Origin of the sequence: Pseudomonas sp. NPDC086581 (assembly GCF_044746165.1) — a bacterium.
Classification (GTDB): Bacteria; Pseudomonadota; Gammaproteobacteria; order Pseudomonadales; family Pseudomonadaceae; genus Pseudomonas.
Map to the genome: position 1 here is coordinate 1 of NZ_JBIVBR010000022.1, position 55,265 is coordinate 55,265.

Consider the following 55,265-nt stretch of genomic DNA (forward strand, 5'->3'; position numbering starts at 1 on the left):
AACTACGGGACAAGGGGCGGTGCCCGAAGGTCGCATTAGTGGCATGCATGCGCGTACTGATCGTGCGGATCAACGCGATGGTGAGAGACGGCACCAGTTGGAGGACAGGTGCCGTGTGAAGACAGTTGCTCCTACCCAGAGCTCACCCTCGCGAACGAGCGGACTTCGTCCGCGATTGGCCGAAGCCTGCTCGGATTCAGGCTTTGATGCGGGAGCGGAACAGTTCCTGGTGTTCACGACACTGCTGCCCCGAGAGCAGGAACACGCCATGGCCGCCGTACTCGAAGTCCAGCCAGGTGAAGTCCACTTCCGGATAAAGCGCCGCCACGTGCACCTGGCTGTTGCCCACTTCCACCACCAGCGTGCCGCGCTCGGTCAGGTGGTCCCCGGCCTCGGCCAGCATGCGCCGCACCAGGTCCAGGCCGTCGTTGCCGCAGGCCAGGCCCAGCTCGGGCTCGTGGTGGTACTCGGCCGGCATGTCGGCGAAGTCTTCGGCATCGACATAGGGCGGGTTCGACACGATCAGGTCGAAACGCTGCCCCGGCAGGCCTTCGAAACCATCTCCCTGAACGGTGTAGACGCGCTCGCCGAGCTCGTGGCGCTCGATGTTGATGTTGGCCACTTCCAGGGCGTCGAACGACAGGTCGCCCAGCACCACCTCGGAGTCCGGGAAAGCGCTGGCACAGGCGATGCCGATGCAGCCCGAGCCGGTGCACAGGTCGAGGATTCGCGCGGGGTCGGCCGCCAGCCAGGGCTCGAAACGGCGTTCGATCAGCTCGGCGATGGGCGAACGCGGCACCAGCACGCGCTCGTCCACCACGAAGGGCATACCACAGAACCAGGCTTCGCCCAGCAGATAGGCGGTAGGCACGCGCTCCTCGATGCGTCGGCGCAGCAGGTGCATCAGGTAGTCGCGCTCCTCGTCCTCGAGGCGGCAGTCCAGGTACGCATCGGCCATTTCCCAGGGCAGGTGCAGCGCGCCCAGCACCAGCTGGCGGGCTTCGTCCCAGGCGTTGTCTGTACCGTGGCCAAAGAACAGTTCCTCGGCGTGGAAGCGGCTGACGGCCCAGCGGATGTGGTCGCGCAGGGTCAGCAAACGGGATTCGGTCACGGCAGCAGTCCTCGCAGCTCGCAAAAAGGGGCGCATTCTAGCGGAACGCGGGGGCTCTGGGGCGCCTCCGGGCAGTTCCTGAGAAGAATGCCAATACCACTTTGGCGCGAGTTCGCAAAGATTCACAGCGGACGCGTTACGGCCCACAATGAGTGAACATGCATTTACAGGAGTCCAGACATGTCCCATCCGCTCAGCATGCTGCAGATCAGTGGGCGCGGATATCCGCCGGCCACCCTGCGCCAGAGCACTCTGTTGATCATCGACGCCCAGGAGGAATACCGCAGCGGCGTGCTCGCCCTGCCTGACCTGGACGCGGCGGTGGCGCAGATTCGCCTGCTGCTGGAGACGGCCCGGAACATGGGCACTCCCATCGTCCATGTGCATCACCTGGGCGTGGTCGGTGGCCTGCTCGACCCGCAGGGCCCGCGCGGCCGATTCCTGCCGGAGCTGGCCCCGCTGCCGGGCGAGGTGGTGGTGGACAAGCGCCTGCCCAACGCCTTCGCCGGCACCGACCTGCATGACCGCCTGCAGGCCAGCGGTCGCCTGGACCTGATCGTCTGCGGGTTCATGACCCACTCCAGCATCAGCACCACCGTCCGCGCCGCCAAGGACTACGGTTATCGCTGCACCCTGGTGGACGCAGCCTGCGCCACCCGCGACATTCCCACTCCCGAAGGTGGCGTGCTCGCCGCCCGCGACCTGCACCGTGCGGAAATCGCCGCCCTGGGCGACAACTTCGCCGCCGTGGTCGCACAGGCCCAGGCGCTGGTCTGAAGCCACTCGTCCCGACGGGCGGCAGCGACAAGCGCCAGGGGTTAGGCTCAGCTTAGGCGCGAAAGCCCGCGAACCCACTCACCCAGCGGGTTCGCCGCGCTTCCCGACCCTGGGGTTGGAACCCCACCCCTCCCCACCGGTCATAGCCTCGTTCAACAGATGAGGAAGTCGGGATGAAGATGACCGAGAAGTTCGATCCACCCAGCCTGCGCCCGAAACGTCCGGGCCGCTGGCGCTGGCGCTTCGCCGCCGCGATTGCCGCGGTGATCGCCACCTTCGGCATCCTGTCCAGCATGGCCGGCGTCGCCGCCCTGCTCCGCCGCCAGCCCGCGGTGGGCGTGCTGCACATCGAACCGGGCGCTGGCGCCGTGCTGCTGGTCATCGGCCTGTTATGTCTCTGGCTGGGCGTCACCTTCTGGCGCGCCGCCCGCCGCCGTGCCCGTGGCCGCGACGGCCTGAGCCTGTCGCCGCGACTGATGAAGCGCCGCAACTGATTTCCTGGGCGAATTTCCGTAGGACCGGCACGATCCGTTAGACTGCGCGGCTCTTCGAGGAGGTGCGCATGCAAGACGACGATTTTTCCCAGTTCGCCCGCGAAATGCGCGGCGTCAAGCGCATCACCGTGGACCAGGCCGACACCGGCAAACCCAAGGCCGACCGCAAGCAGCTCAAGGAGCTGCGGCAGAACGCGACTGTGCGCACCGAGAACATCCGGGTGGACGGTCTGTCCGACCAGTTCGTCATCGACGTCGGCCCCGAAGACGAACTCTACTGGGCTCGCGATGGTGTCCAGGAAGGCCAGATCCGTAAGCTCAAGGCCGGCCAGATCGCCTTCGAGGGCAGCCTCGACCTGCATGGCATGAAGATCGAGACGGCCCGCGAAACCCTCTGGGACTTCATCGCCGAAGCCACTCGCTTCGAGATCCGCTGCGTCCGCGTCACCCATGGCAAGGCCGCACGCGTCGATGGCCGCAGCCCGATGGTGAAGAGTCACGTGAACACCTGGCTGCGCCAGCATCCGCAGGTGCTCGGCTTTGCCTCCTGCTTGCCACGCCACGGCGGTACCGGAGCGATCTACGTGATGCTGCGACGCACCATGCTCGAAGGTCGTGACGAATAAATCCGGCACGGTAATCCAGGTGCAGCGCATGGCACCAAACCATCAGCCATAACGCGCCAACCGGCAGCAGGCGCTTGCCAGAGGGGGCCGCGCGCCCTACCCTGCGCCACGGTTTATATTTTTGTCATTGCCACAGGTAGATCATGTCCCTGGAACAAAACTACTCCGCGATCCTCAGCCAGCTTGGTGAGGACGTCACCCGCGAAGGCCTGCTCGACACGCCCAAACGTGCCGCCAAGGCCATGCAGTACCTTTGCCGCGGCTACCAGCAGACGCTGGAGGAGATCGTCAACGGCGCCCTGTTCAGCTCCGACAACAGCGAGATGGTGCTGGTCAAGGACATCGAGCTCTACTCGCTGTGCGAGCACCACCTGCTGCCCTTCATCGGCAAGGCCCACGTCGCCTACATCCCCAATGGCAAGGTGCTGGGCCTGTCCAAGGTCGCGCGCATCGTCGACATGTATGCCCGGCGCCTGCAGATCCAGGAAAACATGTCGCGGCAGATCGCCGAGGCTGTGCAGCAGGTCACTGGCGCGCTGGGCGTGGCCGTGGTGATCGAAGCCAAGCACATGTGCATGATGATGCGCGGTGTCGAGAAGCAGAACTCCTCGATGGTCACCTCGGTGATGCTCGGCGAGTTCCGCGAGAACGCCGCCACCCGCAGCGAGTTCCTCAGCCTGATCCGCTGATCGCGAACCGCCGCCATGAAAAAACCGGCCCTCGGGCCGGTTTTTTGTGCCTGCGGAACAGAGATCAGCGGGTGTAGTAACCCACCGCCACCAGGTAGTGCCCGGCCTTGCGCAGGAAGGCGTGCTTGTTCTCCACCTTGCTGGTTACCGGGTTGCGCCACTGGTACTCGAACTCGGCTTCGCCCTTGGACTTGGCCAGTTCCAGCATGGCGTGGCCGATGGGGTTGCCGCCGGGGTCCTTGAGCGATTCGAAGTCGGTGCCGACCATCCGCGTGTTGAAGCCGTGGGCGACGAACTTCGAGGTGTCCAGGTCGACCACGAAGACGTAGAGGTCATCCTCGATAAATGTCTTGTCCCGTGCGGTGATCTTCTTGAAGGTCCCGTCCGGGTCGGCTTCGACGGCTTTCACCGCCTTGTCCAGCATGGCCGCCGCCTGCTGCGCCGACGCCCGCGGAATGTAGTAACCCACCGCGAGGAAACGCTCGCCGACGCGCTGGTAATAGACGTGCTTGCGCTCCACCTTGCCATCCGCCCAGTTCTTCCAGCGATAGTCGGCCTGTTGCACCTTGCCGGTTTCAGGGGACTTCAGCGCCTTGGCGAACTGTGCCTGGAGCGACGGATCGAGAGTGGAGGAAACGTCCCGGTCGATCAGCACCACCGACGGCCCGCCGCTGGCGAGCATGGTGCCCTTGCTGTCCACTACGAACACATAGAGCTCACCATCGACGAATTCTCCCTGACGGCTGAATGCGGCGAAGGCCTTGTCGCCCTCCTGCTTGTAGGCGGCCACCGCCTTGGATAGCAGCGCCTTGGCGCGCTGGTCGTCCGAACCCGAGGTGGCGGTCGGCTGGGCGGCGAACAATGGGAAGGACGACAGGAAAGAAAGCAGCAACAGTGACTTCAACAGCGTCTTCATGCGCGAATACCCCCGTGACATAGCTTGTAGTTGTGCTCAGAGCATAGCCAGCCAGGGGCGATTCGCGTCGGCATTCACTGCCGAAACAGGGGGCGATTCAGCCGAAGAATCGCTTCATCGAGCGCGAAAGCCAGCCGCCGTGGCTCTGGTCGCGGGTCAGCTCGTGCATGGTCGCCTTCACAGCGTCCACGTAGTTGGCGTCGTCGTTACGGATATGGTTGAACAGCCACCGGCCCAGCAGGCCCTTGAGCTCCTCGGCGACATCCTCGCCGGCATCGAAGCGCGTGCGGTAGTCGGAAACGCGCTTGATGAAGAGTTCATGGACCTTCTTGTGCGCGCGGGTGAACTGGTAGCCAGAGTCTTCCAGCAGCGTCTCCTCGAAGGCGAAGTGCGAGATGGTGTAGTCGACCAGTTCCTCGATCACGCCGCCGAGCATCGCTCGGTCGTGATGGGCCTGGGCCTCGTGCAACTGGTTGATCATTTCGACGATGCGCTTGTGCTGTGCGTCGATCACTCCGATCCCGGTATCGAGATCCGCCTGCCAAACCAGATAGGCCATCTTTCCCCTCCCCATGCCGGACAACGACACTGCCTGCCGCTCGCGCCCGGCCACATCGGTACATCCCGCATGGCAGCGCGTCCAGATTAGGGAGGGCGACAAAACGCCGCCATGATGCCGGTCAACCCCAAAGCGCCGGAATCCGCGGTTTAGAGCGGTTTTTTCGGATTCGTCTGATGGCACTTTGCCGGTTTTCTTCACCGACGCCCGGATCAGCCTGTAGGAGCGAGCTTGCTCGCGAATCGCCCAAGGTCAGGTGCTGCCGGAAACCTGTTCGCGAGCAAGCTCGCTCCTACCAAGAGCACCGGGCGCACAAAGAAAAACGCCGCTTCCAGGGAAACGGCGTTTTCAAGAAGCAGACGCAGATCAGTCCTGCATGGCCACATGCCGCGGGTGATCCGCCACCCGCGCCAGCCAGGCGTTGATGGCCGGGAAGTTCGACAGGTCGAAGCCGCCCTGGTGCGCCACATGCGTATAGGCATACAGGGTGATATCGGCGATGGAGTAGGTGTCGCCCACCAGATAAGGCGTCTGCTCCAACTGCTTCTCCATCACCTTCAGTGCCTTGTAGCCGCCCTTGTGGCACCGCGCGTATTCCTCGCGGCGCTCCTCGGGTAAGCCGAGGTAGAACTCGATGAAGCGCGCCACCGCCACGTAGGGCTCATGGCTGTACTGCTCGAAGAACTGCCACTGCAGCACCTGGGTACGCAGGCGCGGTTCGCTGGGCAGCAGTTCGCTGCCGTCGGCGAGGAAGTTGAGGATGGCGTTGGACTCCCACAGGCAGGTGCCGTCCTCGAGCTTCAGCACGGGAACCTTGCCATTGGGGTTCATCGCCAGGAACTCGGCGGTCTGCGTCTCGCCCTTGAGGATGTTGACCTCGTGCCACTGGTAAGGCAGGCCGAGCAGGTGCAGGGCCAGCTTGACCTTGTAGCAGTTGCCGGACAGTTGATCGCCGTAAACGGTGTACATGCTCATCTCCTCACTGGGCCTGGGCTTCACGGATCACCGCCGCCAGGCGGCGCAACCCCTCGCCGGCGCGTTCGGGCGCCACGTGGCTGAAGTTAAGCCGCAAATAGCCAGGGTTGGCATCCGGTTCGGTGAAGAAAGGCTCACCGGGCATGAACGCCACGTTCTGCGCCAGCGCCGCGTCCAGCAGTGTGCGGGTGTCCAGCGGCTGCTTGAGCCTGAGCCAGAAGAACAGGCCGCCCTGGGGCACGTTCCACTCGGCCAGATCGCCGAAATGCTGCTCCAGCTGCGTCTGCATGGCGTCGCGGCGGATGCGGTAGAAATCGCGCAGCTCAGCCAGATGGCCACGGTAGGCCTCGGTGCCGAACCACTGCAACGCCTGCCACTGGCCGACGCGGTTGGTGTGCAGGTCGGCGGACTGTTTCAGGCGCAGCAGGTGCGGGAACAGGTCCGGCGTCGCGATCAGGAAGCCCACGCGCAGGCCCGGCAGCAGCGTCTTCGACACCGTGCCGGTGTAGATCCAGCTGGACTTCTTCAGGCGGCTGACCAGCGGGGTCGCGGCGCCCTCATCGAACACCAGTTCGCGATAGGGCTCGTCCTCGATCAGGGTGACGCCGAACTCGTCGAGCACGGCGGCTACTTCATCACGGCGCTGTTCGCTGTAGCGCACGCCGGACGGGTTCTGGAACGTCGGGATGAGGTAGGCGAAGGCCGGCTTGCTGGTCTGCAGGCGCTGGCGCAATGCGGCGACGTCCGGGCCTTCGGCGCCCAGCGGCACGGTCAGGCAGTTCGCGCCGAACAGCTGGAAGGCCTGCAGCGCAGCGAGATAAGTCGGCGCCTCGAGCAGCACTTGGGTGCCTGGATCGATGAACAGCTTGCTGGCCAGGTCGAGCGTCTGCTGCGAGCCGCTGACGATCAGCACCTGGCTCGCTTCGCAGGGCACGCCCAGTGCGCGTGCCTCGGCGGCAATCGCCTCGCGCAGCGCCGGCTCCCCTTCGCTCATTCCGTACTGCCCCATACTCGCCGGCATGGCGTCCCAATTCACCTTCGGCAGCATCGGCTCGGCGGGCAGGCCGCCGGCGAAGGACATCACCTCCGGGCGCTGCGCCGCAGCGAGGATTTCACGGATCAGAGAGCTTTTCAGTCGGGCGATGCGTTCGGAGAAGGCCATGGGGTCACCGGTAGCGGGAGCACGGGAGAATGAGTCAAACTGCTTGACCGAAGCTACGACGCCCGAGACGGATACGTCAATATGCCTGACCTAATAAAAAATGCCCTGCAACTCCAGGCCATGGAAGCCTTCTTCTTCAGCTACCGGGCCTTCACCGCGAAACCGGACGAAATGCTGGAGCGTCGCGGCCTGAGCCGTGTGCACCACCGCATCCTGTTCTTCATCGCGCGCAATCCGGGGCTCTCCGTCAGCGAGTTGCTGTCCGCCCTGGGCGTGACCAAGCAGGCGCTGAACGTGCCGCTGCGCCAGTTGCTGGAACGCGACCTGCTCCGTAGCGAAGCCTGCGACAACGACAAGCGCCGGCGCCTGCTGGAGCTGACGGCCGAAGGCGGCAAGCTGGAGAAGGCCCTGCGCCAGGAACAGGGGCGCCTGCTGCAACGCGCCTTCGATGAAGCCGGAGAAGACGCGGTGCGTGGCTGGCTGGCGGTCAACCAGGCCATCGCCTGGTCGCAGGACGAGGATTAGCGCGCAGCGGCTTCCAGCTCGCGGGCAGCGCGCAGGAACATCAGCGCCAGCGGCAGCAGGCTGGCCATCGCCAGGGCAGTGCCGGGCAGGAACAGCAGGACGCTGAGCAGGCACAGGCCGGAGGTGACCTCCAGCCAGCCCATGATCTTCACCGACGGGTACGGCAATTCGATCTTCAGCAGACGGATGCCGTACCACAGGGTGACAATACCGGTAGGCACGAACAGCCCCATGAAGCCCATCAGCGCGCCGTTGAATTCGCCGCTGAGCTGCTCGTCGAAGATCAGGCTGTAGAGCTGCATCACCAGCGCGATGGCAATCGACAGCCCGACCGGCCAGGCCAGCCCACGGGCGTTGAAGCGATCCTCGAGAAAGCGGCGGGTGCGCCACAGCAGGAAGCAGCCGAGCACCGTGCTGAGCACGCCGACCCAGAGTTCGTAGCGCTGCCAGGTACTCGACTCATGCAGCGCTGCCGCGAAGGACAAGGCGAACAACACCACATTGCACAGCAGCAGCGCGAGACTCAAGAAACCGAGCAGACGCAGGTGGCCGGGGTTCCAGCGCCCAGCGAGGAAGGCCCCCGGAGCGCTCTGATCCACCAGCTCGACCTTGGGGGCGGCGTAGGGATTCTGTTCCATGGTGGCAATCTTCCATCAGTCGTACGGCTTCCCCGCACCATACCGGCGCACTCCTGCGCACGCCACTGCCGTTCGCACTGTACGGGCCACTCGGCCGCTGGCTGTTATGGGACAGCCCGGAGCCCGCGGGATTAGGCTGGCCGTACAACTAGACCGGTATACCGCCATGCCCCTCGAACTCCTCGGCGCCTTCGTGCTCTTCGCCTTCGTCACCTCCATCACTCCCGGTCCCAACAACATGATGTTGCTGGCCTCGGGCGTGAACTTCGGCGTGCGCCGGACCATCCCGCACATGCTCGGCATCAGCATCGGCTTCCTGCTGCTGGTGGTCGCCGTGGGCCTGGGCCTGCACCAGCTGTTCGAGCGTTTCCCGGCCACCTATACCGCGCTGCGCTACGCCGGCGGCGCGTATCTCCTGTATCTGGCGTGGAAGATCGCCCGCTCCGGCGCGCCCGAAGCAAAGGGCGAACACCACGCCAAGCCGATGACCTTCCTCCAGGCTGCCGCCTTCCAGTGGGTCAACCCCAAGGCCTGGGTGATGGCCGTAGGCGCCATCGCCACCTACCTGCCGGCCAATAGCTGGATCGGCAACGTGGTGCTGATCGCCACTCTGTTCGCCGTGGTCAACCTGCCCAGCGTCGGCGTCTGGACGGTGCTCGGCAGTCTGCTGCGGCGCTGGCTGGAAGACCCACTGCGGCTTCGCCTGTTCAATCTCGGCATGGCGGCGCTGCTGGTCGCTTCGCTCTACCCTCTGTTCACCCGCACCTGATGGAAGTTCGTGCATGACTGACAGCACTCCCGCCAGCGCACCCATGCGCCCGCTGGCAGACTCCTCCCCCGCCGCCATCGTCGCCGGCTTCGTCGCCATGCTCACCGGCTACACCAGCTCGCTGGTGCTGATGTTCCAGGCCGGCCAGGCGGCAGGGCTGACCACCGCGCAGATTTCCTCGTGGATCTGGGCGCTGTCCATCGGCATGGCCCTGACCACCATCGGCCTCACCTTGCGCTACCGCACACCCATCGTCATCGCCTGGTCCACCCCCGGCGCCGCACTGCTGATCAGCAGCCTGCCCGGCGTGCCCTACGGCGAGGCCATCGGCGCATTTATCGTGTGCGCCGCGCTGATCACCCTTTGCGGCGTCACCGGCAGCTTCGAGCGCCTGATGCGCCAGGTGCCCGGCTCCCTGGCCTCGGCGCTGCTGGCCGGCGTGCTGTTCCGCATCTGCATCGAAATCTGCAACGCCGCGCAGCAGCAGACAGCGCTGGTGGTGGCGATGTTCGTCAGCTACCTGATCGCCAAGCGCCTGTCGCCGCGCTATGCGGTGTTCGCCGCGCTGCTGGTGGGCGTCGCCCTGGCCGGCTTCCTCGGCCTGCTCAACTTCAGCCACTTCCAGCTGGAAATCGCCCGCCCGGTGTGGACCACCCCGAGCTTCTCGCTGGCTGCCACCATCAGCATCGGCATCCCGCTGTTCATCGTCGCCATGGCCTCGCAGAACATGCCAGGCCTCGCCGTGCTGCGCGCCGACGGCTACCAGGTGCCCGCCTCGCCGCTGATCTCCACCACTGGCATCGCCTCGCTGCTGCTGGCGCCGTTCGGCTCCCACGGCATCAATCTGGCCGCCATCAGCGCAGCCATCTGCACCGGCCCGGAAGCCCATGAGAACCCGCACAAGCGCTACACCGCCGCGCTCTGGTGCGGGCTGTTCTACGGCATCGCCGGCATCTTCGGCGCCACCCTGGCCGCACTGTTCGCCGCGTTGCCCAAGGCGCTGGTGCTGTCCATCGCCGCCCTGGCCCTGCTCGGCTCGATCACCAACGGCCTGACCAACGCCATGGCTGACGCGCGCCAGCGCGAAGCGGCGATGGTCACCTTCCTGGTCACCGCCTCGGGCTTCACCCTGTTCTCCGTCGGCTCGGCATTCTGGGGACTGGTGGCCGGCTTGCTGACCCAACTGGTGCTGAACTGGCGCCGCGCGCCGTAAGAGCGCCCCCCTTCTGCTAGCATGCGGGCGATTGCCCGAACCGGATCGCCCCGCATGCTGCACACCCTGGCCGTCGCCAACTACCGCTCGATCAACTCGCTGGTGCTGCCGCTGGGCCGGCTGAATCTGATCACCGGCGCCAACGGCAGCGGCAAGTCCAATCTCTACCGCGCCCTGCGCCTGCTCGCCGAGACCGCCCAGGGTGGCGTGGTGAATGCGCTGGCGCGCGAGGGCGGGCTGGAATCCACCTTCTGGGCCGGGCCGGAAACCCATTCTCGGCGCATGCGCTCGGGCGAAGTGGAAGTCCAGGGCGGCCCGCGCAACGAAGTGAAGCGCCTGCGCCTGGGCTTTGCCGGCGAGGATTTCGGCTACGCCATCGCCCTCGGCTTGCCGCCACCTCCGGTGGTCAGCGCCTTCGGGCTGGACCCGGAGATCAAGCACGAAAGCATCTGGGCCGGCCCCTGGTACCGCCCCGCCTCGCAACTGGTGGAACGCAACGGGCCGATGCTGCGCGCCCGCGAAGGCCGCAGCTGGCAGGTGCTGGAGCAGCACATTCCGACCTTCGACAGCCTGTTCACCCAGATTGGCAGCGGCTCCGACTGCCCCGAAGCCCTGCTGCTGCGCGAGCAGATTCGCGGCTGGCGCTTCTACGACCACTTCCGCACCGACGCCGACGCCCCCGCGCGCCAGCCGCAGCTCGGCACCCGCACGCAGGTTTTGCACCACGACGGCCGCGACCTTGCCGCTGCGCTACAGACCATTCGTGAAATCGGCGACGCGACTGCGCTGGAAACCGCCATCACCGACGCCTTCCCCGGCGCCGAACTGCAGATCGACTGCCAGCCCGGCGGACGCTTCGCCGTGGCGCTAAAGCAATACGGCCTGCTGCGCCCGCTGAGCGCGGCGGAACTCTCCGACGGCACCCTGCGCTACCTGCTGCTGGTCGCCGCCCTGCTCACCCCGCGCCCGCCGTCGCTGATGGTGCTCAACGAACCGGAAACCAGCCTGCACCCGGACCTGCTGCCGGCGCTGGGGCGCCTCATCATCGCCGCCTCGAAGCACACCCAGGTCTGGGTCGTGTCCCACGCCAGCCGGCTGATCGCCACGCTGGAGGAGCACCCCGAGTGCAACTGCTTGCACCTGGACAAGGAACTGGGCCAGACAAGCATCCGCGACCAGGGCATGTTCGATGCCCCGGCGTGGCATTGGCCGGGCTAACGCCGGCCGGTTCCCTACCATCCTGCGGGGGGCAGACCCGCAATGCTTTACAAAACCTGAAGGGAACTCAGCGCATCAGGCCGGCGCCTGCTCCGGTACGGTCTTGGCCACGCCTCGGCTGACCCACCAGCCGAACAGGCCGGCGGTGAAGAACATCAGCACGCCGTAGATGGCCGCCGGGATCGCCATGGTTTTATTGTTCAACAGCATGGGGCTGAGCGCCAGGGCGATGGCGAGGGTGCCGTTGTGGATGCCGATCTCCATGCCGATGGCGATGGATTGCGGCTTGGAGAGCTTGAGCAGGCGCGGAATCCAGTAGCCCAGGGCCAGGCTCAGCAGGTTGAAGCACAGCGCTGCGGCGCCAACGATGGGCGCATAGGCGAGGAACGTCTGCCAGTCCTTGGTCACGGCCACGCCGATGATCACCGCCAGCAGCAGCGCGGAGAGAATCTTCACCGGCTTCTGCAGCGCCGCCGCCACGCCCGGCAACAGGCGCCGCACGAGCATGCCGATGGCCACGGGGCCGAGGACGATGATGAATACCTGCACCACCTTGGCGAACTGCAGCGGGATGGTCTGGCCGTCGTTCATGAAGTACAGCAGCGACATGTTCACGATCAACGGCATGGTGAGGATGGCGATCACCGAGTTCACCGCGGTCAGCGTGATGTTCAGCGCGACGTCGCCGTGGGCCAGGTGGCTGTAGAGGTTGGCGGTGGTGCCGCCGGGCGATGCGGCGAGCAGCATCATGCCCACGGCCAGCGCCGCTTCGAGGGCGAAGCCCAGGGTGATAAGGAAGCACGCCAGGGGCAGCAGGATGATCTGGCACACCAGGCCGATCAGCACGGGCTTGGGATAGCGCACCACGCGGGCGAAGTCGGCGATGGTCAGGGACAGGCCGAGGCCCAGCATGATGATGCCCAGGGCGATGGGCATGAAAAGCGTCAGCAAGGGATCGTTGGTCATTGTCATTATTCTCCAACTGGAATGGGCCGATTGTTTCGGCCTCTCGGGCGCTTGTAACTGGCCTTGCAGGCCAATACCACTTCTTCCTGTAACAGAATGCGAAAGTTTGTAGCGAACGGGGCGGGATCGTCAGGCTAGCGGGCTTTTGTAGGAGCGAGCTTGCTCGCGAACCGCCCAGCGCCGAAGCGTCCGGAAAATTCGTTCGCGAGCAAGCTCGCTCCTACAGGTGTGACGGGGCAGCGTGGGTGCTGAGGCTAGCCGCGCGCGGCTAGCCCGGGACGATCAGATCGCCGTCGCCCCGCCATCCACCGGCAGCGCGATACCGGTGGTGAAGCCGGCGTGGTCGCTGCACAGATAGAGCACGGCGGAGGCGATTTCCTCCACGCGGCCGACGCGACCCACCGGGTGCATGGCGGCGGCGAACTCGGCCTTCTTCGGGTCGGCTTCGTAGGCGCGGCGGAACATGTCGGTATCGATCACCGCCGGGCACACCGCGTTGACGCGGATTTTCTTCTTCGCGTACTCGATGGCGGCGGACTTGGTCAGGCCGATCACCGCGTGCTTGGAGGCGGCGTAGATGCTCATCTTCGGCGCAGCGCCCAGGCCGGCCACCGAGGCGGTATTGACGATGGCGCCGCCGCCCTGCTCCAGCATCACCGGAATCTGGTGCTTCATGCAGAGCCAGACGCCCTTGACGTTGACGCCCATGATGGCGTCGAACTCGCTCTCCTCGCCGTCCGCCAGCTTGCCCTTCTCGATCTCGATGCCGGCGTTGTTGAAGGCATAGTCCAGGCGGCCGTAGGCAGCCACGGTGCCTTCCACCAGCGCCTTGACCTCGGCGTCGCGGGTCACGTCGCAACGGATGAAGGTCGCCTCGCCACCCGCCGCGCGGATCAGCTCGACGGTGCCTTCGCCGCCCTTTGCGTCGACGTCGGAAACCACGACCTTCACGCCCTGCTGGGCGAAGGCCTGGGCGGTGGCGCGGCCGATGCCGTTGGCGGCGCCGGTGACCAGGGCGACCCGGCCGGAAAGCAGCTGACTCATGAGCGTTCCTCGAAAGCGTTGCGAAGCGAATGGGGTAACCGTCGCAGTCTAGCCAGAGCGTTGCGGGCGCGAAGCACTATCAGGCGGGGCGACGTCGCTGCATCCATACCGATGATGATTACGCCAAATCTGGATCACTGGCGCCGATGGGCGGACATTCCCCCGGCGGACGGAACTTGCCCCAACGCTGCGCGCGGACTATCACCTAGGCTTTCCCCCTGACTGAGTCCACTGCCATGTCCGCCCAGATCAACCGTCAGTTCCAGCTCGCCCAGCGCCCGGTCGGCGCCGCCACCCGCGACACCTTCGCCTATGTGGAAACCCCGGTCGGCGAGCCCGGCCCGGGCCAGATCCTGGTGAAGAACCAGTACCTGTCGCTGGACCCGGCCATGCGCGGCTGGATGAACGATGCCAAGTCCTATATCGCCCCCGTTGCCATCGGCGACGTCATGCGCGCCCTTGGCGTAGGCAAGGTGATCGCCTCGCAACACCCGGACTTCAAGGTCGGCGACGAAGTGAACGGCGCCCTCGGCGTGCAGGACTACTTCCTCGGCGAGCCCAAGGGCTTCTACAAGGTCGACAGCCAGCGCGCGCCGCTGCCGCTGTACCTCTCTGCGCTGGGCATGACCGGCATGACGGCTTATTTCGGCTTCCTCGACGTCGGCCTGCCCCAGGCCGGTGACACCGTGGTCGTCTCCGGCGCCGCCGGCGCGGTGGGCAGCGTGGTCGGGCAGATTGCAAAAATCAAAGGCTGCCGCGTGGTCGGCATCGCCGGTGGCGCCGACAAGTGCCGCTACCTGGTGGATGAACTGGGCTTCGACGGCGCCATCGACTACAAGGCCGAGGACGTCAATGCCGGCCTCAAGCGCGAATGTCCCAAGGGCGTGAACGTGTTCTTCGACAACGTCGGCGGCGACATCCTCGACGCCGTGCTGGGCCGCCTGGCGCCCAAGGCACGGGTGGTGATCTGCGGCGCGATCAGCCAGTACAACAACAAGGAAGCCGTGCGCGGCCCGGCCAATTATCTCTCGCTGCTGGTCAACCGTGCGCGCATGGAAGGCATGGTGGTGATGGACTACGCCCACCGCTTCCAGGAAGGCTTCAAGGACATGGCGACCTGGATCGCCGAAGGCAAGCTGAAGTCGAAGGAAGACATCGTCGAAGGCCTGGAAACCTTCCCCGAGACCCTGGCCAAGCTGTTCAGCGGCGAGAACTTCGGCAAGCTGGTGCTGAAGGTCTGACGGCCGCTCCCACCAGGATTCCTGTGCTCGGATCGGCCCTCACCCTACCCCTCTCCCAGAGGGAGAGGGGACCGTTCGGCGCAGGATGAAACTACAGCTTCAGCCGGCACAATCGGCTCCCTCTCCCCCTGGGAGAGGGCTGGGGTGAGGGAAAAGGCACTGCGCCAGAATCACATGGGGAGGATGTTCGCGGACATGACCCGCTCCCGGAGTTCTGCATTCCTCGCTCTATCTCGATGATTTCCGACAAGCTCTGTTGAGCCTTTCCAGCTAGGATTTCCCCTGGTCGATTCCAAGGAAGATCCCCCCGAATGTCCCTCGCCCGTTGGCTGCCCGGCCTGGACAGCCTGCTGCACTATCGTTTCGACTGGCTACCGCGCGATGTGCAGGCTGGCCTGTCGGTGGCCGCGGTGCAGATTCCCACCGCCATCGCCTATTCGCAGATCATCGGCTTCCCGCCCCAGGTCGGTCTCTACGCCTGCATCCTGCCGATGCTGATCTACGCCATCGTCGGCAGCTCGCGGCAGCTGATGGTCGGCCCGGATGCCGCCACCGCGGCCATGGTCGCGGCGGCCATCACACCGCTGGCGGCCGGCAACCCGGAGCGCCTGCTGCAACTGTCGATGATCGTCGCGGTGCTGGTGGGCGCCATGTCCATCGCTGCCGGGTTCGCCCGCGCCGGCTTCGTCGCCAGCTTCCTCTCGCGGCCCACGCTGGTGGGTTACCTGAACGGCATTGGCCTGAGCCTGATCGCCGGGCAACTCGGCAAGATTCTCGGCTACCACAGCGAGACCAGCGGCTTCGTCCGCGGCCTGATCGCCCTGGTGCGCAACCTCGCCGATACGCATTTCCCGACCCTGGCACTGGGGGGGGGCACCCTGGCGCTGATGATCCTGCTGCCGCGCCGCTACCCGAAGATTCCCGGCGCGCTGGTGGGCGTGCTGTTCGCCTCGATCATCGCCGCTGTGTTCGGCCTCGACCAGTACGGCATCAAGCTGCTCGGCGAAGTACCGCAAGGACTGCCACAGCTGAGCTGGCCGAAGACCAACTACGAGGAGCTGGGCAGCCTGTTCCGCGACGCCATGGGCATCACCATCGTCAGCTTCTGCAGCGCCATGCTCACCGCGCGCAGCTTCGCCGCCCGCCACGGCTACGCCATCGACGCCAACCACGAGTTCATGGCGCTGGGCATGGCCAATATCGGCGCGGGGATTTCCCAGGGCTTCGTCATCAGCGGCGCCGACTCGCGCACCGCGGTGAACGACATGGTCGGCGGCAAGAGCCAGATGGTCGGCGTAGTGGCCGCGCTGGTGATCAGCCTGGTCCTGCTGCTGTTCAGCAAACCACTGGGCTGGGTGCCGATGCCGGCGCTGGGCGCGGTGCTGCTGATGGCCGGTTGGGGGCTGATCGACTTCCGCGCGCTGCGCGGCTTCTGGGCGCTGAGCCGATTCGAGTTCGGCCTGTGCGTGCTGACCACTGTCGGCGTGCTCAGCGTCGGCGTACTGCCGGGCATCTTCGTCGCCATCATGCTCGCCCTGCTGCGCCTGCTCTACCTCACCTATCGCCCGCACGACGCGGTGATGGGCTGGGTGCACGGCATCGACGGCCAGGTGGAGCTGGAGCAGTACCCCAACGCGCACACCCTGCCGGGGCTGGTGATCTACCGCTTCGACGCGCCGATCCTGTTCTTCAATGCCGACTACTTCAAACAGCGCCTGCTGGAAGTGGTGGCCGAGGCGCCAAACGCGCGGGCGGTGCTGCTCAATGCCGAAGGCATCCTCAACCTGGATATCAGCGGCCTGACCTCGCTGCGCGAAGTGCAGCAGACCCTCGACGCCCAGGGCGTGCACCTGTCCCTGGCACGGGTGACCGGCGAAACCCTGGTGATGCTCAAGCGCTCCGGTGCTTTGGGCGAGGTGAAGCCGCCGCTGGTGTTCAGCTCGGTGCGCGCGGGGGTCAACGCGTACCGGCGCTGGCACCAGCAGCGCAAGCGCGAGCAGGCGACCAGCGCCCAGGCTTCACAGGCGGAACTGCCCGACCAGCCCCAGTAGCTCGCGGCTGAGCTGCGCCAGCTCGACGCTGGACGACGCGGTGGACTCCATGGCCTGCGCCGATTCGTCGGCGATGCCACGGATGCTGCTGACGCTGCGGCTGATCTCCTCGGCCACCGCGCTCTGTTGCTCGGAAGCGGCGGCGATCTGCTGGTTCATCTGGTGGATCACCGCCACCGCCGAGGCGATGGTGCCCAGCGCGGCCTCGGTCTGTACCGCGTCGCCGACGGTCATTTCCACCAGCGCGTGACTGCGTTGCATACGTTGCACCGATGTAGTCGCGCCGTTCTGCAGGGCGGCAATCAGCGTCTCGATCTCCGCGGTGGACTGCTGGGTGCGCCGCGCCAGCGCCCGCACCTCGTCCGCAACCACGGCAAAGCCCCTGCCCTGCTCGCCCGCTCGCGCGGCCTCGATGGCGGCGTTGAGCGCCAGTAGGTTGGTCTGCTCGGCGACATTCTTGATCACGTCCAGCACGCTGCCGATGCTCTGGCTCTCGCGGCCAAGCTGCTCGATGCTCTGCGTGGCCGCGCGCACCGCATCGGCCAGTTGCTCGATGCGGCCCAGCGTCTGGCGCACCACGTCCTGCCCGCTGGCCACCTTGCCGTCGGCCTGTTCGGCGGAGCTGGCGGCTTCTTCGGCATTGCGCGCCACGTCATGGACGGTGGCCGCCATCTGGTTCATCGCCGTGGCGACCTGGTCGGTCTCGGCCTTCTGGCTGTTCACCCCGTGCTGCGTGCGCTCGGTAATGCTGGACAGCGCCTGTGCCGAGGCGGTGATCTGCCCCACGCCATCGCTCAACCGGCTGACGATGCCGCGCAGGCTGTCTGCCATGCTGCCGACTGCGCCCATCAATTGGCCGACCTCATCCTTGCGCCGCACGTCGATGCTCAGGCTCAGGTCACCCTCGGCGATGCGTCGAGCCATGCCGATCACCTGGCGCAGCGGCCGCACGATCATCCAGGTGATCAACATCGACGCCAGCGCACCAACCAGCAGCGCCAGCGCAGCCGAAGCGACGATCAGCAGCGTGTTGGTGCGTAATTGGCTCTGCATGGCCGCGCGTTGGGCGGCGTAGGCGTCGTCGACCTGCTGCATGACCAGCGCCGCGCGATCGTTCATCTGCGCGTGGACCTGCTTTTCCTGCTCGAGGCTGGCGGTGTACTCATCGAGCTTCTCGACGAAGGCGTTGATGTTGGTGATGACGTCCTTGAGCACCGAGACGTAGGTTGGATCGGTGATCGCCTCCTGCAATTTGGCGGACAGCTCCAGCGCCTCGGCGGCGGATTTGATGCGGCCGCCCTCGGCCTTCTCCTCGCCGCCAGCTTCCATGCGCGAGCGCGCCTCGTTCAGGCCCTGCAGCACCAGGCGATAGAGCTGGCTGACCTGGGCCGCCTGCCGCAGCAGTTCCTCGCCCTTCTGGCCCTGGGAATCCTTGAGTTCGTAGGCGCCGTCATCGGCCAGGCTGGATTGCAGGATGTCCAGGCTGTTGGACGCGCCGTTGACCGACCAGGTGGCGGCGTCCAGCGACAGTCGCCGGCTCTTGCTGGACTTCTCGAAGCTGGCAAAGGCCGCGAGGTAATCGGCGACGCCCTGCTCTACGCGGGCCATGGCCGCTGCCTCCTCCGGCTGGGCCTTGAGCCGCGCCACCGCTTCGCCGAGGTTGCCGGCGTGTTCGCGTAGGCGTTTGGCCGAGGCATCGCTGGCGTCGATCACGAAGTCCTTCTCGCTCTGGCGCATCTCTAGCAACTCGCGGTTGATGGTCGACATGTCGCCGAGCAGGTCGAAACGCTGGGAAATCGACCGTAGCGAGGTCACGCCGATCACCGCCACCAGGGCGGTCAGCAACAACACCAGGCCGAACCCGATGGCCAGTTTCTTCGCCGTTCCCATATCGGCCAGACGACGCTGCACGAAGGCAACCATGGCTTCTCCCCCCATCCGCAATGGCGTTGCAGGAAATCCCCGAAGGTCTCCTGATCGTTATCGCTGCTTTTGCGCGGAACATTAGGAGCGCCGCGCACCGACTGGATAGAGGGCACGACGGTGATGGCACGGTGATGCTGCACAGAGATACGTGGAGGTCGTATCCAGAACACTGAACAAGGCTTTCCTGGCCCAGATACGGAAATCGCCGACAGCGAGCTGACAGCCTGATCGTTCAGATTCCGACACCGGACTTTTCTTTCCAGGTGCTCGGATGAATGCCTACTACCAACTGGTCCTGCAGCTCCCGCTGGCGGATTTCGCCTGCGAACTGCAACTACCGGAGCTTTACCGCGAGCAGCGCCGCCTCGACCCACTGCTGCTGGCTCGCGGGCAATTACCGATTCGCAGCTTCGTCTGCCCGCTGGCCTGCGATGAGGTCAAGGGCGATTGGCTGGACGGCTGGTTCGATACCCGGACCGGCTGGCGCCTGGTGCGCGGCATCGTCAGCCTGATTCACGACCGCACGCTGGAATTCGACCGCCGCGACCCACTGCTCTCGGAACTCTTCGCGCTCGGCCAACGGCTGGACGTGGCGCACATGGTCGGCGTCCACTGGCAGCTCGGCCTGGAGCTGGAACTCGCCTGACGAGGCAGCGCCAGTCGCAAAGCCCTACTTCGGGCGAATCATGCTGAAGGTGTCGCGGGTGTAGCTGTACTGGGTGCCGCCCAGGCGCCCTACCAGGTCCAGCTTCGCCGGATCGACATGGCGCTCGTCCTGCATCACCGATTCATCGATGTGCGCCAGCAGCACGCGGGCGAAGATCAGCATGCTGGAAGGGTTGTCCGCCGGGTACGGCATGATTTCCGCCAGCTGGCATTCGAAGGCCACCGGCGCGCCGACCACACGGGGCGGCGCCACGCGCTCGCTGGGCACGGTGGCGATGCCGGCCTGCTCGATCTCGCTGACGCCGTGGGGCAGCCAGGCGGCGGTGGCGTTCATGTTCTCGGCCTGGTCGGCGCTGACCAGGTGGATCACCAGCTCGCCGGTCTCGCGCACGTTGCACAGGGTGTCCTTGACGCTGCCGTCCTCACGCACGCTGGTGTTGACCAGCAAGGTCGGCGGCGAATCGCTGATGACCTGGAAGAAGCTGAACGGCGCGAGGTTGCTCTGGCCATCCTTGGACAGCGTGCTGACCCAGGCGATGGGCCGCGGGGTGACCGTGGAGGCCAGCCAGCGGTAGGCCTCGGCCTTGGACAGTTGGGTAAAGTCGAGTTGCATGGGCTGATCCTGGCAGAACGGCGGGCGATGCGGTGGGAAAGGCGCGGGCCGCTTCAGGCGGCCCGGCGATACACGGCTCAGCGGCCGGCGCGGGATTCCTTGATGTAGAAGCGCGCGCGGCTGGCCTTGTCGGAGCAGCCGTCGTAGGCCTCGACCTGCTGCTGGGTCTTGGCGGCAGTCAGCAGGCCGACGGCCTTGGAGTAGCTGACAGTGCCGGCGAAACCTTCGGCCTTGGCCAGGTCCAGTTCGTGCCAGGCGGCGTTCAGTTCGTTGGCGCAACTGTCGCGGTTGACGGTCTTGCCCGAGCAGCCGGCGACGGCGAGCAGCAGGGCGATGATCAGGGGAATACGCGGCATGACGAAACTCCTGGAAGTATTCGGGGGTGAATCCAGCTTAGAACGCAGCGCAGAGGCCTGCCGGACCGCGCCGCAGTATGCCACCGGACGGATGACGTTCAAGCGACTACTACACTGTTTGCCCACGGGGTATCCCGACAAGGAGAAGGATCATGGTGCATCAGGGCAGCTGCCATTGCGGGCAGATCGCGTTCGAAGTTGAAGGGGATGTCGGTGAAGTCGTGTCATGCAACTGCTCGATCTGCCGACGCAAGGGCTCGCTCCTGTGGTTCGTGCCGCGTGGCAAGCTGAAGCTGACGACTCCTGAAAGTGCGATGAGCACCTATACGTTCAACACCCATCGCATCGAGCACCGTTTCTGCCCCACCTGCGGCTGCGCGCCGCTGGCCTACGGCGCCATGCCGGACGGCACGCCGATGGCGGCGATCAACGTGCGCTGCCTGCCGGGAGTGGACCTGGCCGAGCTGACGGTGAAGGAGTACGACGGCAAGAGCGCGTGACGCTGCAGCTCGTAGGGCGCATAACCCGGAACGGGTTATCCGCCGATGGCATAACGGCGGATAACGCTGGCGCGATATGCGCCCTACGAAACTGAAAGCTAGTCGTAGGATGGCGTGGAGCGCAGCGATACCCATCGTTCTCGTGCACCGGCAGCAGCATGGGTATCGCAAGCTCCACCCATCCTACGTCGGTGCTCCGCCGTGATACCGGTGCCAATTGCGGCCCTACTGGGTACGGGGATCAGCGCTCGGCGCGGAAGCGCAGGTACTCCACCACCTCGTCCTGGGTGCCGCGGAACTCCACGCGCTCGCCCTTGCTCTCGCGCTGGAAGGCATACATCGGGTCGTAGTATTCACCCAGCAGCCCTTCGATCCAGCCCCGGTGCAGGTCCACTGCGCCGCTGCGTTTCTGCTCCTCCAGGGCTTCATCCATGATCGCCGCCAGACGCTGATAACGCTCGCCGCCCAGGCGCTTGACGATACCGGACAGGCTCTTGCGCAGGTACACGGCGAAGGAGTCGAAGCCGCCCTCCTCGCCCACTACCTGCACATGGTCGGCGCACAGGTTCACCACGTAGTCCTTGAGGATGCGCTCGACGCGCTGCTCGAAGCTGTCTTCCAGCCACACCAGCGGGTAGTGCTGCATGCCTTGATAAAGCTCCAGCGGCACCGAGCAGCTGCCGACGATGCGCCCTTCGTCCTCCAGCACGAACTGCTCCGTGCCGGCATGGCGCTTCTTCAGGATGTCGATGGCTAGGCGGTTCTCGAAGTCGATCTGCGCCGGCTGCGGCGTGGCGCGCCGGCCGAAGGCAGAGCCACGGTGGTTGGCATGGCCTTCCAGGTCCAGGCTGTTGGCCAGCTGGGCGATGACTTCGGTCTTGCCGGTGCCGGTCAGGCCGCCCACCAGCACGAACTGGCATTCCTCGACGGCAGCACGGGTGGTGTCGAAGAGGAAACCACGCATCGCCTTGTAGCCGCCGACCACGCGCGGGTAGTCAATGCCGGCTTCGGTCTTCAGCCACTGCTGGGTGATCTGCGAACGCAGCCCGCCGCGGAAGCAGTACAGGTAACCCTCGGGGTTGGCCCTGGCGAAGTTCGCCCAGGCCTCGATGCGCTCTGCCTTGAGCTTGCCCATGACCAGCTCGTGACCCAGCGCGATGGCCGCCTGCTGGCCATTCTGCTTGTAGCAGGTGCCGACCTTCTGCCGCTCGATGTCGTTCATCAGCGGCAGGTTGATCACATTGGGGAACGCGCCCTTGTCGAATTCGACCGGGGCACGCACGTCCATCATCTTCACATCGCCGAGGAACAGTTCGCGGTAGTGGCGGGTGTTGTCGCGCATCACATCACCTCGACCGCGTGACTCTGTCGGCCGACCAGTTCGCCGATGGGCGCCAGGTCCATGCCCAGCTCCTTCGCCGTGGCTAGGAATTGCGCCTCGCCGTCCGGCTCCACCGCCACCAGCAAACCACCGCTGGTCTGCGGGTCGCACAGCAGCAGCTTGTGCAGTTCGGGCAACGGCGCAATACGTTCGCCGTAGCTGTCGAAGTTGCGCAGGGTCCCGCCGGGCACGCAACCGGCTTCAAGGTAATACTCGACGCTGGCCAGACGCGGCACGGCACCGTAGCGAACACGCGCGGTCAGGCCGCTGCCGTCGGCCATTTCCACCAGGTGGCCGAGCAGGCCGAAACCGGTGACGTCGGTCATCGCCTTCACCCCATCGAGCTTGCCGAAGCGCGCGCCGGGCTTGTTCAGGGTGCACATCCAGTCGCGGGCAACGCCCACGTCCTCGGCGCGCAGCTTGGCCTTCTTCTCGGCGGTGGTGAGGATGCCGATGCCCAGCGGCTTGGTCAGGTACAGCTTGCAGCCGGCGGTGGCGGTGTCGTTGCGCTTCATGAAGCGCTTCTCCACCAGCCCGGTGACGGCCAGCCCGAAGATCGGCTCGGGGGCATCGATGGAGTGCCCACCAGCCAGCGGGATGCCGGCTTCGTCGCAGACCTTGCGGCCGCCAGCGATCACTTCGCGGGCGATCTCCGGCGCCAGCACATTCACCGGCCAGCCGAGGATGGCGATGGCCATCAGCGGGTCACCGCCCATGGCGTAGATGTCGCTGATGGCGTTGGTGGCGGCGATACGGCCGAAGTCGAAGGGATCGTCGACGATCGGCATGAAGAAGTCGGTGGTCGACACCACGCCGCGCTCGGCATCGATTTCGTAGACGGCGGCGTCATCGCGCGAGGCGTTGCCGACCCACAGCTTGGGGCCGAGGTTCTGCGCGCCGCTGCCCGCGAGGATGACCTCCAGGACCTTGGGGGAAATCTTGCAGCCACAGCCGGCACCGTGGCTGTACTGGGTCAGGCGGATCGGTTCGCTCATCGGGAGGCTCCGGGCAGGGAAATCAAACGGCGATTCTAGCAAAGCCCGGCTTGGCGCGGCCGCTGCCCACGGCGTATCGTCGCAGGGTTCGTCACGCGGAGTTGCCCCATGTCAAAACAGATCGCGCTGGTACTCGGTTCCGGCGGCGCGCGCGGTTATGCGCATATCGGAGTGATCGAGGAGATCGAACGGCGCGGCTATGAGGTGGTGTGTATCGCCGGCTGCTCCATGGGCGCAGTGATCGGCGGCATCTACGCTGCCGGCAAGCTGGGCGAGTACCGCGACTGGGTGGAAAGCCTGGACTACCTCGACGTGCTGCGCCTGCTCGACGTCAGCTTCCGTCTCGGCGCCATTCGAGGTGAGCGGGTATTCGGCAAGATCCACGAAATTCTCGGCGAGATCGACATCGAACAGCTGCCGATCCCCTACACGGCGGTGGCCACCGACCTCACCAACCAGCAGGAAATCTGGTTCCAGGAAGGTTGCCTGCACCAGGCCATGCGCGCCTCGGCGGCGATCCCCAGCCTGTTCACTCCAGTCATGCAGGGTACCCGCATGCTGGTGGACGGCGGCCTGCTCAACCCGCTGCCGATCGTCCCGGTGGTCTCGACCCACGCCGACCTGATCGTCGCGGTCAACCTCAATGCCACCAACCAGCGCCAGTATTCGCTGCCGGTGATCGAGCGCCCGGCGGCGCTCAAGGGCCGCTTCGATTCGGTGATCTCGGGGTTGTCGAACAAGCTGAGCTTCTTCCGCCGCGGCGAAGTCGAACCGCCGCCGGAACTGATCGCCGACGCCCTGCTCCACCCGGTGCCGGCTACGTCGGAAGAACCCGCCGAACCGGAAATGCAGCAACCGGCCGCCGCACCGCAGGCCAAGGGCTCGCCCCGCTCGGCCACCGGCAGCCACGTGATCGACAGCAGCAGCCCGGCCTCGCTGCTGGAACTGGTGAACCAGAGCTTCGAGGTGATGCAGACCTCGCTGGCGCAATACAAGATCGCCGGCTACCCGCCGGACATCCTGATCAACGTGCCCAAGCGCGTTTGCCGCTTCTTCGAGTTCTACAAGGCCCCCGAACTCATCGCCCTCGGCCGGCAGATCGCCAGCGATACGCTGGATCGGTATGAGGCGGAGAATCCTTACTGATCGGGCTGGTGCTCTTCCGACAAGAGCGATGAATCGCGGGCAGGTTTCGACTTTGGGCGGTTCGCGAGCAAGCTCGCTCCTACGAAGAGCGTGCGCATTGATCCGGCTTCGGCTTTGGCTTTGGCTTTGGCTTTGGCTTTGGCTTTGGCTCTTGAAGACTTCCAGAGAAATATCCGCGCACTCCGACTGCCCCGTTCAGGAGGCCTCGTTGAAGCGGAGTTTCAGGGGTTGAGCGACATGGATGTCGCGAGAGCTGCGATGGGCCAGGGATGGCCCTTCGAAGCGTGCCCCTGAAACTTCGATTCAACGAGGGAATTTTTCGCCCCAAGCGAAAAACCGGATGATTGGGGCAAGACCTTTGCCTACTTTGCGTCGTTTGGCAAAGTAGGTCGCCCGAGGGGGCGAAACAGGATGCCAGCGCGCACGGCGGCGCGACGCGGGAAACAAAAGCGCGCGGCACACACATCGCGGACGGAATCCGCTCCTACGCGGGAACGTACGTCGCGTATCAGCCCTCGCGCAACCGATAACCAACCCCCGCCTCGGTCACGATAAACCGCGGTGTCGCCGGATCATCGGCGAGCTTCTGCCGCAGGTGGCCGACCACCACCCGCAGATAGTGCGTGTCCTCGGTATGCGTCGGCCCCCAGATGTCCTTGAGCAATTGCTGCTGGGTCACCACCCGGCCAACGTGTCGCGCAAGGGTCGAGAGCACTGCGTATTCCTTGCGGGTCAGGGACACTTCCTCACCATCGAGCAATACGCGCCGATAGGAGAAATCCACACTCAGCGGCCCCACCGCGACCACCGCCTCCTGCGTCTCGCCACTGGCGCCCTGGCGCAGCAGCACGCGGATACGCGCGAGGAATTCCTGGATGCCGAAGGGCTTGGTCACATAGTCGTTGGCGCCGCTGTCCAGCGCCAGCACCTTCTCGCTTTCGCTGGCGCGCACCGAGAGCACCAGCACCGGCACCTGCGACCACTCGCGCAGTTCGCGCAGCACCTCCTGGCCGTCCTTGTCCGGCAGGCCGAGGTCGATCACCACCAAGTCCGGGCGGCCCAGTGCCGCCTGGGCCAAACCTTCTTCGCCGGTGCCGGCTTCGAGCACCTTGTAGCCACCGGCGCTGAGGCTGATGCGGAGGAACTTGCGGATCTGCGGTTCGTCGTCGACGACCAGAATCGTGGCGGCGCTGGCGTTCATCGGCAGTCCGGGCTGGCTGGGGGCGTCCAGCTTGAGCCTTTCAGACAGCAGCATCAAGCTGCTCCAGGTCCGGCTGCTGCTGCAGCGGCAGGTGCAGCACGAGGGTGGTACCGCGCCCGTCGATGCCGTCCTCGACGGTGATCCGCCCGCCGTGGGCGCCAACCATGCCCTGGCAGATCGCCAGGCCCAGCCCGGTGCCCTGGCCGCCGCGATCACCACGCGCGGCGGTGTAGAACATGTCGAAGATCTTCTCGCGCTCCGCCGGCGGAATGCCCGGCCCTTCGTCGCTGACCAGGAAGCGCAATTCCTCGTCACCCTGCTCCACCGCCACCCGCAGGCGGCCTTGCGGTGGCGAGAAGCGCGCAGCGTTTTCCAGCACGTTGACCAGCGCCTGTTCGATCAGCGCGGCATGCACGTAGAGCAGCGGCAGCTCCGGCGCTACGCGTGTTTCCACGCGGTACGGAGCGACCACCGCGCGCAGGCGATTGAGCGCGCTGCCGACGATGTCGCCGGGCGACACCCAGTCGCGCGACAGCTTCAGGCCGCCGTGGCCGAGGCGGGTCATGTCCAGCAGGTTCTGGATGTAACGGTCCAGGCGCTCGGCCTCATCACGGGTGCTTTCCAGCAGTTCGCGGCGATCCGGCGGCGGGATGGCATCGCCCAGGGCCAGAAGGCTGTCGATGGCGCCGCGCATGGAAGTCAGCGGCGTGCGCAGGTCATGGCTGACCGAGGCCAGCAGCGCGCTGCGCAGTTGTTCGGTTTCGCCATGCAGGCGCGCGGCTTCGAGGTCTTCGGCGAGACGCGCACGGGCCAATGCCTGCGCCAGCGGTTGGCCGAGAGCAGCCAGCAGTCGACGGCGCGACCCGGACAAAGGCTGCGAATCACGCGGGCTGACCCCGAGCAGCGCCAGCGGGCCGTCCTCGCCGGACAGCGGCCACCACCACCAGCGCCCGCCCGGCAGCGTGCCGGTACCCAGGCCGGCGGGCTGGACGTGCTGCCAGGCCCAATCGGCGGCGGCGCGCTCCTGGTCCTCCAGCGCGCGGTTGAGGCCGCCCTCCAGTTTCCACTCGCCGTTGACCCGGCCGAGCAGGCAGATATCCAGCCCGTCCCAGCCGCCCAGTTGCTGCGCGGCGGCGGCCATCACCGCCTGACGGTCGGTGGCGGCGGTGAGCTTGCGCGACAGATCGAGCATCTGGCTGGTCTCTTCCTGGGTCTCGCGCAGCGCCTGTAGTTGCCGGCGCTGGCGAGCCGCGAGGTTGCCGGTGAGGCCGGCCATGAGCAGGAAGAACAGCAGGGTCAGCACGTCTTCTTCGCGCTGGATGGAAAAGGAGAAATGCGGCGGAATGAACAGGAAATCGTAGGCCAGGAACGACAGCACCGCGCAGGCCAGCGCCGGGCCGAGGCTGCTGCGCACCGCCACCAGCAGAACGGCGGCAAGGAACACCAGGGAGATGTTCGGCAGCTCCAGCACGCTGGCCACTGCCCAAGCCAGAGCGCTGGCGCAGCCGGCTGCCAGCGTGGCGAGCAGGTAGTTGCCCCAGGGCCAGGACGTTTGCGGGCGGGTCTTGGGCGGTGCGAGGTCAGCCTCGCTGTCGAGCACGCTGATCTCCAGCCCGTCGCCCAGGCGCAGCAGGCGCGCCGCAAGACCGCCGCCGAACAGCTGGCGATACCAACGCTGGCGCGAACGGCCGACCAGCAGCAAGGTAGCTCGGCGCTCCTTGGCGTGCTCGACGAGGGTGCGCGCGACTTCGCCACCGCGTAGTTCCACCACGTCGCCGCCCAGGCGCTCGGCCAGTTGCTGGGCGTTCTGCAGTTGCATGCGCGACTCTTCGCTGCGCGCATCGCCGGTATCCAAATGCACCAGCGACCAGGGCAGGTGCCGGCGCTCGGCCACGCGGCAGGCGTGGCGCACCAGCCGCTCGGCGTTGTGCTCACCGTCCACCCCCACCAGCAGGCGCCCGCGCACGGCCGGCGCCTCGCCACCCTGCTGGCGATAGCGATGGGCAAGGTCGGCATCGACCCGCGCGGCGGCGGTCTGCATGGCCAGTTCGCGCAGCGCGGTGAGGTTGGTCTGGCTGAAGAAGGCATCGATGGCGGCGCGCGCCTGTTCGGGCACGTAGACCTTGCCCTCGCGCAGGCGCTCCAGCAGCTCGCGCGGCGGCAGGTCCACCAGCAGCAGTTCGAAGGCTTCCTGCAATACCCAGTCGGGCACGGTTTCGCGCACCTGCACGCCGGTGATATCGCGCACCTGGTCGTTGAGGCTTTCCAGGTGCTGGACGTTGACCGTGGTGTAGACGTCGATGCCGGCGGAGAGCAGCTCCTGGATGTCCTGCCAGCGCTTGGCGTGACGGCTGCCGGGGGCGTTGCTGTGGGCCAGTTCGTCCACCAGCGCCAGGGCCGGCGGGTCGCCGAGCAGGCCGTCGAGGTCCATTTCCTCCAGGGTGATACCCCGGTAGACCGAGCGCTTGAGCGCCTGCTGCGGCAGGCCAGCGAGCAAGGCTTCGGTCTCGGCGCGGCCGTGGGTTTCGACGACGCCGACGCGCAACTTCACGCCCTGGCGCAACTGGCTCTGCGCGGCCAGCAGCATGGCGTAGGTCTTGCCAACCCCCGGCGCGGCGCCAAGGAATACCTTGAGGCGGCCACGGCCCATGGGGGGCAGGTCGGCCAGGAGGGCGTCGGCACGGTTGGGGTCGGTCATGGGGCTATCCTCGGAGCGCTCCGGGCGCTCGTTTCATGGGTGGAATGAGACTGCAGGAAACCCTCACCCCAACCCTCTCCCAGAGGGAGAAGGAGCCGTCCTCTGCCAATGGACGGCCCGGCGTTTTTCCTCGTGCCGCGGCAGACGTCGGTACTGGCGCTGGAGTCTAGCGAGGCAGGCTGGCCAGAGCCATGTTCAGCGCCAGCACGTTGACCACGGCGGGGCCGATCAGCGGGCGTTCGGTGTTGGCTTCCACCAGTTTCTCCAGGCTCGCCGCCGGTACGCCACGCTCCAGGGCGATACGCGGCACCTGGTACAGCGCGGCGGCGCGCGGCAGTTGCGGGTCGAGCCCGCTGCCGGAGGTGGTAACCAGCGCAAGCGGCACCGGTTGCGCACCGATCTGCTGGGCGGCGGCATCCTTGGCGATGCGTTCGACCAGCGCCGGGTTGCCGGGTGCGAGGTTGCTGGCGCTGCTGGAGACGGTGGCGAAGTCGCCGGCCGAGGGGCGCGAATGGAACCACTGGGCGCCGTCGAATTTCTGCGCGATCAGTGCCGAGCCGCGCACGTTGCCCTGGTCATCGCGGACCAGGCTGCCGTTGGCCTGGTCGTGGAAGGCGACCTGGGCGATGCCGGTGACGGCCAGCGGATAGGCGACGCCGGTGACGGCGCTGAGCAGTACCAGCGAGGCGATGGCGGGGCGGAGTTGGTTGAGCATGTTCGTGTTCCTCTTGTCAGGTTCGGAGCGAGGGATTGCCCTCACCCCAGCCCTCTCCCAGAGGGAGAGGGAGTAGTTCGGCGTATCCGGCGAGATCGGTGCTTCCCGATCACTCCGAACGGTCCCCTCTCCCTCCGGGAGAGGGTTAGGGTGAGGGGGAAGCCGCGTGCCTTAGGCCAGGCCTACGCCCACCAGAATCATGTCAATCACCTTGATCCCCACGAACGGTGCCACCAGCCCACCCACGCCGTAGATCAGCAGGTTGCGCCGCAGCAGCTGCGAAGCGTCGCTGGCCTGCACGCGCACGCCGCGCAGGGCCAGGGGGATCAGCGCGACGATGATCAGCGCGTTGAACACGATGGCCGAGAGGATGGCGCTCTGCGGGCTGGCCAGTTTCATCACGTTGAGTACGCCCAGTTGCGGGTAGATGCCGGCGAACAGCGCAGGAAGGATGGCGAAGTACTTGGCCACGTCGTTGGCCACCGAGAAGGTGGTCAGCGCGCCACGGGTCACCAGCAGTTCCTTGCCCACCTGCACCACGTCCAGCAGCTTGGTCGGGTCGCTGTCCAGGTCCACCAGGTTGGCGGCCTCACGGGCGGCCTGGGTGCCGTCGTTCATGGCCATGCCGACATCGGCCTGCGCCAGCGCGGGGGCATCGTTGGCGCCGTCGCCGCACATGGCGACCATACGGCCCTCGCCCTGCTCCTGGCGAATGCGCGCCAGCTTCTTCTCCGGCGTGGCTTCGGCGATCACGTCGTCCACGCCCGCTTCGGCGGCGATGGCGGCAGCGGTCAGCGGGTTGTCGCCGGTCACCATCACGGTGCGGATGCCCATGCGGCGCAGCTCGGCGAAACGCTCGCGGATGCCCGGCTTGACCACGTCCTTCAGGTGGATAGCGCCCAGCAGCTTGCCGTCGGCCACCACCAGCAGCGGCGTGCCGCCACTCTGGGCGATGCGCTCGATCTCCTTGGCGAGGGTTTCGGGCATCTGCGCACGATCCATACCGATAAAGGCCAGCGCAGCGTCCACCGCGCCCTTGCGGTACACGTGGCCGTCGATGTTGATGCCCGACAGGCGCGTCTCGGCACTGAAGGCCACCGGAGTCACGCGGTTGCGGTCCGGCTCCGGCAGGATGATCTGCGCCCTCAAGAACTCCACTATGGATTTGCCCTCCGGCGTGTCGTCAGCCAGCGAGGCGAGGAACGCGCCCTCGGCCAGCTCCAGCGGCTGCACGCCAGGAGCGGTGTGCAGCGCGCTGCAGCGGCGATTGCCGAAGGTGATGGTGCCGGTCTTGTCGAGCATCAGCACGTGCACGTCGCCCGCTGCCTCCACGGCGCGGCCGGACTTGGCGATGACGTTCAGGCGCACCAGGCGGTCCATGCCGGCGATGCCGATAGCCGAAAGAAGCCCGCCGATGGTGGTGGGAATCAGTGTCACCAGCAGCGCCACCAGGAACACCAGCGGCAGGTTGCCGCCGACGAACAGGGCGAAGGGCTTCAGGGTGACGACCACCAGCAGGAAGATCAGCGTCAGGCCGATCAGCAGGATGTCCAGCGCTACCTCGTTGGGGGTTTTCTGGCGCTTGGCGCCCTCCACCAAGGCGATCATGCGGTCAAGGGTGGATTCGCCGGGGTTGGCGGTGATCTTCACCAGCAGAGCGTCGGAAACCAGCCGGGTGTTGCCGGTCACGGCTGAGCGGTCGCCGCCGGATTCGCGGATCACCGGCGCGGATTCGCCGGTGATGGCGGCCTCGTTGACCGCCGCCACGCCTTCGATCACCTCGCCGTCGCCGGGGATCAGTTCACCGGCTTCGACACGCACCACGTCACCCTTGCGCAGGCTGCTGGCGGCGACTTTCTCGAAGTTGCCGCTGGCAGTCCGGCGCATGGCCTGCAGACCCTGGGTGCCGGCCTTGAGGCTGTCGGCGCGGGCCTTGCCGCGGCCCTCGGCGAGAGCCTCGGCAAAGTTGGCGAAAAGCACGGTGAACCACAGCCACACGGCGATCTGCACGGCGACGAAGGTGGGCACCGACTCACCGCCCACCACACAGAGCACGGTGGTCAGCACGGCGGTCATCGCCACCACCAGCATCACCGGCGAGCGTTGCAGCTGGCGCGGGTCGAGCTTGACGAAGGCCTGCACCAGCGCCGGCTTCCACAGGGCCGACAGCGCGGTGGTCGGGCGTTTTTCGACGGCCTTGTTCAGGGCCAGTTCCTGGGTTTTCGCATTCATGGAGGCAGCTCCTCAGAAGCCAAGCGTCAGGTGATCGGCCACCGGGCCCAGCACCAGCGTTGGCAGGAAGTTCAGGCCGCCCACCAGCAGGATGGTGGCGGTCAGCAGGCTGACGAACAGCAGGCCGTGGGTCGGGAAGCTGTTGGGGCCGACCGGCGTGGCCTTCTTCGCCGCCAGGCTGCCGGCGATCGCCAGCACCGGGAGGATGTAGCCGAAGCGGCCGATCAGCATGGCCAGGGCGATCATCAGGTTGTGGAACGGGGTGTTGGCGCCGAAGCCGCCGAAGGCCGAACCGTTGTTCGCGGTGCCCGAGGTGTAGGCGTAGAGCAGTTGGCTGAAGCCGTGGGCACCGGGGTTGCTCACCGCCGAGGCCGGGCCCGGCAGGCTGGCGGCGATGGCGCCGAGCACCAGCACGCCGACCGGCATCACCAGCAGGGTCGCCACCAGCAGGCGCACTTCGCGGGCTTCGAGCTTCTTGCCGAGGTATTCCGGGGTGCGGCCGACCATCAGGCCGGCGAGGAACACTGCCACCAGGACGAACAGCAGCATGCCGTAGAGGCCCGCACCGACGCCGCCGAAGATCACTTCGCCGACCATCATGTTGAGCATCGCGACCATGCCCGACAGCGGGTTGAGGCTGTCATGCATGGCGTTCACCGAGCCGTTGGAGGCCGCCGTGGTGGTCACCGACCAGAGCACGCTGGCGGTGGTGCCGAAGCGGCTCTCCTTGCCTTCCAGCGGAGCGACCTGTTCCACCGGCAGCGCGCTGAGCGCAGGGTTCGGCTGGTACTCGGCCCACAGCGATACACCCAGGCCGAGGGCGAACAGCACCAGCATGCAGCCGAGGATGGCGCGGCTCTGGCGCAGGTCCTTCACGTAGTGGCCAAAGGTGAACACCAGCGCGGCCGGGATCAGGATGATCGAGACGACCTCGAACAGGTTGCTCCAGATGGTCGGGTTCTCGAACGGATGCGCCGAGTTCACGCCGAAGAAGCCGCCGCCGTTGGTGCCCAGTTGCTTGATAGCGATCTGACTGGCCGCCGGGCCCAGCGGGATGGACTGGTCGGCGCCCTGCACGGTCAGCGCGTGGGCATAGTCGAGGAAGGTCTGTGGCACGCCTTGCCAGACCAGCAGCAGCGCCAGCAGCAGGCACAGCGGGATCAGCCCGTAGAGGGTGGCACGGGTCAGGTCGACCCAGAAGTTGCCCAGGTTGTTCGTCGACTTGCGCGAAATGCCACGTGCCAGCGCCACCAGCACGGCCAGGCCGACGGCAGCGCTGACGAAGTTCTGCACGGTCAGGCCGAGCATCTGGCTCAGGTAGCTCAGCGAAGCCTCGCCGCTGTATGCCTGCCAGTTGGTGTTGGTGACGAAGCTCACCGCGGTGTTGAACGCCAGCGTCCACTCCAGGCCCGGCAGGTGCTGCGGGTTGAGCGGCAGCAGCCCCTGCAGCATGAGGATGGCGAACAACAGCGCCAGCCCCACCAGGTTGAACGCCAGCAGGGCCAGGGTGTAGCTCTTCCAGTCCTGCTCATCTTCGGGGTGGATGCCGCACGCGCGGTAGATTGCCCGCTCCACCGGCAGGAACAGCGGACTGAGGAAGGTGCGCTGCCCCTCCATCACCTTGTAATAGAAGCGCCCGAGGAACGGCGCCGGCACCAGCACCAGCGCCAGGAAGGCGACGATCAGCAATACGTCATGGCTGTTCATGGCCACTCCTAGGAACGGTCGGCGCGCAGCAGCGCCACCAGCAGGTAGATGAACAGTCCCGTGGCCAGGACCAGTGACACACCGTCGAGCACGCTCATGGTTTCTTTCTCCTCACGCGGGCAACTCCATCGCTTGGGCGGCCGTTGCCGCCTGACGGAAATTTTCCGCAAGCTGCGCGTAAAGGAGCGATTCCCGGCCCCGGCGGGCGGCATAAAGAAAGCGTAAAAAACCGCTCTGGCGCGGTGATCGGAAGACTTTGTATCGAGCCCGATACAGAGCGGACACGCTGGCGACACCCGCACACCGCAGCCTCGCCGACCATGGCCCGCGCACGCGATGACGGGTTAGCATGCGCGCGTCGCATGCCCTGGCGGCCCCTGGCCATCCTGCCCCACGTTTTCCCGCGACAGGTTTCTTCATGTACCCGACCCCTACCGACGACCCACGCCGCTGGACTACCCGTGCCCTGCTGGTGGACGACGACGAGCCGATCCGCGAACTGCTCTGCGGCTACCTCGCGCGCTTCAACATCGAAACCCACGGCGTCGCCGACGGCGTCGAAATGCGCCGCGCGCTGGAGAACGAAAGCTTCGACGTGGTGGTACTGGACCTGATGCTGCCCGGCGAAGACGGCCTGTCCCTGTGCCGCTACCTGCGGGCCGAGTCGGACATCCCGATCCTCATGCTCACCGCCCGCTGCGAGCCGGCGGACCGCATCATCGGCCTGGAACTGGGCGCCGACGACTACATGGCCAAGCCCTTCGAGCCGCGGGAACTGGTAGCGCGCATCCAGACCATCCTGCGGCGCGTGCGCGGCACCAGCCTCACCAGTGAGGAAGGCACCCGCGGCGAACCGCGCGCCCAGGTGCGCTTCGACCAGTGGCGCCTGGACAGTGTGCTGCGCCAACTGCATGCGCCCGATGGTCTGGTGGTGCCGCTGTCCAACGCTGAATTCCGCCTGCTCTGGGTGTTCCTCGAACGCCCACGGCGGGTGCTCAACCGCGAACTGCTGCTGGACGCGGCCCGGGGCCGCACCATCGAGGCCTTCGACCGCAGCATCGACCTGCTGGTCTCGCGCCTGCGGCAGAAGCTCGGCGACGATCCGCGCTCGCCCCGGCTGATCAAGACCGTGCGTGGCGAAGGGTACCTGTTCGATGTCCGCGATATCGCCTGAGTCCGCGCCCGAGCGCGCGAAGGAAAAACCCCTGGAGCGCGCCGACAGCCTGTTCGCCCGGCTGTTCGGGGTGTTCCTGCTGGCCATCGTGGTCGCGCACCTGCTGGCCTTCGCCTGGTTCCACCATTACGGCCCACACCGGCCCGACATGCCGCCGCCCCCGCCGCCAGGGCAGGGCTTCGAGCGGGGTCCGCCGCCGCAAGGTTTCGCGCCGGGCCCCGAGGGTTTTCGCCCGCCGCCTCCCCCGCCGCCGCGCCTGCCGTTCTGGAGCGCGCCGTTCGCCTTCCAGCTGCTGGCCCTGATCCTCGCCGCCGGCATCGGCGCCCGCCTGCTCGCCCGCCCGGTGCAGCGCATGGGCGACGCCGCGCTGCGCCTCTCCGAGGACCTGGACAGCCCGCCGCTGCCGGAAACCGGCCCGCGCGAAGCGCGCCAGGCCGCCCACGCCTTCAACCGCATGCGCGAACGCATCCGCGAACAGGTGCAGCAACGCAGCCGCATGCTGGTGGCAGTCTCCCATGACCTGCGCACCCCGCTGTCGCGGCTGCGCCTGCGCGTCGAGGAAATCGACAACCCGCAACTGCGCACGCGCATCGGCCAGGACCTGGCCGAGATGATCGGCATGCTCGACTCCACCCTGCATTACCTGCAGCAGGAACGTGCCACCGAGCCGCTGCAGTGGTTCGACGTGAAGGCGCTGGCCGACTCCCTCGCCGAAGACGCCTGCGAACGCGGCGCCGACGTCGGCGTGGAAGGCTACTGCGCGCCGCTCAAGGTCCAGCCGATGGCGCTACGTTCGTGCCTGAACAACCTGCTGGACAACGCCCTGCGCTACGCCGGCGATGTCAGCATCGAACTGCGCGACGGCACCCGCGAAGTGGAAATCCGCGTCCGCGACCACGGCCCCGGCATTCCTGCCGAGCTGCGCGAGCAGGTGTTCGAACCGTTCTTCCGCCTGGAAGGCTCACGCAACCGCAACTCCGGCGGCGTCGGCCTGGGCCTTTCCATCGCCCGCGATGCCGCGCGGCGCCAGGGCGGCGACCTGTTCTTCGAGGAAACCCCGGGCGGCGGCGCCACCGCCGTGCTGCGCCTGCCCAGAAGCACAACAGCGTAACGCCGTTGTAGCCGCCAGCTGACAAAGCGCACAAACCCGCGACACAGGCGGGCACGAGGCTCTCATCAGCGGAGAACCCTCCGCTTTGGCCACCACGGAGACTCTCCCATGATCAGCGGCGTGAGCAGCAGCTATGCGAGCTACTACACCAGCTCGCTCGCCCGGACCCAGACCGCCAGCAGCACCACTGCCACGCAGAGCGGCAGCACTGGCGGTTCCCAGGGCGCGGCGAAATTCCAGGAAGACCTGTTCAAGTCCATCGACAGCGATGGCGACGGCAGCATCAGCAAGGACGAACTGACCAGCGCGCTATCCTCCAGCGATGACTCGGACAGCAGCGACATCGACATCGACGCCCTGCTCAGCGAGCTGGACAGCGACAGCAGCGGCGGCATCGCCCAGGACGAACTGGCAGCGGCCATGCCCCCGCCTCCCCCACCGCCCAGCGGCATAGGCGGCATGGGCATGGGCGACTCCGCAGAAGACCTGATCAGCGCCCTGGACAGCGACGGAGATGGCAGCATCAGCAGTGACGAGCTTTCCGCCCTGGGTAGCAGCGACGACGACAGCGAGCGCCTGAGCGAATTGTTCAGCCAGCTCGATGCCGACGGCAGCGGCTCCATCAGCAGCGAGGAGCTTTCCAGCGCGCTGCAGGCCCAACGCCCCGACGGCCCGCCGCCGCCCCCGCCGGCTTCGGCCTCCAGCGGCTCGTCCGACGACTCCTGCAGCACTGCCTCGGACAGCGCGACGACCACCGCCTCCAGCGCCTCCTCGACCAGCGCCAACACCGGCGCCGCCTACCAGAAGCTGGTGGCCAACCTGCTCAAGCAGTACCAGAGCGGCGAAGTCACCGCCCTCCAGGTGACCAGTGGCAGCCTGGTGAACATCGCCGCCTGATTCGCGTCGATGCCCCCGCCGGAGCGCCCCCCGCTCCGGCGGCCTCCTCGTCTTCCCGCATTGCCAGCGCTCCACCTCTGCCCTAATCTTGGCCCCTTCAAATTCATCCGATGATTGGATGTTTCCATGCCAAGCCCTATTCAGAAGCGCTCGCTGGTGGACATCGCCCTCGAGCAGATCCGCCTGCGTATCGACGACGGCACCTGGCCGCTCGGCCAACGCCTGCCACCGGAACCCGAACTGGCTGAGTCCCTGGGTATCAGCCGCAATACCGTGCGCGAAGCGGTGCGCGTGCTGACCTTCTCCGGCGTGCTCGAAGTTCGCCAGGGCGACGGCACCTACGTGCGCGCCTGCGCCAACCCTCTGGACACCATGCTGGTGCTGGCGCGCAGCTCGGTGGAGCAGGCCCTCGAGGCGCGCGGCGTCATCGAGGTGGAGGCCAGCCGGCTGGCCGCCGAGCGCCGCACCGAAGCCGACCTCGCTGCCCTGCGCGAAGCGCTGGAGTCCTCCGCCGTGCATCACGGTGGCCCGCTGGACGAATACATCGCCCACGACCTGGCCTTCCACCAGCGTGTGGTGGACAGCGCCCACAACCCGGTGCTCAGCGAGCTGTACCGCTATTTCTCCCAGGTCATCCGCGCCGGCCTGGAACGCACGATCAGCGACCCGAACCGGCCTCAACCGAGCTTCGAACTACACCGAGAGCTGCTGGACGCCATTGCCCATGGCGACGCCGACGCAGCCGCAAAAGCGAACCGCGCGCTGCTGATCTGACTCTGAATTCTTTCTTCTGCCTGCTGCCCTGGAATGCCCACCATGTCCTTGCCCAATGACCCGAAAGACGCCGAGCACAAGGTGTCCTGTCCGCCCGAAGAACTGCTGATCGACGCCGAGGACGATGACGCGAAAGCTGCGCCGCACCCGCAACGCACGTGGCTGTTGCTGATGGGCCTGGTGCTGGTGGCGATCAACCTGCGCCCGGCGCTTTCCAGCCTGTCGCCGCTGCTCAACACCGTGCGTGACGGCACCGGTCTGTCCGCTGCCGCTGCGGGCCTGCTGACCACCCTGCCGGTGCTCTGCCTGGGCCTGTTCGCGCCGTTGGCGCCGATGCTCGCGCGGCGTCTGGGCGCCGAGTGCACCGTACTGCTGATCCTCTTCACTCTGGCCGGCGGCATCGTCCTGCGCAGCCTGTTCCCGGTGGCCGGGCTGTTCCTCGGCAGCCTGGTGGCCGGCGCCAGCATCGGCATCATCGGCGTGCTGCTGCCGGGCATCGTCAAGCGCGACTTCCCGCACATCGCCGGGACCATGACCGGCGTCTACACCATGGCCCTGTGCCTGGGCGCTGCCACCGCCGCCGGCGCCACCGTGCCGCTGGCCAAGCTGATGGACAACAACTGGCAGGTGGCGCTGGCGTTCTGGGCGATCCCGGCCGTGGTTGCCGCAGCGATCTGGCTGCCGCAGACCCGCCAGAACCACCACGCCCATCGCGCGGTGTACAAGGTGAAGGGCCTTTGGCGCGACCCGCTAGCCTGGCAGGTGACGTTGTACATGGGCCTGCAATCGTCGCTGGCCTACATCGTCTTCGGCTGGGTGCCGTCGATCCTCATCGACCGTGGCCTGAGCGCGGTGGAAGCCGGCCTGGTGCTCTCCGGCTCGGTGATGGTGCAGCTGTTCAGCGCCCTCGCCGCGCCGTGGCTGGCCACCCGCGGCAAGGACCAGCGCATCGCCGTGGTGATCGTCATGGGCCTGACCCTGGCCGGCCTGCTCGGCCTGCTGTTCGCCCCGCTCTCTGGCATCTGGGGCTGGGCGGTGGTGCTCGGTCTCGGCCAGGGAGGTACCTTCAGCATCGCTCTGGCGCTGATCGTGCTGCGCTCACCGGACTCCCATGTCGCTTCCAACCTCTCCGGCATGGCCCAGGGCGTGGGCTACACCCTGGCGGCCTGCGGGCCATTCCTGGTCGGCGTGGTGCACGACGCCACCGGCGGCTGGGCAGCGACCGGGGTGATCTTCGTGGTGGTGACGGTAGCGGGGATCGTCTTCGGCCTGGGCGCCGGGCGGGACAAGCTGGTGCAGGTGACGAGCCAGCACATCTGAGGTCGCCGGATCGTAGGACGCATGACGCCCCAGGCGTCATCGCCATGGCGGCGGATAACCCGTTCCGGGTAATTCGCCCTACGCAGGAACTTCACTGTAGGAGCGAGCTTGCTCGCGAACAGCGCTCCATGGGAACGCCGGAGCAAGCTTCATCACCCGCTTCGGCCCATCAAACTACAGGCGGCGGCGGAGGCCGCTGCGAACTGGCCACCCACGCGCTGACCAGGTTGTACACCACTGCCAGCAGCACCGGCCCGAGGAACAGGCCAATGAAACCGAAGCTGAGCAACCCGCCGAGCACGCCCAGCAGCACCACCACCAGCGGCAGGTTGCCGCCGCGGCTGATCAGGTAGGGCTTGAGGATGTTGTCCACGCCGCTGATCACGAAGAAGCCCCAGATCGCCATGAACACCGCGTAACCGTAGCTCTCCTGATAGAACAGCCATATGACGGCCGGGCCCCACACCAGCGGCGGCACCATCAGCAGGCTGCAGACGAAGGTCAGCAGACCGAGCACCAGCGCACCCGGCACTCCGGCGATGAGAAAGCCGATGGTAGCCAGCACGGCCTGAGCGGCGGCTGTGCCGATCACGCCGTTGACCACGCGCTGCACGGTGCCGGCGATGATGTCCATGTACTGCTGCGCGGCGGTGCCGATCAGGCGTTCCAGCACGCCGTGGGCGAACGCTTGCAGGCGCTGGCCATCGCGGTAGAAGAAGAAGATCAGCACCAGGCTCAGCACCAGTTCGAAGATACCCGCGCCCAGCTTGGCGCTGCGCGCCAGGGCCCAGTTACCAACCTCGCCCATGTACGGTTTGAGCGCGGAGAACATCGCTACGCCCTGCTGGTCGGCCTGATACCACCAGCCGATCAGTCGGTCGCCGATCAGCGGCACTCGCGCCATCCACTCCGGCGGCGGCGGCAGGCCGGCGACCTGCAGGTTCTTCACCAACTCGACCCCTTCGCGCACCCTATCCACCAGGCCGAAACCCAGCCACACCAGGGGCAGTGCGACCAGCACGATCCAGCCGAGGGTCAGCAGGCCCGCCGCTGCGGCCTGGCGACCGCCCAACGCCTGCGTCAGCAGACGCATCAGCGGCCAGCTGGCGAAGGCCAGCACGGCGGCCCAGAACAGCGCCGACCAGAATGGCAGCAGCACCCAGATACTGGCGCCCAGCAGGCCGAGCAGCAGCAGGCGCAGCAACAGGCGATCGTTGTCGAACATTGGACACCCCGATTGGCTCGAAAGCCCCAGTGTAGGGCGTTTCCGTTCTCAACGTAGGATATTCAACTTGGAGAATCAGTTCAGGGAAATCAGCGCAACCAGGTCAGATGCAAACCGTCGCCCTCATCCTTGCCCTGCTCCAGACGCGCATCGCGCACGCCCTGAGCGGTGAGCGCAGCGCGCCAGTCACCGGCATGCTGGCCGGCCAGTTCGACGCGCACGCCAGTGTCCAGGCGCAAGGTGCGCACCAGCAGGTCGAGCCAGGCGCCGCCCGGCTCCTGCGGCACGTGGCTGAGGGTCAGCTCGCCGTTGGCCTTGAGCAGACGCATCAAGGTTGCCGGGCTGGGCAGCAGTTCGCCGAGGGCGGTGCTGTCCAGTTGTTCGGCGTGCAGATAGGCGCGGCGGTTGCCACGAGTGATGGTGTAAATGGCCAACAGGCTGTTCTCGTGGGGCGCGGCGAGGCGCACCAGCAGGTAGGCCTGCTGTTCGTCGGGGCCGAACAGCTTGGAGTTGCCGAATACGGAGTTGGCCAGCAGGTTGCTGGAGCCGCAATCGCGGCTCTCGCACCAGAACAGCGGCGTGGCGTCTGCCTTGAGCAGGTCCTTGCGCGCGGTGGCGAAGGCGCTCTGGCTGGAATCCTCGTCGGGCAGGCGATAGGTCACGGCCGTCAGGTCACCGATGGCGCGCACCTCTCCTTCCATGCGCAGGCGCCCGCTGATGCGGCTGATCGAGCCCTGCGGGTAGATGCGTTCCTGGCTGGCAGCCTGGTTGAAGTCGACGATCTCCGAACGCGGGAAGCGCGGCAGGATCTCCAGGTCGTGGCTATCGGGCAGGTCGGCGGCGCCGGCGAGGCTGGCGAAACCAAGCAGTCCGCCAGCGATCAAGGTACGGAGCAGCCGTGACATCCGGTGCGCGTCGGTCCTGACGAGGTGAGGGTGTTCCGGCCCCTGGCGCGCGGCGGTCTGGATGTCGAGCATGCACAATCTCCCTGAAGCGATCCGTGCAGCGTCGCGGTCGGCCCCGCTTTAGTCAAGCCGCAGGGCGCTACGGGGTGTTTCCCTCAAGCCTGCAGGAAGGGTCGAAATATCGCCGCAACAGCCTCGGCGCCCACCTCGTCGTCCAGGTGCAGGTGGTGCTGGCCGGGCAGCTCGTGGACCGCGAAGGGCGGGCTCTTCAACATTTCGCGCAAAGCCGGCTCGACCATCAGCAGGCCCTGCTGCGCCAGCACCAGGCTGGCAGGACACTGCACGGACTGGACGAATTGTCGCGCATGGGCGCGGGTCAGGCGCAGCGGCGAGGGCAGCGTCAACCGTGGGTCTGTGCGCCAGGTGTAGCCGCCGGGCACCGGCACCAGGCCCCGGGAGGCCAGCAGCTCCGCCGCCTCGCGGCTCACCGCACCAACGCCCTTCATGCGCGCTTCCACCGCGCGGTCGATGGCTTCGTAGACCGGCTTGCGCTTGTTCGGCAGCGCCAGCTGGGCACGCAGCGCTTCGCCGAGTTTCTTTGGCGAGGTGTCCGGCTCGCCGGTGTAGGGCACCAGGCCGTCGATCAGTGCCAGGCGCTCGATACGCTCAGGCATGGCAGCGGCCAGCAGCACCGAGACAATGGCCCCCATGGAATGCCCGAGCAGGGAGAAACGCTCCCAGCCCATCTGGTCGGCCACCATCAGTACGTCCAGCGCATAGTCCCACAGCAGGTAGCTGGCCCCCGGAGCACGGTGGCCGGAATGGCCGTGACCGGCGAAGTCCAGGGCGAGGATGCGCACGCCTTCGAGCTTGGGCGCCAGGCGGGCGAAGCTCATGGCGTTGTCCAGCCAGCCGTGCAGGGCGATCACCGGACGCCCGTCTTCCGGGCCGAAGAGGTGCGCGGCCAGCTCGATGTGCGGCAGGTTCAGGCGGATTTCCTGGACTTTGGCGGTCATGGCGTTTCCTTAGGCGTTGGCGCGCTGTTGCCAGCGGGCAAAGACGGTCTTGAGCAGCGCGGCGGTGTCCTGCGGGCGCTCCAGCGGGAACATGTGGCCACCCGGCAGCGACAGGCTCTCGCCCATGGGGACGCGGCCGATCAGGCGGGCATGATGTGGCAATACCACGCGGCTGTGGCGACCGCGCACCATAGTCAGCGGCACGGCCAATTGCGTGGCGCGACCCGGAGCGGTATGCGGCACGTTGCGGTAGATGGAGATTTCGGTGGCCGGGTCGAACTTCAGCCGCAGGCCCCGCGCGTCGACCGGCGCCAGCCCGTGGCGCACGTAGGCCTCCAGGCAGTCGCGGTCGAAGCGCTTGAACAGCGGCTTGCCGGCGAAGTATTCCAGCGCCTCGGCGAAGTCGCCGAAGTCCTCGCGGCGGCCGAGCGTGCGGCCGGCTGGCGTCAGCCGGTCGATGAAGCCGAAGCGCTTGGCGACGCGGATCACCAGTTGGTCGGCCAGCGTCAGCAACGGCGAGTCGAGCATCACCACGCCGCGGTACAGCTCGGGTTTGCGCAGCGCCGCGTGGTAATGCAGCACGCCACCGAGGGAATGGCCGACGCCCCACACGGGCTCGTCCAGCGCTTCGAGGTGATGCAGCAACTCTTCCACCAGGTTTTCCCAGTTGGCGTTCACCGGGAAGCGCGGGTCATGGCCGTGCATGTCCAGCCGATGGACCCGGTAATCCGGCTCCAGGGCATCGAACAACTTGCCGTAGGTCCCCGAGGGGAAGCCATTGGCGTGGGCGAAGAAGACCGCTTGCGACATGCTGCGTGAACTCAGGGGAATGACAGCCTGAATTTTCCGACAGCACCGGGGGCGCGGCAATGACCCGCACTCCCGCGAATGACGGCACTACGGCCAAACTCCATGGCGCTCCGGCGCGTTTACCTTGGTTCGCGTGCCTTGCGGCGGATAACGCGTGCCGCGTTATGCGCCCTACGAGGGCGCCACCGTAGGGCGCATAACTTGGAACAAGTTATCCGCCATCCCCCTTCACACCCAATGCGTCGCGTGGTTCACCACGCTGAACAGGATGCCGCCCGCCACCAGCAGGAACACCACCCCGCACGCGCCATCGATGGCCGGAACGGCTCGCAGTAACCGCCGCTGCCACAACGGCCGGGTGAGGAGGATGCTGAGCAGGCTGAACCAGGCGAAGCCGATTACGAACAGCATCGCTGCCACCGAAACCTTACCAGGCACGGACATGTCCACCGGGATCAGGCTCGTCAGCAGTGCGAGGAAGAACACCAGCGCCTTGGGGTTGAACAGGTTGGTCGCCAGCCCGCGCAGCCACGGGCCAAGCTTCGATGCGGACAACTCGCCGTCGATACGCCCCGCCCCGCCCGGCTTGCGCAGCGCGCGCAGTGCGCCGATGCCGAGCCAGCCGAGGTAAGCCGCACCTACCAGTTGCAGTGCGTTGAACAGCAGCGGCGAGCGGCTGAGCAGCAACGACACGCCGGTCAGCACCAGGGTGCCGTGGACCAGGATGCCGCTGGCCAGCCCCAGGGCGCTTAGCACCCCGGCGCGACGGCCCTGGTGCAGCGAGGTGCGCACCACCAGCGCGACGTCCGGGCCGGGACTGACCAGGGCGACCGCGAACACGGCGGTGAGCATGAGCAAGGCGTGAACCTCCTGCATGGCGGGATTCTCCAGTGGGAATGAAACGGGATTTTTGGGGGGATCAGCGCTGGCGTAGTCGCGCGGGCGGTAATCCGTAGGTACGGCGGAACAGGCGGCTGAAGTGCGCCTGGTCATAGAAGCCCAGGCTCAGGGCGATCTCCGACAGCGGCTGGCCCTTGATCACCCGTGGCAGCGCGCGTTCCAGGCGCAGTTGGGTGAGCCACTGGTGCGGCGGCAATCCACACTGGTGGCGAAAGCGGCGCAGCACCTGCCAGGGACTGAGGTCGCAGAACTCGGCGATCTCTTCCAGGGTTGGCGGGGTCTCCAGGCGCGATTCCAGCCACTCGCGTATACGCGCCCAGGTCGGCACATCGAAGCCCTGCCCCGGTTCGCGGATGCGCAGGCTGGAAGCGCGCTCCAGCAGCGCGGCCAACGCCTGCCAGAGCTGGCCTTCCTGCGCCAGCCGCTCGCCGCCCAGCATCAGGGCGTGGGCGCGTTGCAGCTCGACCTGCAGCAGCGGGTCGCGCAGCTGCGCGGCAGTCAGGCGCGGCGCGCCCTGGCGGCCATCGCTGAAGGCGCGGCAGGCGTCGTCCAGCCACTGCGGATCAATGGACAGCACGCGGATGCGGTAGCCGTCCTCGCCCTCACTGGAACCGTCGTGAATGCTCTCGGGGCTCATCAGCAGGATGTCGCCATTCCCGGCCAGCGAGCGCTCACCGCGATGGGTGTAGCGCTGGCAGCCGTCCAGCATCAGCCCGACGTGATAGTCGAGATGAAAATGCCGGGGAAAGGCGAAACGGCGGTACTCGGCGTCGATGAAACGGACGCCGGGCAAGCCGCTGCTGTGGTGTTCGATGCGTTCCATAGGCCTACTTTACCGGCGCGGGAACGGCGGGTCTTGGACAAAATTGCGAGGGTGCCGGGCGGCGCTGCTCCCACTGACGCATGTAACCGCAGGGAGCGCCTTTGCAGGATGGGCGGAGCCTAGGCGATACCCATGCTGCTGGTGCAGGGATAGATGGGTATCGCTTCGCTCCACGCCATCCTACGGTCCCATCCTGGGACAGGCCGCAGATTGGAACTGGTTCAGCGCTCCAGCGGCACCACCGCCATGGTCAGCCGCGAGATGCAGCTCGGCTTGCCGTCATCCCCATGCAGGCGGATCTCCCAGACGTGGGTCGAGCGACCTATATGTACCGCCTTGGCCACCGCAGTCACCCGCCCGCTGCGCAACCCGCGCAGGTGGTTGGCGTTCACCTCCAGGCCCACGCAGTAGTACTTGCTGTTGTCCAGGCACAGGTAGCTGGCGGTGGAGCCGACGGTTTCTGCCAGCACCACCGACGCGCCGCCGTGCAGCAGGCCGTAGGGCTGGTGGGTGCGCGAATCCACCACCATGCTGGCGGTCAGCGAGTCGTCGTCGAACGCCTCGAAACGGATGTCGAGCACTTCACCGATGGTGTTCTTCAGGTTCGCGTTGAGCTTTTCCAGGTCGGGCGTGGTGCGCCAGGTCATTCCGCATTCCTTCTGTCATTCATGCCATTGCACCGCCTCGCGGCGCTCCGCCCATTCATTGAAGCGCTTGCCGTAGGTCCCTTCCACCACGTTGCGCTTGATCTTCAAGGTCGGCGTGAGGAAGCCGTTGTCCACGGTCCAGACGTCCTTGACCAGCACCAGACCAGCCAGCCGCTCGTGCTTGTCCAGCGCATCATTCACTTCAGTCAGCAGCTCCTGCAGGCTTTGCTCCAGCTGGCTGCGCGAGCCGTTGGCGGCTTCCTGGCGGCCCACTTCGGAAAGCACGCAAAGGCCCAGCGGGGCAATCAGACCGTCGCCGACCACGCAGATCTGCTCGATCCGCGAATGCACGGCCAGGCGGTTCTCGATGGGCGCCGGGGCGACATACTTGCCCTTGGCGGTCTTGAAGATTTCCTTGATGCGCCCGGTCAGGCGCAGGTTGCCTTCAGCGTCCTGCTCGCCCTTGTCGCCGGTGCGCAGGTAGCCGTCCTCGGTGATGGTCTCGGCGGTACGCTCCGGGTCCTTGAAGTAGCCGACCATGGTCGCGCCGCTGCGCACCTGCACCTCGCCTTCGTCGCTGATGCGCACTTCCACACCGGGGCTGTTGCGACCGATCCAGCCGGCCCGCTGCTCACCCGGCCGGCAGACGTGGGAGTAACCGCAGTTTTCGGTCATGCCATAGACCTCGAGCACGTTCAGCCCCAGGCGCTGGTACCAGTTGAGCAGCGCTTCGGGCACCGGCGCAGCACCGCAAAGGGCGAAGCGCACGGCGTCCAGGCCAAGGCCGGCAAGCACCTTGCGCCCGATCAGGCGGCCAACGATGGGCAGGCGCAGCAGACGGTTGAGTTTCTGTGCCGGCATCTGCGCATAGACGCCCATCTGGAACTTGGTCCAGATACGCGGCACGCCGAAGAACACCGTGGGCCGGGCGCGGCGCATGTCGGCGACGAAGGTGTCCAGGCTCTCGGCGAAGAACACCGTCTGCCCGGCATACAGCGAGGCCATCTCGACGAACATGCGCTCGGCGACGTGACACAGCGGCAGGTAGGACAGCAGGCGGTCTTCGCCGCCGACGCCGAACAGGTCGATGGCGTGGCTGGCGGCAAAGGCAAAGTTGCCGAAGGTGTGCATCACCCCCTTGGGCGTGCCGGTGGTGCCGGAGGTGTAGACCAGCGTGGCCAGGGTGGCGGCATCCGGGCGCGGGTCGTCGGTCATCGGCGCCAGTTGCTGCAGGTCGCTCCACTGGTGGTCGAACTGTCCTGGCGGGTGCAGGGGCAAGGCCACCGTGGGCACGCCTTCGGGCATGCCGGCAGCCATCGACGGCCAGTCATCCAGCTTGCCGATGAACGCCACTGCCGCTTCAGAGTGGGTCAGCACCTGGCGCGCCGAGTCGGCGGTGAGGTTGGGATACAGCGGCACCGAGACGTGGCCGGCCATCCAGATGGCGATGTCGGCGACTATCCAGTGCGCGCAGTTCTTGGAAATGATCGCCACCCGGCTGCCTTCGGGCAGGTTCAGGCTGCGCAGCCAGGCCGCGGCGCGGCGGGCCTGGTCGCCCACTTCGCCCCAGGTCAGGGTCTGCACTTCGCCGCCGGCCAGCGGCTGCACCAGGTAGCGTTTGTTCGGGTGGCTCTTCTCGCGCTGATAGAACAGGTCGAGTGGTAATCGGACTGCTTTAACCACGTGCCCCTCCTTTTTTCTTGTTGTCAGAGGTGTAGCTCAGGGATATAGCGATGGATCAACCAAGCACTTGCTTGGTTGAATATTCCACGCAGCGCAGCGGCAGACAAGGCTGGTCGTGTGAACTTTTGTAGGATTTAGCCGAAGGATGGGCTCCGGACGCTCTGGACCGGGCCTTGTGTAGAAACATCCGGGCACGATTTGCCGGCGTCGGAAATGCAAAAGGCCCCTTGCGGGGCCTTTTCGCGGAGACTTGTCCACCTCAGGAATGCCGCGGATGGTGCAGCGACACCAGCTCCATCAGCCCCGCCACCGGCACCTCGCCTTCCAGTTCCGCCAGGGTGGCGGTGCTGAACGGCACGGCGTCGCTGCGGCTGCCATGCACCAGCAGGCCGGCCAGCGCGCCCACCAGCGGCTGGTGGGTGACCAGCAGCAGGTTCTGCTCATTGCGGCCGTCGAGGAAGCGCAGCACGTCCTTCGGATCATCGTCGGGGGTCAGCCAGGGCGCAGTGCCGACGGCCCCTTCGAAACCCAACGCCTCGCGGACCAGTTCGGCAGTCGCCTGCGCACGCACGTAGGGGCTTGCGAGGATGCCATCCAGCGGCTGGCCGGCGAGCTGGGCAGCACTTTTCAGCACTTCCTTGACGCCGTGTGCCGTCAGCCGGCGCTCGGAATCGCGGCGAGCCTGGGGTTCGGCTTCACCGTGACGAAGCAACCAGAGCTTCAAAGCTTGGGCTCCTCGTCGCGCACCGGGTGCGGTGCGGGCGGCACGTCGTGCGGGGCCTCGCCTTCGGGAGCATGGGAGGTCGGCCAGTCGGAAAACGGCCAGGGTTTCTCTTCAGTCTGGAAGGTGCCGAAGCGGCCGATCTGCGCGAAGTACTGGCTCAGGCTGTCGCCGAAGCCTATCAAGCTGCCGCTGGGCGCGCCGTAGATGATGCGGTAGACAAGCTGGATGACGACCACGGCGCCAAGGATCATCTCGGCGACGAACCAAACCAGCGCGAAGACCAGCATCCAGACGACGCGCAGGACCAGGGATTCCTTTTCCTGACGTTGAGCGGACGGATGTTCAGCGGACATGAGCGATACCTCCTCAGAAACCGGTGGTGGGAATGAAGTCGACGTCGGTCTTCGGCTCGCCGCTCATCAGCGCGCCGATGACCTGCTCCAGGGTGCGACCGCCGAACAGGATGGCGTTGAGGCCGGCCACCAGCGGCATGTAGACCTGCAGCTCGTCGGCCTTGGCCTTGAGCACCTTGAGAGTGTTCACGCCCTCGGCGGTCTCGCCCATGCGCGCCACGGCGTCTTCCAGTGTCAGGCCTTCGCCCAGGGCAAAGCCCACCTGATAGTTACGGCTCTTGGGTGACGAACAGGTGACGATCAGATCGCCCACGCCGGCCAGGCCGAGGAAAGTCATGGGGTTGGCGCCAAGCTGGACGGCGAAGCGAGTCATCTCCGCCAGGGCGCGGGTGATCAGCATGCCCTTGGTGTTCTCGCCCATGCCCAGCGCAGCAGCCATGCCGGCAATGATGGCGTAGACGTTCTTCAATGCGCCGCCCAGTTCGACGCCGAAGCGGTCGCCACTGGCGTAGACGCGGAAGGTGCGCCCGTGCAGTGCATCCTGCACCTGGGCGCAGAGGTCTTCGTCCTCGCTGGCGACCACGGTGGCGGTCAGCTCATGCTCGGCGATCTCGCGCGCCAGGTTCGGGCCGGAGATCACCGCGATGCGGGATTTCGGCGCGATCTCCTCGAGCACCTGGCTCATCAGCTTGAAGCTCTGCGCCTCGATCCCCTTGGTCAGGCTGACCAGCATCTTGCCCGCCAGCTCCTCGCTGCGGCCGTCGAGCACCTTGCGCAGGGCGCTGGAAGGCACCGCGACGAAGATCATCTCGCATTCGGCGAGCGTGGCGGCGAGGTCCGTGGTCGGCTCCACGCCGTCGTGGATGCGCACGCCCTTGAGGTAGTTGGGGTTCTCGCGGCGGGTGCGGATCGCCTCGGCCTGCTCCTCGTCGCGCATCCACTGGCGAACGCGCTGTCCGTTTTCTGCCAGCAGGTTGGCGAAGGCGGTGCCGAAACTGCCACCACCGAGGACGGCGATCGGTTGCTGCTGTGTCATGTCTGTTCCATTGGTGGCCGCCCAGGGGCAGCGATTGGGGCATTATAAGGCCGCATCGGCGAGCGGCCAGTGCGGATCGTGGGACTGGCAATCAGCGCCGCCTCGTTTAACATCCGTCTGACAGGAAACGTCTCTTTCCAGACGTCGACCCACCCGATAAGAACCGAGAACAAGGCCGTTCCGTGCATCGTCCCGTCCGCGTCCCTTTGCCGCTTTCCCTGCTTGCCGCATTGCTGGCGGGCAAGGCCGTGGCGGGCGACCTGTTCGTGGACAGCCTCGACGTCCCCGAAGTTCTGACCGCGACGCGACTCAAACAGTCCCCCGCCGAAGTCCCCGGCAGCATGACGGTGCTCGACCGCGACCTGATCAAGGCCTCCGGCGCCCGCGACATTCCCGAGCTGATGCGCCTGGTGCCGGGCATGATGGTCGGCTACCTGTCGGGCAACCAGGCAACGGTGAACTACCACGGCACCAACGTCACCGAGGCGCGGCGCCTGCAGGTGCTGGTTGATGGTCGTTCGGTGTACCGCCCGGGCCTGGCCACGGTGGACTGGAGCGACATCCCGGTGGCCATCGAGGACATCGACCGCATCGAGGTCTTCCGCGGCCCGAACGCGGTGAGCTACGGCGCCAACGCGCTGATGGGCGTGATCAACATCCTTACCCGGCATCCGGCGGACAGCCAGGGCACGCGGCTGAAATACACCGTCGGCCAGAACGGCGTGCGTGACTGGTACGCCAGCCAGGGTCTGCACGACCGTTCCGGCGACTATCGGCTGTCTCTTTCCGGCCAGGAAGACGATGGCTTCGACCACGACCAGTTCGGCCGCGACTACCGCGACGGCCGCCGCCTGAGCCGCTTCAACCTGGCAGCCAGCCACAGCCTGGACCTGCGCAACAACCTGGACTGGCAGCTCGCAGCCAAGGAGGGCAGCAACCAGAGGCCCTACGGGTACGAGCCGATCTTCGGCAACATCGCCGCTGGCGACGACAATTCCGACCTGACCGCCCGTGATTACGCAGGCGCCATGCGCTGGACCTTTGACGCCAGCCCTGAGCACAGCCTCTATGTGCAGGGTTACGCCGAGCACTGGGAGCGCCTGCAGGATTTCGGCGCGTGCGAGGCACAGATTGCCTTCAGTCCGCAGCTCGCCCAGCTATGGGAACTGGACCCGAAGTACGTGCAGAACTTCGCCGACACACTGCCGCGCATTCCCCGCGGCGCGCCGCAGAAACAGGCGCTGGCCCGGGAGGTCGTCCAGCAACTGGCGTCCGGCGCCTATCTGCCGGTGTGTGGGCAGGTGAACCAGAACATCCGCGAGACCCGCTACGACCTCGAAGTCCAGGACACCCTGAGCCTCGCCGACGGCGTGCGCCTGGTCAGCGGCATGAGCTACCGCCACGACCAGGCCACCTCTGAAACCTACTTCGACGGCACGGTGAACAACGATATCTGGCGCCTGTTCGGCCAGTTGGAGTGGCACCTGACGCCGCACTGGCTGCTGCAGGGCGGCGCGATGGTAGAGGACGACCAGCTGTCGGGCAGCTCGGTCAGCCCGCGCCTCGCCCTCAACTACCTGATCACCCCGCGCCACAGCCTGCGCGCGGTGTATTCCGAGGCCGTGCGCTCGCCGGACATGTATGAGAACGACGTGAACTGGAGCTACCGGGTGCGCAATCTCTCGGCGCCGGTCTACGGTCAGTCCAACGCCTATTACTTTGCCCGCGCCCACGGTCCCGGCGACCTCGACCAGGAGCGCATGCGCTCGCGGGAAATCGGCTACAACGGCCAATTCGACGAACTCGGGCTCGCGGTCGACATCAAAGCCTACTACGACGAAATCCACGGGCTGATCAGCGATCCCTTGAAGGTCTCCGACTTCGAACCGACCAACGACAACGAAATCCGCTTCACTGGCACCGAAACCCAGCTCGATTGGCGCCTGACGCGACAGGACCGCGTGCGCCTGACCTACGCCTATGTCGACTACGACGCCAGCAGCCGCTACGACCAGCGCCTAACCGCGCGCAACAGCGGCTCGGCTGGCTGGATGCGCGACTGGGGGCGCGGCTGGTCGAGTTCGGTCTTCTACTACGGCGACGATGCACTGAACGAGCACCGCTTCGAGCGCATCGACCTGCGCGTGGCCAAGCGCATTCCCCTGGGTCGCGCGGCGCTGGAGCTGGCCGGCGTTCTGCAGCAGCGGCTGGACGACGAGCCGCTGACCTGGCCGGAAAACCGCTACGACAACCGCCACCTGCTCTATTTCAGCGCCGAGGTGGACTTCTAGCATGTCTGCCCGCCGCTCACGGACGAGCCCCGGCCCCCTCCTCAGCGCCCTGCTTCTCTGGCTGGCCTGCGTGTTTGCGCTGCCGGTCCAGGCACGCGACATCCTGCTGGTCAGCACCGAACAGAGCCCTGCGCTGCAGGACTTCGCCGAAGCCCTGGCGCAACGTCGCCCGCATGACCAGGTGCGGCTGGAATCGCCAGAGAACCTGCCGCCCGCCGACAAGCTGGATCGCGAGACGCACCTGCTGCTGCTTGGCAGCGGTGCGCTGAACTGGCGCCTGGCCAGCCACGACGCACCGCCGGCATTGACTCTGCTGGTCAGCCGCGTCGAAGCCAGGCAAGTGCTGGGCGAGCGCGAGCCGCCGCACCTCAGCCTGCTGTGGAGCGACCCGCCACCGGCACGCCAACTGCAACTGGCGCTGCAACTCAGCCCACGTCCGCAACGCATTGGCGTGCTGATCGGCCCCAGCAGCGAATTTCTCCTGGAAGAGCTTCAGCGCAGCGCGGATCAGCTCGGCGTCGAACTGGTCAGCGAGCTGCAAACCCGCGCCGAAGACAGCCGCCCGCTACGAGAACTGCTCGGTCGCAGTGACCTGCTGCTCGGGCTGGACGACAAACAGCTTTATAACGCGCAGACCATCAAGGGCATCCTCCTCAGCGCTTACGCCGAGAACCGGGCGCTGATCGGCCCCACCGCCGCCTTCGTCAAGGCAGGCAGCCTGGCCAGCACCTACAGCGACCAGAGCGACTGGCTGGAGACCCTCGACACCCTGCTAGACGAGCCGGCGGAGCAATGGCCCCGCAACCTCTACCCCGAACGCTTCAAGGTGCAGAGCAACCGCCAGGTGGCGCGCTCGCTCGGCATCGACCTGCAAGGCGACGCGGAACTCGCGCAGCGCCTGGCCGAAGGAGAAAAACCATGAGTTCCCGCAAGAGCTGGAACATCCAGACGCGCATGCTGGCCATCAGCCTCGGCCCGGCGCTGCTGCTCACCGTGCTGCTGACCGCCTACTTCACGTATTCGCGTCTGCAGGACCTGCGCCTGGAGTCCAACCACACCGGCCAGTTGATCGCCAACCAGCTCGCCCCAGCAGCTGAATACGGGGTGATCTCCGGTAACCTGCCGGTCCTGCAGAGCCTGCTGCGGGCGACCCTGAGCACCGCCCATGTGCGCTTCATCGAAGTGCGCGATCGCGGCGACAACATCCTCGTCTACGTCGAGCACGCCGCCGATCCGGCACAGGCGAGCACCAAGGTGGAAATCTTCCATGCCTCGATCCAGCGCGAAAACATCGCCCTTGATGGCAGCGACCTGGCGAGCTCCAACAACATGCTGCCGACAGCCGCACCGCCCAGCGGGGATTATCTCGGCCGCGTGGTGGTCGGGATGGCCAGCGACGCCTTCAGTGAACGGCAGCAGGAAATCCTTCTCAAGGCCAGCCTGCTCGCGCTGTTCGCACTGATTCTCACCTACCTGCTGGCGCGCCGCCTCGCCCGCCGCCTGGCCGCGCCGATCCGCACCATGGGCCGCGCTGTGCAGGCGATCCAGACCGGCGATTACCACACCACCCTGCCGGTGCCGGATGACGGCGAAGTCGGCGACCTCGCCCGGCACATCAACAACCTTGCCCGCGGCCTGCAGCAGGCCAGCCTGGAGCAGGAGCGCAGCATCGCGCAGCTGGTGGCGGCGCGGGAGGAAGCCGAAGAGGCCAACCGCGCCAAATCCGACTTCCTGGCGATGATGAGCCACGAGCTGCGTACCCCGATGAACGGCGTGCTGGGCATGCTGCAGTTGCTGGAAACCACCGAGCTGAACCAGGAGCAGGCCGAGTACAGCGCACTGGCCACCGAATCCACCGAGCACCTGCTCAAGGTCATCAACGATATCCTCGACTTCTCCCGCGTCGAGCGCGGCGCGCTGGAACTGGAGCGCATCCCGTTCAACCTGCTGGAGCTGATCCAGAGCTCGATTCAGGTTTTTCAGCACAGCGCCCAGCAGCGGGGGCTCGAACTGGAAATGAATGTGCAGGACGGCCTCGACAACCTCGAAGTGCAGGGCGACCCGACGCGCATCCGGCAGATCCTGGTCAATCTGCTGGGCAACGCCCTGAAGTTCACCGAAGAAGGCGGCGTGCGCCTGGAAGCGACCTGGCAGGCGCTGGATGACGAAGTCCTGTGGCTCAGCTGTTCGGTGCAGGACAGCGGCATCGGCATCTCCCGCGAACGCCTGGAACACATGTTCGAAGCCTTCCAGCAGGCCGACTCGTCCACCTCGCGGCGCTACGGCGGCACCGGGCTGGGGCTATCCATCGCGCGCACCCTGGCCGAGCGGATGGGCGGCACGCTGGGCGCGGTCAGCGAAGAAGGCTGTGGTTCAACCTTCACCTTGGAGATTCCCCTGCCCTTCCGGGAGCGTCAGAGTGCCGCAGACGACCGGCCGAATGGCAGCGACGCGCTTGCCACTGGTCAGTCCGTGCTGCTGGTGGAGGACAACCCGGTGAATCAAACGGTCATAGAAGCTATGTTGCGCAGCCTGGGCTATCGCGTCACGCTGGTGGGTGACGGCGCCCAGGCAGTGCGCACCTCCGAGCGCGGCGAGTTCGCGGCAATCCTGATGGATTGCCGCCTGCCGGTGCTCAACGGCTACGAAGCCACCCGGCAGATCCGTGCAAAACCGGGCGGCGAACAGGTACCGATCATCGCCCTGACCGCCAACGCGCTGCAGGGCGACCGCGAGGCGTGCCTGGAGGCGGGAATGAACGACTACCTCGCCAAGCCGTTCAAACGCGCGGAGCTGCAGCGGATTCTGCAGCGCTGGGTTGCTCCAGGTCGTTGATCGATGGAGCACTTGCCCGCAAACTGCGGACCGGCCCGGGGCCTGCGTCCCGACGAGGAAACCTGGCGTCGGCGAAAAGTGAACAAGCGTTCGCCGATTGCTGTGACTTTCACTTAAAGGCAATAGTCTATGACTAGGCTGCCGCATGACACCGTGACAAGAACAACGGAACGCGGCGCCGCAGGCACAAGCCAAACAACGCCTGCTATCCAGGATTTTTGAGGAGCTCGCATGACCAAACAAAACGCCTTCACCCGAGAAGACCTGCTGCGCTGCAGCCGCGGCGAGCTCTTCGGCCCGGGTAATGCGCAACTGCCCGCCCCGAACATGCTGATGATCGACCGCATCACTCACATCAGTGAAGTCGGCGGCAAGTATGGCAAGGGCGAACTGGTCGCCGAGCTGGATATCAACCCGGACCTGTGGTTCTTCGCCTGCCACTTCGAAGGCGACCCCGTCATGCCGGGCTGCCTGGGCCTCGACGCCATGTGGCAGCTGGTAGGCTTCCACCTCGGCTGGCAGGGCAACCCCGGCCGCGGCCGCGCCCTGGGCTCGGGCGAAGTGAAGTTCTTCGGCCAGGTCCTGCCGACCGCCAAGAAAGTCACCTACAACATTCACATCAAGCGTACGATCAATCGTTCGCTGATCCTGGCCATCGCCGACGGCACCGTCAGCGTCGATGGCCGCGAAATCTACAGCGCCGAAGGCCTCCGCGTCGGCCTGTTCACTTCCACTGACAGCTTCTAAGGGTATCCGCATGCGTCGCGTCGTGATCACCGGTCTGGGCATCGTTTCCTGCCTGGGCAATGACAAAGACACCGTCTCCGCCAACCTGCGTGCAGGCCGTGCTGGCATCCGCCACAACCCCAGCTACGCCGAGATGGGCCTGCGCAGCCACGTTTCCGGTTCGGTCAACCTGAACCTGGAAGAGCTGATCGACCGCAAGGTCTTCCGCTTCATGGGCGACGCCGCCGCTTATGCCTACCTGGCAATGGAACAGGCGATCAAGGACTCCGGCCTCAGCCCCGAGCAGATTTCCAACCCGCGCACCGGCCTGATCGCTGGCTCCGGCGGTGCTTCCACCCTGAACCAGATGGAAGCCATTGACACCCTGCGCGAGAAGGGCGTCAAGCGCATCGGCCCATACCGCGTCACCCGCACCATGGGCAGCACCGTTTCCGCGTGCCTGGCCACTCCCTTCCAGATCAAGGGCGTGAACTACTCCATCTCCTCGGCCTGCGCTACCAGCGCGCATTGCATCGGCCAGGCCATGGAGCAGATCCAGCTGGGCAAGCAGGACGTCGTCTTCGCCGGCGGCGGCGAGGAAGAACACTGGAGCCAGAGCTGCCTGTTCGACGCTATGGGCGCCCTCTCCACCCAGTACAACGACACCCCGGAAAAGGCCTCCCGCGCCTACGACGCCAAGCGTGACGGTTTCGTCATCGCCGGCGGCGGCGGCATGGTCGTGGTCGAAGAGCTGGAACACGCCCTCAAGCGTGGCGCCAAGATCTACGCCGAAATCGTTGGCTACGGTGCGACTTCCGATGGCTACGACATGGTTGCCCCGAGCGGCGAAGGCGCCATCCGCTGCATGCAGCAGGCCTTGTCGACCGTGGACACGCCGATCGACT

The 55,265-nt window shown here is 66.4% G+C and carries 53 protein-coding genes and 2 pseudogenes (1 of these 55 running past the window's edge); 24 read left to right on the plus strand and 31 right to left on the minus strand.

The window, feature by feature from the left end; genetic code table 11:
- A pseudogene (locus ACIPK7_RS28665) lies at positions 1-119 on the plus strand (IS110 family transposase); the annotation flags it as partial.
- A gap of 77 nt (positions 120-196) precedes the next feature.
- Here ACIPK7_RS28665 and prmB read toward each other — a convergent pair.
- A complete protein-coding gene (gene prmB, locus ACIPK7_RS28670) occupies positions 197-1,111 on the minus strand; it encodes a 50S ribosomal protein L3 N(5)-glutamine methyltransferase (protein WP_401091711.1) in 915 nt (304 codons plus the stop codon).
- Positions 1,112-1,291: 180 nt separating this feature from the next.
- Here prmB and ACIPK7_RS28675 point away from each other — a divergent pair, with 180 nt between their 5' ends.
- The 4 genes from ACIPK7_RS28675 (at position 1,292) to folE (ending at position 3,697) form a co-directional block, all read left to right on the plus strand.
- Positions 1,292-1,888 (plus strand): cysteine hydrolase family protein, encoded by a 597-nt coding sequence (locus ACIPK7_RS28675; RefSeq protein ID WP_081520633.1) that lies wholly within the window; start codon positions 1,292-1,294, stop codon positions 1,886-1,888.
- A gap of 173 nt (positions 1,889-2,061) precedes the next feature.
- On the plus strand, positions 2,062-2,382 hold the full coding sequence (locus ACIPK7_RS28680) for a hypothetical protein (protein WP_151186520.1): 321 nt from the start codon (positions 2,062-2,064) through the stop codon (positions 2,380-2,382).
- 68 nt (positions 2,383-2,450) lie between these two features.
- Positions 2,451-3,008, plus strand: a complete 558-nt coding sequence (locus ACIPK7_RS28685; RefSeq protein WP_081520635.1) for a Smr/MutS family protein — start codon at positions 2,451-2,453, stop codon at positions 3,006-3,008.
- Between the two features lie 143 nt (positions 3,009-3,151).
- Positions 3,152-3,697, plus strand: coding sequence for a GTP cyclohydrolase I FolE (gene folE, locus ACIPK7_RS28690; RefSeq protein ID WP_045208675.1), 546 nt, complete (start codon positions 3,152-3,154; stop codon positions 3,695-3,697).
- Positions 3,698-3,761: 64 nt separating this feature from the next.
- Here the strand turns inward: folE and ACIPK7_RS28695 are convergent, their stop codons facing one another.
- The 4 genes from ACIPK7_RS28695 to ACIPK7_RS28710 form a co-directional block, all read right to left on the minus strand.
- Entirely contained in the window at positions 3,762-4,613 is an 852-nt protein-coding gene (locus ACIPK7_RS28695; protein ID WP_225614929.1) for a cache domain-containing protein, read from the minus strand.
- A gap of 97 nt (positions 4,614-4,710) precedes the next feature.
- Positions 4,711-5,172, minus strand: coding sequence for a bacteriohemerythrin (locus ACIPK7_RS28700; RefSeq protein WP_192433850.1), 462 nt, complete (start codon positions 5,170-5,172; stop codon positions 4,711-4,713).
- A 366-nt stretch (positions 5,173-5,538) separates the two neighbouring features.
- A complete protein-coding gene (locus ACIPK7_RS28705) occupies positions 5,539-6,141 on the minus strand; it encodes a glutathione S-transferase family protein (RefSeq protein WP_192433852.1) in 603 nt (200 codons plus the stop codon).
- A gap of 10 nt (positions 6,142-6,151) precedes the next feature.
- Complete coding sequence (locus ACIPK7_RS28710) at positions 6,152-7,309, minus strand: PLP-dependent aminotransferase family protein (RefSeq protein ID WP_401091715.1); 1,158 nt, start codon at positions 7,307-7,309, stop codon at positions 6,152-6,154.
- 81 nt (positions 7,310-7,390) lie between these two features.
- Here ACIPK7_RS28710 and ACIPK7_RS28715 point away from each other — a divergent pair, with 81 nt between their 5' ends.
- Complete coding sequence (locus tag ACIPK7_RS28715; RefSeq protein WP_192433857.1) at positions 7,391-7,834, plus strand: MarR family transcriptional regulator; 444 nt, start codon at positions 7,391-7,393, stop codon at positions 7,832-7,834.
- On the opposite strand, the gene ACIPK7_RS28720 is transcribed toward ACIPK7_RS28715, so the two are convergent.
- Positions 7,831-8,472 carry a hypothetical protein gene (locus ACIPK7_RS28720; RefSeq protein ID WP_401091717.1) on the minus strand — a complete coding sequence of 214 codons (642 nt, stop codon included), beginning with the start codon at positions 8,470-8,472 and terminating at the stop codon, positions 7,831-7,833. The genes ACIPK7_RS28715 and ACIPK7_RS28720 overlap by 4 nt on opposite strands.
- Before the next feature lie 166 nt (positions 8,473-8,638).
- Here ACIPK7_RS28720 and ACIPK7_RS28725 point away from each other — a divergent pair, with 166 nt between their 5' ends.
- From ACIPK7_RS28725 to ACIPK7_RS28735, 3 genes are read left to right on the plus strand one after another with little or no spacing between them, the layout of a single operon-like run.
- Complete coding sequence (locus ACIPK7_RS28725) at positions 8,639-9,241, plus strand: LysE family translocator (protein WP_401091719.1); 603 nt, start codon at positions 8,639-8,641, stop codon at positions 9,239-9,241.
- A gap of 13 nt (positions 9,242-9,254) precedes the next feature.
- Complete coding sequence (locus ACIPK7_RS28730) at positions 9,255-10,454, plus strand: benzoate/H(+) symporter BenE family transporter (protein WP_401091721.1); 1,200 nt, start codon at positions 9,255-9,257, stop codon at positions 10,452-10,454.
- 54 nt (positions 10,455-10,508) lie between these two features.
- Positions 10,509-11,672, plus strand: a complete 1,164-nt coding sequence (locus ACIPK7_RS28735) for an AAA family ATPase (RefSeq protein ID WP_401091723.1) — start codon at positions 10,509-10,511, stop codon at positions 11,670-11,672.
- A gap of 75 nt (positions 11,673-11,747) precedes the next feature.
- Here the strand turns inward: ACIPK7_RS28735 and ACIPK7_RS28740 are convergent, their stop codons facing one another.
- Together ACIPK7_RS28740 and ACIPK7_RS28745 are read right to left on the minus strand one after the other, a co-directional pair.
- Positions 11,748-12,638: a bile acid:sodium symporter family protein gene (locus ACIPK7_RS28740; protein WP_401091725.1), complete on the minus strand. Its 891-nt coding sequence runs from the start codon at positions 12,636-12,638 to the stop codon at positions 11,748-11,750.
- Positions 12,639-12,920: 282 nt separating this feature from the next.
- Positions 12,921-13,682: an SDR family oxidoreductase gene (locus ACIPK7_RS28745; protein ID WP_401091727.1), complete on the minus strand. Its 762-nt coding sequence runs from the start codon at positions 13,680-13,682 to the stop codon at positions 12,921-12,923.
- Between the two features lie 236 nt (positions 13,683-13,918).
- Between ACIPK7_RS28745 and ACIPK7_RS28750 the strand changes: the two genes are divergently transcribed.
- The gene (locus tag ACIPK7_RS28750; RefSeq protein WP_401091729.1) at positions 13,919-14,923 is read left to right on the plus strand and encodes an NADP-dependent oxidoreductase; all 1,005 of its coding nucleotides are present in this window, start codon (positions 13,919-13,921) and stop codon (positions 14,921-14,923) included.
- 311 nt (positions 14,924-15,234) lie between these two features.
- On the plus strand, positions 15,235-16,974 hold the full coding sequence (locus ACIPK7_RS28755) for a SulP family inorganic anion transporter (protein WP_401091731.1): 1,740 nt from the start codon (positions 15,235-15,237) through the stop codon (positions 16,972-16,974).
- Here ACIPK7_RS28755 and ACIPK7_RS28760 read toward each other — a convergent pair.
- Together ACIPK7_RS28760 and ACIPK7_RS28765 are read right to left on the minus strand one after the other, a co-directional pair.
- Entirely contained in the window at positions 16,942-17,823 is an 882-nt protein-coding gene (locus ACIPK7_RS28760) for a methyl-accepting chemotaxis protein (RefSeq protein ID WP_401091776.1), read from the minus strand. The genes ACIPK7_RS28755 and ACIPK7_RS28760 overlap by 33 nt on opposite strands.
- Positions 17,800-18,912: pseudogene (locus tag ACIPK7_RS28765) on the minus strand (HAMP domain-containing protein); the annotation flags it as partial. The pseudogene ACIPK7_RS28765 and the gene ACIPK7_RS28760, both read right to left, overlap by 24 nt.
- A gap of 259 nt (positions 18,913-19,171) precedes the next feature.
- Here ACIPK7_RS28765 and ACIPK7_RS28770 point away from each other — a divergent pair.
- On the plus strand, positions 19,172-19,546 hold the full coding sequence (locus ACIPK7_RS28770) for a hypothetical protein (protein WP_401091733.1): 375 nt from the start codon (positions 19,172-19,174) through the stop codon (positions 19,544-19,546).
- A gap of 24 nt (positions 19,547-19,570) precedes the next feature.
- Here the strand turns inward: ACIPK7_RS28770 and ACIPK7_RS28775 are convergent, their stop codons facing one another.
- Together ACIPK7_RS28775 and ACIPK7_RS28780 are read right to left on the minus strand one after the other, a co-directional pair.
- Positions 19,571-20,179 carry a flavin reductase family protein gene (locus tag ACIPK7_RS28775; RefSeq protein WP_401091734.1) on the minus strand — a complete coding sequence of 203 codons (609 nt, stop codon included), beginning with the start codon at positions 20,177-20,179 and terminating at the stop codon, positions 19,571-19,573.
- Between the two features lie 77 nt (positions 20,180-20,256).
- Positions 20,257-20,535, minus strand: coding sequence for a hypothetical protein (locus ACIPK7_RS28780; RefSeq protein ID WP_192433871.1), 279 nt, complete (start codon positions 20,533-20,535; stop codon positions 20,257-20,259).
- 152 nt (positions 20,536-20,687) lie between these two features.
- On the opposite strand from ACIPK7_RS28780, the gene ACIPK7_RS28785 reads away from it, so the two are divergent.
- Complete coding sequence (locus ACIPK7_RS28785) at positions 20,688-21,035, plus strand: GFA family protein (RefSeq protein ID WP_401091736.1); 348 nt, start codon at positions 20,688-20,690, stop codon at positions 21,033-21,035.
- 241 nt (positions 21,036-21,276) lie between these two features.
- Here ACIPK7_RS28785 and mnmH read toward each other — a convergent pair whose 3' ends face one another.
- Complete coding sequence (gene mnmH, locus ACIPK7_RS28790; RefSeq protein WP_192433875.1) at positions 21,277-22,377, minus strand: tRNA 2-selenouridine(34) synthase MnmH; 1,101 nt, start codon at positions 22,375-22,377, stop codon at positions 21,277-21,279.
- Positions 22,377-23,411: a selenide, water dikinase SelD gene (gene selD, locus ACIPK7_RS28795; protein ID WP_401091738.1), complete on the minus strand. Its 1,035-nt coding sequence runs from the start codon at positions 23,409-23,411 to the stop codon at positions 22,377-22,379. Before selD ends, mnmH begins: the two co-directional genes overlap by 1 nt.
- Positions 23,412-23,519: 108 nt before the next feature.
- Between selD and ACIPK7_RS28800 the strand changes: the two genes are divergently transcribed.
- The gene (locus ACIPK7_RS28800) at positions 23,520-24,557 is read left to right on the plus strand and encodes a patatin-like phospholipase family protein (protein ID WP_192433879.1); all 1,038 of its coding nucleotides are present in this window, start codon (positions 23,520-23,522) and stop codon (positions 24,555-24,557) included.
- 508 nt (positions 24,558-25,065) lie between these two features.
- On the opposite strand, the gene ACIPK7_RS28805 is transcribed toward ACIPK7_RS28800, so the two are convergent.
- The 6 genes from ACIPK7_RS28805 to kdpF all read right to left on the minus strand — a co-directional run bounded on the left by ACIPK7_RS28805 (position 25,066) and on the right by kdpF (position 33,208).
- Positions 25,066-25,758, minus strand: a complete 693-nt coding sequence (locus ACIPK7_RS28805; protein ID WP_401091778.1) for a response regulator — start codon at positions 25,756-25,758, stop codon at positions 25,066-25,068.
- 40 nt (positions 25,759-25,798) lie between these two features.
- Entirely contained in the window at positions 25,799-28,456 is a 2,658-nt protein-coding gene (locus ACIPK7_RS28810) for an ATP-binding protein (RefSeq protein WP_401091740.1), read from the minus strand.
- 166 nt (positions 28,457-28,622) lie between these two features.
- Entirely contained in the window at positions 28,623-29,171 is a 549-nt protein-coding gene (gene kdpC, locus ACIPK7_RS28815) for a potassium-transporting ATPase subunit KdpC (protein WP_192433883.1), read from the minus strand.
- Positions 29,172-29,342: 171 nt separating this feature from the next.
- A complete protein-coding gene (gene kdpB, locus ACIPK7_RS28820) occupies positions 29,343-31,403 on the minus strand; it encodes a potassium-transporting ATPase subunit KdpB (RefSeq protein ID WP_401091742.1) in 2,061 nt (686 codons plus the stop codon).
- A 12-nt stretch (positions 31,404-31,415) separates the two neighbouring features.
- The gene (gene kdpA, locus ACIPK7_RS28825) at positions 31,416-33,110 is read right to left on the minus strand and encodes a potassium-transporting ATPase subunit KdpA (protein ID WP_192433887.1); all 1,695 of its coding nucleotides are present in this window, start codon (positions 33,108-33,110) and stop codon (positions 31,416-31,418) included.
- Between the two features lie 8 nt (positions 33,111-33,118).
- Complete coding sequence (gene kdpF, locus ACIPK7_RS28830) at positions 33,119-33,208, minus strand: K(+)-transporting ATPase subunit F (RefSeq protein WP_009618573.1); 90 nt, start codon at positions 33,206-33,208, stop codon at positions 33,119-33,121.
- 320 nt (positions 33,209-33,528) lie between these two features.
- On the opposite strand from kdpF, the gene ACIPK7_RS28835 reads away from it, so the two are divergent.
- The 5 genes from ACIPK7_RS28835 (at position 33,529) to ACIPK7_RS28855 (ending at position 38,386) form a co-directional block, all read left to right on the plus strand.
- On the plus strand, positions 33,529-34,284 hold the full coding sequence (locus tag ACIPK7_RS28835; RefSeq protein ID WP_401091744.1) for a response regulator: 756 nt from the start codon (positions 33,529-33,531) through the stop codon (positions 34,282-34,284).
- Positions 34,265-35,395 carry a sensor histidine kinase gene (locus tag ACIPK7_RS28840; RefSeq protein ID WP_401091746.1) on the plus strand — a complete coding sequence of 377 codons (1,131 nt, stop codon included), beginning with the start codon at positions 34,265-34,267 and terminating at the stop codon, positions 35,393-35,395. The genes ACIPK7_RS28835 and ACIPK7_RS28840 overlap by 20 nt, the downstream gene beginning before the upstream one ends.
- 108 nt (positions 35,396-35,503) lie before the next feature.
- Positions 35,504-36,292: a XopAW family type III secretion system calcium-binding effector gene (gene xopAW / locus ACIPK7_RS28845; RefSeq protein ID WP_401091748.1), complete on the plus strand. Its 789-nt coding sequence runs from the start codon at positions 35,504-35,506 to the stop codon at positions 36,290-36,292.
- 126 nt (positions 36,293-36,418) lie between these two features.
- Positions 36,419-37,066 (plus strand): FadR/GntR family transcriptional regulator, encoded by a 648-nt coding sequence (locus tag ACIPK7_RS28850; RefSeq protein ID WP_401091750.1) that lies wholly within the window; start codon positions 36,419-36,421, stop codon positions 37,064-37,066.
- 42 nt (positions 37,067-37,108) lie between these two features.
- The gene (locus ACIPK7_RS28855; RefSeq protein ID WP_401091752.1) at positions 37,109-38,386 is read left to right on the plus strand and encodes a CynX/NimT family MFS transporter; all 1,278 of its coding nucleotides are present in this window, start codon (positions 37,109-37,111) and stop codon (positions 38,384-38,386) included.
- A 169-nt stretch (positions 38,387-38,555) separates the two neighbouring features.
- Here the strand turns inward: ACIPK7_RS28855 and ACIPK7_RS28860 are convergent, their stop codons facing one another.
- From ACIPK7_RS28860 to ACIPK7_RS28910, 11 genes are all read right to left on the minus strand, one after another.
- Positions 38,556-39,611: an AI-2E family transporter gene (locus tag ACIPK7_RS28860; protein WP_401091754.1), complete on the minus strand. Its 1,056-nt coding sequence runs from the start codon at positions 39,609-39,611 to the stop codon at positions 38,556-38,558.
- 89 nt (positions 39,612-39,700) lie between these two features.
- Complete coding sequence (locus tag ACIPK7_RS28865; RefSeq protein WP_401091756.1) at positions 39,701-40,588, minus strand: DUF4892 domain-containing protein; 888 nt, start codon at positions 40,586-40,588, stop codon at positions 39,701-39,703.
- Between the two features lie 83 nt (positions 40,589-40,671).
- On the minus strand, positions 40,672-41,532 hold the full coding sequence (locus ACIPK7_RS28870) for an alpha/beta fold hydrolase (protein ID WP_401091758.1): 861 nt from the start codon (positions 41,530-41,532) through the stop codon (positions 40,672-40,674).
- 9 nt (positions 41,533-41,541) lie between these two features.
- On the minus strand, positions 41,542-42,342 hold the full coding sequence (locus tag ACIPK7_RS28875) for an alpha/beta fold hydrolase (protein ID WP_401091760.1): 801 nt from the start codon (positions 42,340-42,342) through the stop codon (positions 41,542-41,544).
- Positions 42,343-42,570: 228 nt separating this feature from the next.
- The gene (locus tag ACIPK7_RS28880) at positions 42,571-43,218 is read right to left on the minus strand and encodes a LysE family translocator (RefSeq protein ID WP_401091762.1); all 648 of its coding nucleotides are present in this window, start codon (positions 43,216-43,218) and stop codon (positions 42,571-42,573) included.
- A 43-nt stretch (positions 43,219-43,261) separates the two neighbouring features.
- A complete protein-coding gene (locus ACIPK7_RS28885; protein ID WP_401091764.1) occupies positions 43,262-44,065 on the minus strand; it encodes an AraC family ligand binding domain-containing protein in 804 nt (267 codons plus the stop codon).
- Between the two features lie 221 nt (positions 44,066-44,286).
- The gene (locus ACIPK7_RS28890; protein ID WP_081519161.1) at positions 44,287-44,712 is read right to left on the minus strand and encodes a hotdog fold thioesterase; all 426 of its coding nucleotides are present in this window, start codon (positions 44,710-44,712) and stop codon (positions 44,287-44,289) included.
- 15 nt (positions 44,713-44,727) lie between these two features.
- Positions 44,728-46,395: an AMP-binding protein gene (locus ACIPK7_RS28895; RefSeq protein ID WP_401091766.1), complete on the minus strand. Its 1,668-nt coding sequence runs from the start codon at positions 46,393-46,395 to the stop codon at positions 44,728-44,730.
- Between the two features lie 259 nt (positions 46,396-46,654).
- The gene (sixA, locus tag ACIPK7_RS28900; RefSeq protein WP_192433912.1) at positions 46,655-47,119 is read right to left on the minus strand and encodes a phosphohistidine phosphatase SixA; all 465 of its coding nucleotides are present in this window, start codon (positions 47,117-47,119) and stop codon (positions 46,655-46,657) included.
- Positions 47,116-47,472: a DUF4389 domain-containing protein gene (locus ACIPK7_RS28905; protein ID WP_401091768.1), complete on the minus strand. Its 357-nt coding sequence runs from the start codon at positions 47,470-47,472 to the stop codon at positions 47,116-47,118. The genes sixA and ACIPK7_RS28905 overlap by 4 nt, the downstream gene beginning before the upstream one ends.
- Before the next feature lie 13 nt (positions 47,473-47,485).
- Entirely contained in the window at positions 47,486-48,508 is a 1,023-nt protein-coding gene (locus tag ACIPK7_RS28910) for an NAD(P)H-dependent glycerol-3-phosphate dehydrogenase (protein WP_192433917.1), read from the minus strand.
- A 182-nt stretch (positions 48,509-48,690) separates the two neighbouring features.
- Here ACIPK7_RS28910 and ACIPK7_RS28915 point away from each other — a divergent pair, with 182 nt between their 5' ends.
- The 5 genes from ACIPK7_RS28915 to fabB form a co-directional block, all read left to right on the plus strand.
- Positions 48,691-50,799, plus strand: a complete 2,109-nt coding sequence (locus tag ACIPK7_RS28915; protein ID WP_401091770.1) for a TonB-dependent receptor plug domain-containing protein — start codon at positions 48,691-48,693, stop codon at positions 50,797-50,799.
- Between the two features lies 1 nt (position 50,800).
- Positions 50,801-51,721, plus strand: a complete 921-nt coding sequence (locus ACIPK7_RS28920) for an ABC transporter substrate-binding protein (protein ID WP_192433919.1) — start codon at positions 50,801-50,803, stop codon at positions 51,719-51,721.
- The gene (locus ACIPK7_RS28925) at positions 51,718-53,634 is read left to right on the plus strand and encodes an ATP-binding protein (RefSeq protein ID WP_401091772.1); all 1,917 of its coding nucleotides are present in this window, start codon (positions 51,718-51,720) and stop codon (positions 53,632-53,634) included. Before ACIPK7_RS28920 ends, ACIPK7_RS28925 begins: the two co-directional genes overlap by 4 nt.
- Positions 53,635-53,865: 231 nt before the next feature.
- Positions 53,866-54,381, plus strand: coding sequence for a 3-hydroxyacyl-[acyl-carrier-protein] dehydratase FabA (gene fabA, locus ACIPK7_RS28930; RefSeq protein ID WP_138216449.1), 516 nt, complete (start codon positions 53,866-53,868; stop codon positions 54,379-54,381).
- A 10-nt stretch (positions 54,382-54,391) separates the two neighbouring features.
- Positions 54,392-55,265, plus strand: partial view of a beta-ketoacyl-ACP synthase I gene (gene fabB / locus ACIPK7_RS28935; protein ID WP_348590083.1) — the 5' portion only. Its footprint extends 344 nt past the window's final position; 874 of the gene's 1,218 nt are visible here — the first part of the coding sequence; the start codon lies at positions 54,392-54,394; its stop codon lies beyond the right edge, outside the window.

Coding starts and splice junctions, on each gene's coding strand:
- kdpC (WP_192433883.1), bottom strand. CDS start 29,171: ATGCTCAACCAACTCCGCCCCGCCATCGCCTCGCTGGTACTGCTCAGC.
- ACIPK7_RS28755 (WP_401091731.1), top strand. CDS start 15,235: ATGTCCCTCGCCCGTTGGCTGCCCGGCCTGGACAGCCTGCTGCACTAT.
- ACIPK7_RS28875 (WP_401091760.1), bottom strand. CDS start 42,342: ATGTCGCAAGCGGTCTTCTTCGCCCACGCCAATGGCTTCCCCTCGGGG.
- ACIPK7_RS28705 (WP_192433852.1), bottom strand. CDS start 6,141: ATGTACACCGTTTACGGCGATCAACTGTCCGGCAACTGCTACAAGGTC.
- folE (WP_045208675.1), top strand. CDS start 3,152: ATGTCCCTGGAACAAAACTACTCCGCGATCCTCAGCCAGCTTGGTGAG.
- ACIPK7_RS28775 (WP_401091734.1), bottom strand. CDS start 20,179: ATGCAACTCGACTTTACCCAACTGTCCAAGGCCGAGGCCTACCGCTGG.
- selD (WP_401091738.1), bottom strand. CDS start 23,411: ATGAGCGAACCGATCCGCCTGACCCAGTACAGCCACGGTGCCGGCTGT.
- ACIPK7_RS28805 (WP_401091778.1), bottom strand. CDS start 25,758: ATGAACGCCAGCGCCGCCACGATTCTGGTCGTCGACGACGAACCGCAG.
- ACIPK7_RS28710 (WP_401091715.1), bottom strand. CDS start 7,309: ATGGCCTTCTCCGAACGCATCGCCCGACTGAAAAGCTCTCTGATCCGT.
- ACIPK7_RS28730 (WP_401091721.1), top strand. CDS start 9,255: ATGACTGACAGCACTCCCGCCAGCGCACCCATGCGCCCGCTGGCAGAC.
- ACIPK7_RS28725 (WP_401091719.1), top strand. CDS start 8,639: ATGCCCCTCGAACTCCTCGGCGCCTTCGTGCTCTTCGCCTTCGTCACC.
- ACIPK7_RS28760 (WP_401091776.1), bottom strand. CDS start 17,823: ATGGGCGCAGTCGGCAGCATGGCAGACAGCCTGCGCGGCATCGTCAGC.
- ACIPK7_RS28685 (WP_081520635.1), top strand. CDS start 2,451: ATGCAAGACGACGATTTTTCCCAGTTCGCCCGCGAAATGCGCGGCGTC.
- ACIPK7_RS28745 (WP_401091727.1), bottom strand. CDS start 13,682: ATGAGTCAGCTGCTTTCCGGCCGGGTCGCCCTGGTCACCGGCGCCGCC.
- ACIPK7_RS28720 (WP_401091717.1), bottom strand. CDS start 8,472: ATGGAACAGAATCCCTACGCCGCCCCCAAGGTCGAGCTGGTGGATCAG.
- xopAW (WP_401091748.1), top strand. CDS start 35,504: ATGATCAGCGGCGTGAGCAGCAGCTATGCGAGCTACTACACCAGCTCG.
- ACIPK7_RS28750 (WP_401091729.1), top strand. CDS start 13,919: ATGTCCGCCCAGATCAACCGTCAGTTCCAGCTCGCCCAGCGCCCGGTC.
- ACIPK7_RS28840 (WP_401091746.1), top strand. CDS start 34,265: ATGTCCGCGATATCGCCTGAGTCCGCGCCCGAGCGCGCGAAGGAAAAA.
- ACIPK7_RS28740 (WP_401091725.1), bottom strand. CDS start 12,638: ATGACCAACGATCCCTTGCTGACGCTTTTCATGCCCATCGCCCTGGGC.
- ACIPK7_RS28695 (WP_225614929.1), bottom strand. CDS start 4,613: ATGAAGACGCTGTTGAAGTCACTGTTGCTGCTTTCTTTCCTGTCGTCC.
- ACIPK7_RS28680 (WP_151186520.1), top strand. CDS start 2,062: ATGAAGATGACCGAGAAGTTCGATCCACCCAGCCTGCGCCCGAAACGT.
- ACIPK7_RS28810 (WP_401091740.1), bottom strand. CDS start 28,456: ATGACCGACCCCAACCGTGCCGACGCCCTCCTGGCCGACCTGCCCCCC.
- ACIPK7_RS28860 (WP_401091754.1), bottom strand. CDS start 39,611: ATGTTCGACAACGATCGCCTGTTGCTGCGCCTGCTGCTGCTCGGCCTG.
- ACIPK7_RS28850 (WP_401091750.1), top strand. CDS start 36,419: ATGCCAAGCCCTATTCAGAAGCGCTCGCTGGTGGACATCGCCCTCGAG.
- ACIPK7_RS28870 (WP_401091758.1), bottom strand. CDS start 41,532: ATGACCGCCAAAGTCCAGGAAATCCGCCTGAACCTGCCGCACATCGAG.
- ACIPK7_RS28910 (WP_192433917.1), bottom strand. CDS start 48,508: ATGACACAGCAGCAACCGATCGCCGTCCTCGGTGGTGGCAGTTTCGGC.
- ACIPK7_RS28890 (WP_081519161.1), bottom strand. CDS start 44,712: ATGACCTGGCGCACCACGCCCGACCTGGAAAAGCTCAACGCGAACCTG.
- ACIPK7_RS28780 (WP_192433871.1), bottom strand. CDS start 20,535: ATGCCGCGTATTCCCCTGATCATCGCCCTGCTGCTCGCCGTCGCCGGC.
- ACIPK7_RS28770 (WP_401091733.1), top strand. CDS start 19,172: ATGAATGCCTACTACCAACTGGTCCTGCAGCTCCCGCTGGCGGATTTC.
- ACIPK7_RS28785 (WP_401091736.1), top strand. CDS start 20,688: ATGGTGCATCAGGGCAGCTGCCATTGCGGGCAGATCGCGTTCGAAGTT.
- ACIPK7_RS28675 (WP_081520633.1), top strand. CDS start 1,292: ATGTCCCATCCGCTCAGCATGCTGCAGATCAGTGGGCGCGGATATCCG.
- ACIPK7_RS28865 (WP_401091756.1), bottom strand. CDS start 40,588: ATGCTCGACATCCAGACCGCCGCGCGCCAGGGGCCGGAACACCCTCAC.
- fabA (WP_138216449.1), top strand. CDS start 53,866: ATGACCAAACAAAACGCCTTCACCCGAGAAGACCTGCTGCGCTGCAGC.
- ACIPK7_RS28905 (WP_401091768.1), bottom strand. CDS start 47,472: ATGTCCGCTGAACATCCGTCCGCTCAACGTCAGGAAAAGGAATCCCTG.
- ACIPK7_RS28700 (WP_192433850.1), bottom strand. CDS start 5,172: ATGGCCTATCTGGTTTGGCAGGCGGATCTCGATACCGGGATCGGAGTG.
- kdpB (WP_401091742.1), bottom strand. CDS start 31,403: ATGAATGCGAAAACCCAGGAACTGGCCCTGAACAAGGCCGTCGAAAAA.
- ACIPK7_RS28880 (WP_401091762.1), bottom strand. CDS start 43,218: ATGCAGGAGGTTCACGCCTTGCTCATGCTCACCGCCGTGTTCGCGGTC.
- ACIPK7_RS28885 (WP_401091764.1), bottom strand. CDS start 44,065: ATGGAACGCATCGAACACCACAGCAGCGGCTTGCCCGGCGTCCGTTTC.
- kdpF (WP_009618573.1), bottom strand. CDS start 33,208: ATGAGCGTGCTCGACGGTGTGTCACTGGTCCTGGCCACGGGACTGTTC.
- mnmH (WP_192433875.1), bottom strand. CDS start 22,377: ATGCGCGACAACACCCGCCACTACCGCGAACTGTTCCTCGGCGATGTG.
- ACIPK7_RS28715 (WP_192433857.1), top strand. CDS start 7,391: ATGCCTGACCTAATAAAAAATGCCCTGCAACTCCAGGCCATGGAAGCC.
- ACIPK7_RS28855 (WP_401091752.1), top strand. CDS start 37,109: ATGTCCTTGCCCAATGACCCGAAAGACGCCGAGCACAAGGTGTCCTGT.
- ACIPK7_RS28925 (WP_401091772.1), top strand. CDS start 51,718: ATGAGTTCCCGCAAGAGCTGGAACATCCAGACGCGCATGCTGGCCATC.
- ACIPK7_RS28800 (WP_192433879.1), top strand. CDS start 23,520: ATGTCAAAACAGATCGCGCTGGTACTCGGTTCCGGCGGCGCGCGCGGT.
- ACIPK7_RS28920 (WP_192433919.1), top strand. CDS start 50,801: ATGTCTGCCCGCCGCTCACGGACGAGCCCCGGCCCCCTCCTCAGCGCC.
- kdpA (WP_192433887.1), bottom strand. CDS start 33,110: ATGAACAGCCATGACGTATTGCTGATCGTCGCCTTCCTGGCGCTGGTG.
- ACIPK7_RS28835 (WP_401091744.1), top strand. CDS start 33,529: ATGTACCCGACCCCTACCGACGACCCACGCCGCTGGACTACCCGTGCC.
- ACIPK7_RS28735 (WP_401091723.1), top strand. CDS start 10,509: ATGCTGCACACCCTGGCCGTCGCCAACTACCGCTCGATCAACTCGCTG.